Annotated in this window: 60 protein-coding genes and 2 tRNA genes (2 of these 62 only partly in view); 33 read left to right on the top strand and 29 right to left on the bottom strand. The window is 71.5% G+C overall.

What is annotated here, in order from left to right; genetic code table 11:
* Nucleotides 1-1,105: the 5' portion of an FAD-dependent oxidoreductase gene (locus tag AB8A24_RS02895; protein ID WP_369474528.1), read on the bottom strand. Its footprint begins 128 nt before the window's first position; 1,105 of the gene's 1,233 nt are visible here — the first part of the coding sequence; the start codon lies at nt 1,103-1,105; its stop codon lies beyond the left edge, outside the window.
* Between the two features lie 235 nt (nt 1,106-1,340).
* Here AB8A24_RS02895 and AB8A24_RS02890 point away from each other — a divergent pair, with 235 nt between their 5' ends.
* Entirely contained in the window at nt 1,341-1,946 is a 606-nt protein-coding gene (locus AB8A24_RS02890) for a TetR/AcrR family transcriptional regulator (RefSeq protein ID WP_369474526.1), read from the top strand.
* Nucleotides 1,947-2,289: 343 nt separating this feature from the next.
* On the opposite strand, the gene AB8A24_RS02885 is transcribed toward AB8A24_RS02890, so the two are convergent.
* Together AB8A24_RS02885 and AB8A24_RS02880 are read right to left on the bottom strand one after the other, a co-directional pair.
* Nucleotides 2,290-3,006 (bottom strand): ribonuclease H, encoded by a 717-nt coding sequence (locus AB8A24_RS02885; RefSeq protein WP_369474525.1) that lies wholly within the window; start codon nt 3,004-3,006, stop codon nt 2,290-2,292.
* 39 nt (nt 3,007-3,045) lie between these two features.
* On the bottom strand, nt 3,046-4,032 hold the full coding sequence (locus AB8A24_RS02880; protein WP_369474524.1) for a sensor histidine kinase: 987 nt from the start codon (nt 4,030-4,032) through the stop codon (nt 3,046-3,048).
* Nucleotides 4,033-4,054: 22 nt separating this feature from the next.
* On the opposite strand from AB8A24_RS02880, the gene AB8A24_RS02875 reads away from it, so the two are divergent.
* Nucleotides 4,055-4,726 carry a response regulator gene (locus tag AB8A24_RS02875; protein ID WP_369474522.1) on the top strand — a complete coding sequence of 224 codons (672 nt, stop codon included), beginning with the start codon at nt 4,055-4,057 and terminating at the stop codon, nt 4,724-4,726.
* A 52-nt stretch (nt 4,727-4,778) separates the two neighbouring features.
* Here the strand turns inward: AB8A24_RS02875 and AB8A24_RS02870 are convergent, their stop codons facing one another.
* The gene (locus AB8A24_RS02870; protein ID WP_369474520.1) at nt 4,779-5,171 is read right to left on the bottom strand and encodes a MerR family transcriptional regulator; all 393 of its coding nucleotides are present in this window, start codon (nt 5,169-5,171) and stop codon (nt 4,779-4,781) included.
* Between the two features lie 50 nt (nt 5,172-5,221).
* Between AB8A24_RS02870 and AB8A24_RS02865 the strand changes: the two genes are divergently transcribed.
* Nucleotides 5,222-6,553, top strand: a complete 1,332-nt coding sequence (locus tag AB8A24_RS02865; protein WP_369474519.1) for an MFS transporter — start codon at nt 5,222-5,224, stop codon at nt 6,551-6,553.
* Here AB8A24_RS02865 and AB8A24_RS02860 read toward each other — a convergent pair.
* Nucleotides 6,519-6,758: a hypothetical protein gene (locus AB8A24_RS02860; RefSeq protein ID WP_328959954.1), complete on the bottom strand. Its 240-nt coding sequence runs from the start codon at nt 6,756-6,758 to the stop codon at nt 6,519-6,521. The genes AB8A24_RS02865 and AB8A24_RS02860 overlap by 35 nt on opposite strands.
* A gap of 201 nt (nt 6,759-6,959) precedes the next feature.
* A complete protein-coding gene (locus AB8A24_RS02855; RefSeq protein ID WP_030384970.1) occupies nt 6,960-7,163 on the bottom strand; it encodes a cold-shock protein in 204 nt (67 codons plus the stop codon).
* Nucleotides 7,164-7,451: 288 nt separating this feature from the next.
* On the opposite strand from AB8A24_RS02855, the gene AB8A24_RS02850 reads away from it, so the two are divergent.
* The 5 genes from AB8A24_RS02850 to AB8A24_RS02830 all read left to right on the top strand — a co-directional run bounded on the left by AB8A24_RS02850 (nt 7,452) and on the right by AB8A24_RS02830 (nt 11,512).
* Nucleotides 7,452-7,525: transfer RNA gene (locus AB8A24_RS02850), tRNA-Met, on the top strand.
* 318 nt (nt 7,526-7,843) lie between these two features.
* Entirely contained in the window at nt 7,844-8,341 is a 498-nt protein-coding gene (locus AB8A24_RS02845; protein ID WP_033216727.1) for a SigE family RNA polymerase sigma factor, read from the top strand.
* Nucleotides 8,334-8,783, top strand: coding sequence for a hypothetical protein (locus tag AB8A24_RS02840; protein ID WP_328959955.1), 450 nt, complete (start codon nt 8,334-8,336; stop codon nt 8,781-8,783). Before AB8A24_RS02845 ends, AB8A24_RS02840 begins: the two co-directional genes overlap by 8 nt.
* 126 nt (nt 8,784-8,909) lie before the next feature.
* Nucleotides 8,910-10,151 (top strand): mannosyltransferase family protein, encoded by a 1,242-nt coding sequence (locus AB8A24_RS02835; RefSeq protein ID WP_328959956.1) that lies wholly within the window; start codon nt 8,910-8,912, stop codon nt 10,149-10,151.
* A gap of 131 nt (nt 10,152-10,282) precedes the next feature.
* Complete coding sequence (locus AB8A24_RS02830; RefSeq protein ID WP_369474516.1) at nt 10,283-11,512, top strand: serine hydrolase domain-containing protein; 1,230 nt, start codon at nt 10,283-10,285, stop codon at nt 11,510-11,512.
* 25 nt (nt 11,513-11,537) lie between these two features.
* On the opposite strand, the gene AB8A24_RS02825 is transcribed toward AB8A24_RS02830, so the two are convergent.
* Nucleotides 11,538-11,957 carry a barstar family protein gene (locus tag AB8A24_RS02825; protein ID WP_369474514.1) on the bottom strand — a complete coding sequence of 140 codons (420 nt, stop codon included), beginning with the start codon at nt 11,955-11,957 and terminating at the stop codon, nt 11,538-11,540.
* 271 nt (nt 11,958-12,228) lie between these two features.
* Here AB8A24_RS02825 and AB8A24_RS02820 point away from each other — a divergent pair, with 271 nt between their 5' ends.
* The 4 genes from AB8A24_RS02820 (at nt 12,229) to AB8A24_RS02805 (ending at nt 14,192) form a co-directional block, all read left to right on the top strand.
* Complete coding sequence (locus AB8A24_RS02820; protein ID WP_328959959.1) at nt 12,229-12,387, top strand: hypothetical protein; 159 nt, start codon at nt 12,229-12,231, stop codon at nt 12,385-12,387.
* 84 nt (nt 12,388-12,471) lie between these two features.
* The gene (locus tag AB8A24_RS02815) at nt 12,472-12,927 is read left to right on the top strand and encodes a hypothetical protein (protein ID WP_328959960.1); all 456 of its coding nucleotides are present in this window, start codon (nt 12,472-12,474) and stop codon (nt 12,925-12,927) included.
* A gap of 107 nt (nt 12,928-13,034) precedes the next feature.
* Nucleotides 13,035-13,265, top strand: a complete 231-nt coding sequence (locus AB8A24_RS02810) for a hypothetical protein (protein WP_030721766.1) — start codon at nt 13,035-13,037, stop codon at nt 13,263-13,265.
* A 96-nt stretch (nt 13,266-13,361) separates the two neighbouring features.
* Nucleotides 13,362-14,192 (top strand): class I SAM-dependent methyltransferase, encoded by an 831-nt coding sequence (locus AB8A24_RS02805; protein ID WP_328959961.1) that lies wholly within the window; start codon nt 13,362-13,364, stop codon nt 14,190-14,192.
* A gap of 95 nt (nt 14,193-14,287) precedes the next feature.
* Here the strand turns inward: AB8A24_RS02805 and AB8A24_RS02800 are convergent, their stop codons facing one another.
* Nucleotides 14,288-15,247: a LysR family transcriptional regulator gene (locus AB8A24_RS02800; protein WP_328959962.1), complete on the bottom strand. Its 960-nt coding sequence runs from the start codon at nt 15,245-15,247 to the stop codon at nt 14,288-14,290.
* A gap of 177 nt (nt 15,248-15,424) precedes the next feature.
* Here AB8A24_RS02800 and AB8A24_RS02795 point away from each other — a divergent pair, with 177 nt between their 5' ends.
* Nucleotides 15,425-18,898 (top strand): M28 family peptidase, encoded by a 3,474-nt coding sequence (locus AB8A24_RS02795; protein ID WP_369474616.1) that lies wholly within the window; start codon nt 15,425-15,427, stop codon nt 18,896-18,898.
* A 175-nt stretch (nt 18,899-19,073) separates the two neighbouring features.
* Here the strand turns inward: AB8A24_RS02795 and AB8A24_RS02790 are convergent, their stop codons facing one another.
* Nucleotides 19,074-19,352 (bottom strand): hypothetical protein, encoded by a 279-nt coding sequence (locus AB8A24_RS02790; RefSeq protein ID WP_266479768.1) that lies wholly within the window; start codon nt 19,350-19,352, stop codon nt 19,074-19,076.
* A gap of 96 nt (nt 19,353-19,448) precedes the next feature.
* Here AB8A24_RS02790 and AB8A24_RS02785 point away from each other — a divergent pair, with 96 nt between their 5' ends.
* Complete coding sequence (locus AB8A24_RS02785) at nt 19,449-19,838, top strand: response regulator (RefSeq protein WP_328959963.1); 390 nt, start codon at nt 19,449-19,451, stop codon at nt 19,836-19,838.
* Between the two features lie 305 nt (nt 19,839-20,143).
* Entirely contained in the window at nt 20,144-20,794 is a 651-nt protein-coding gene (locus AB8A24_RS02780) for a DUF4360 domain-containing protein (RefSeq protein ID WP_266479772.1), read from the top strand.
* Here the strand turns inward: AB8A24_RS02780 and cynR are convergent.
* Nucleotides 20,761-21,729, bottom strand: coding sequence for a transcriptional regulator CynR (gene cynR, locus AB8A24_RS02775; RefSeq protein ID WP_369474509.1), 969 nt, complete (start codon nt 21,727-21,729; stop codon nt 20,761-20,763). The two genes, AB8A24_RS02780 and cynR, sit on opposite strands and share 34 nt — an antisense overlap.
* Nucleotides 21,730-21,855: 126 nt before the next feature.
* On the opposite strand from cynR, the gene AB8A24_RS02770 reads away from it, so the two are divergent.
* A complete protein-coding gene (locus tag AB8A24_RS02770; RefSeq protein ID WP_328959965.1) occupies nt 21,856-22,479 on the top strand; it encodes a carbonic anhydrase in 624 nt (207 codons plus the stop codon).
* A gap of 73 nt (nt 22,480-22,552) precedes the next feature.
* Nucleotides 22,553-23,023 carry a cyanase gene (gene cynS, locus AB8A24_RS02765; protein ID WP_328959966.1) on the top strand — a complete coding sequence of 157 codons (471 nt, stop codon included), beginning with the start codon at nt 22,553-22,555 and terminating at the stop codon, nt 23,021-23,023.
* Between the two features lie 7 nt (nt 23,024-23,030).
* On the opposite strand, the gene AB8A24_RS02760 is transcribed toward cynS, so the two are convergent.
* The 3 genes from AB8A24_RS02760 to AB8A24_RS02750 all read right to left on the bottom strand — a co-directional run bounded on the left by AB8A24_RS02760 (nt 23,031) and on the right by AB8A24_RS02750 (nt 25,873).
* A complete protein-coding gene (locus AB8A24_RS02760) occupies nt 23,031-24,305 on the bottom strand; it encodes a tryptophan 2,3-dioxygenase family protein (RefSeq protein ID WP_369474506.1) in 1,275 nt (424 codons plus the stop codon).
* Nucleotides 24,306-24,619: 314 nt separating this feature from the next.
* Entirely contained in the window at nt 24,620-25,033 is a 414-nt protein-coding gene (locus AB8A24_RS02755; RefSeq protein WP_369474504.1) for a rodlin, read from the bottom strand.
* Nucleotides 25,034-25,126: 93 nt separating this feature from the next.
* Nucleotides 25,127-25,873 (bottom strand): class I SAM-dependent methyltransferase, encoded by a 747-nt coding sequence (locus AB8A24_RS02750; protein ID WP_328959969.1) that lies wholly within the window; start codon nt 25,871-25,873, stop codon nt 25,127-25,129.
* Between AB8A24_RS02750 and AB8A24_RS02745 the strand changes: the two genes are divergently transcribed.
* A complete protein-coding gene (locus AB8A24_RS02745) occupies nt 25,872-27,416 on the top strand; it encodes an AMP-binding protein (RefSeq protein ID WP_328959970.1) in 1,545 nt (514 codons plus the stop codon). The genes AB8A24_RS02750 and AB8A24_RS02745 overlap by 2 nt on opposite strands.
* Before the next feature lie 129 nt (nt 27,417-27,545).
* Here the strand turns inward: AB8A24_RS02745 and AB8A24_RS02740 are convergent, their stop codons facing one another.
* Nucleotides 27,546-28,190 (bottom strand): NAD(P)-binding domain-containing protein, encoded by a 645-nt coding sequence (locus tag AB8A24_RS02740; RefSeq protein WP_328959971.1) that lies wholly within the window; start codon nt 28,188-28,190, stop codon nt 27,546-27,548.
* Nucleotides 28,191-28,242: 52 nt separating this feature from the next.
* Nucleotides 28,243-29,055, bottom strand: a complete 813-nt coding sequence (locus AB8A24_RS02735; RefSeq protein ID WP_369474502.1) for an inositol monophosphatase — start codon at nt 29,053-29,055, stop codon at nt 28,243-28,245.
* A 117-nt stretch (nt 29,056-29,172) separates the two neighbouring features.
* Here AB8A24_RS02735 and AB8A24_RS02730 point away from each other — a divergent pair, with 117 nt between their 5' ends.
* Nucleotides 29,173-30,096, top strand: a complete 924-nt coding sequence (locus AB8A24_RS02730; RefSeq protein WP_328959973.1) for a LysR family transcriptional regulator — start codon at nt 29,173-29,175, stop codon at nt 30,094-30,096.
* Nucleotides 30,097-30,454: 358 nt separating this feature from the next.
* Complete coding sequence (locus AB8A24_RS02725) at nt 30,455-31,321, top strand: hypothetical protein (RefSeq protein ID WP_328959974.1); 867 nt, start codon at nt 30,455-30,457, stop codon at nt 31,319-31,321.
* Between the two features lie 241 nt (nt 31,322-31,562).
* Here AB8A24_RS02725 and AB8A24_RS02720 read toward each other — a convergent pair whose 3' ends face one another.
* Nucleotides 31,563-32,651 (bottom strand): substrate-binding domain-containing protein, encoded by a 1,089-nt coding sequence (locus AB8A24_RS02720; protein ID WP_328959975.1) that lies wholly within the window; start codon nt 32,649-32,651, stop codon nt 31,563-31,565.
* A gap of 830 nt (nt 32,652-33,481) precedes the next feature.
* On the opposite strand from AB8A24_RS02720, the gene AB8A24_RS02715 reads away from it, so the two are divergent.
* Nucleotides 33,482-33,664 carry a hypothetical protein gene (locus AB8A24_RS02715; RefSeq protein WP_369474499.1) on the top strand — a complete coding sequence of 61 codons (183 nt, stop codon included), beginning with the start codon at nt 33,482-33,484 and terminating at the stop codon, nt 33,662-33,664.
* A gap of 65 nt (nt 33,665-33,729) precedes the next feature.
* Here the strand turns inward: AB8A24_RS02715 and AB8A24_RS02710 are convergent, their stop codons facing one another.
* From AB8A24_RS02710 to AB8A24_RS02685, 6 genes are all read right to left on the bottom strand, one after another.
* Complete coding sequence (locus AB8A24_RS02710) at nt 33,730-33,891, bottom strand: hypothetical protein (RefSeq protein ID WP_369474497.1); 162 nt, start codon at nt 33,889-33,891, stop codon at nt 33,730-33,732.
* 44 nt (nt 33,892-33,935) lie between these two features.
* Nucleotides 33,936-34,130 carry a ferredoxin gene (locus AB8A24_RS02705; RefSeq protein ID WP_328959978.1) on the bottom strand — a complete coding sequence of 65 codons (195 nt, stop codon included), beginning with the start codon at nt 34,128-34,130 and terminating at the stop codon, nt 33,936-33,938.
* Nucleotides 34,131-34,135: 5 nt separating this feature from the next.
* Nucleotides 34,136-35,347 (bottom strand): cytochrome P450, encoded by a 1,212-nt coding sequence (locus AB8A24_RS02700; RefSeq protein ID WP_328959979.1) that lies wholly within the window; start codon nt 35,345-35,347, stop codon nt 34,136-34,138.
* A gap of 402 nt (nt 35,348-35,749) precedes the next feature.
* Nucleotides 35,750-36,325 (bottom strand): hypothetical protein, encoded by a 576-nt coding sequence (locus AB8A24_RS02695; protein ID WP_369474495.1) that lies wholly within the window; start codon nt 36,323-36,325, stop codon nt 35,750-35,752.
* A 49-nt stretch (nt 36,326-36,374) separates the two neighbouring features.
* A complete protein-coding gene (locus AB8A24_RS02690) occupies nt 36,375-36,806 on the bottom strand; it encodes a DUF4259 domain-containing protein (protein ID WP_328965762.1) in 432 nt (143 codons plus the stop codon).
* Nucleotides 36,755-36,991 carry a hypothetical protein gene (locus AB8A24_RS02685; RefSeq protein ID WP_369474629.1) on the bottom strand — a complete coding sequence of 79 codons (237 nt, stop codon included), beginning with the start codon at nt 36,989-36,991 and terminating at the stop codon, nt 36,755-36,757. The genes AB8A24_RS02690 and AB8A24_RS02685 overlap by 52 nt, the downstream gene beginning before the upstream one ends.
* Nucleotides 36,992-37,189: 198 nt before the next feature.
* Here AB8A24_RS02685 and AB8A24_RS02680 point away from each other — a divergent pair, with 198 nt between their 5' ends.
* Both AB8A24_RS02680 and AB8A24_RS02675 read left to right on the top strand, forming a co-directional pair.
* Nucleotides 37,190-37,837, top strand: coding sequence for a hypothetical protein (locus AB8A24_RS02680; RefSeq protein WP_328959981.1), 648 nt, complete (start codon nt 37,190-37,192; stop codon nt 37,835-37,837).
* 452 nt (nt 37,838-38,289) lie between these two features.
* On the top strand, nt 38,290-38,769 hold the full coding sequence (locus tag AB8A24_RS02675) for a hypothetical protein (protein WP_266479802.1): 480 nt from the start codon (nt 38,290-38,292) through the stop codon (nt 38,767-38,769).
* A 271-nt stretch (nt 38,770-39,040) separates the two neighbouring features.
* Here the strand turns inward: AB8A24_RS02675 and AB8A24_RS02670 are convergent, their stop codons facing one another.
* Entirely contained in the window at nt 39,041-39,238 is a 198-nt protein-coding gene (locus AB8A24_RS02670) for a hypothetical protein (protein WP_369474492.1), read from the bottom strand.
* 477 nt (nt 39,239-39,715) lie between these two features.
* Between AB8A24_RS02670 and AB8A24_RS02665 the strand changes: the two genes are divergently transcribed.
* The gene (locus AB8A24_RS02665) at nt 39,716-40,033 is read left to right on the top strand and encodes a hypothetical protein (protein ID WP_328959984.1); all 318 of its coding nucleotides are present in this window, start codon (nt 39,716-39,718) and stop codon (nt 40,031-40,033) included.
* 467 nt (nt 40,034-40,500) lie between these two features.
* Nucleotides 40,501-41,232, top strand: a complete 732-nt coding sequence (locus AB8A24_RS02660; RefSeq protein ID WP_369474490.1) for a hypothetical protein — start codon at nt 40,501-40,503, stop codon at nt 41,230-41,232.
* A 52-nt stretch (nt 41,233-41,284) separates the two neighbouring features.
* Here AB8A24_RS02660 and AB8A24_RS02655 read toward each other — a convergent pair whose 3' ends face one another.
* Nucleotides 41,285-42,706 (bottom strand): amidohydrolase family protein, encoded by a 1,422-nt coding sequence (locus tag AB8A24_RS02655; RefSeq protein WP_328959986.1) that lies wholly within the window; start codon nt 42,704-42,706, stop codon nt 41,285-41,287.
* Nucleotides 42,707-43,032: 326 nt separating this feature from the next.
* On the opposite strand from AB8A24_RS02655, the gene AB8A24_RS02650 reads away from it, so the two are divergent.
* From AB8A24_RS02650 to AB8A24_RS02640, 3 genes are all read left to right on the top strand, one after another.
* Nucleotides 43,033-43,107 (top strand) — tRNA-Gly (locus AB8A24_RS02650).
* The gene (locus AB8A24_RS02645; RefSeq protein ID WP_328959987.1) at nt 43,107-45,449 is read left to right on the top strand and encodes a hypothetical protein; all 2,343 of its coding nucleotides are present in this window, start codon (nt 43,107-43,109) and stop codon (nt 45,447-45,449) included. Before AB8A24_RS02650 ends, AB8A24_RS02645 begins: the two co-directional genes overlap by 1 nt.
* Nucleotides 45,450-45,719: 270 nt before the next feature.
* Nucleotides 45,720-46,163 carry an SRPBCC family protein gene (locus AB8A24_RS02640; RefSeq protein WP_328959988.1) on the top strand — a complete coding sequence of 148 codons (444 nt, stop codon included), beginning with the start codon at nt 45,720-45,722 and terminating at the stop codon, nt 46,161-46,163.
* Here AB8A24_RS02640 and AB8A24_RS02635 read toward each other — a convergent pair.
* Together AB8A24_RS02635 and lepB are read right to left on the bottom strand one after the other, a co-directional pair.
* The gene (locus AB8A24_RS02635) at nt 46,160-46,525 is read right to left on the bottom strand and encodes a UBP-type zinc finger domain-containing protein (RefSeq protein ID WP_328959989.1); all 366 of its coding nucleotides are present in this window, start codon (nt 46,523-46,525) and stop codon (nt 46,160-46,162) included. The two genes, AB8A24_RS02640 and AB8A24_RS02635, sit on opposite strands and share 4 nt — an antisense overlap.
* Nucleotides 46,526-46,658: 133 nt before the next feature.
* On the bottom strand, nt 46,659-47,285 hold the full coding sequence (gene lepB / locus AB8A24_RS02630) for a signal peptidase I (protein WP_328959990.1): 627 nt from the start codon (nt 47,283-47,285) through the stop codon (nt 46,659-46,661).
* Nucleotides 47,286-47,640: 355 nt separating this feature from the next.
* Between lepB and AB8A24_RS02625 the strand changes: the two genes are divergently transcribed.
* From AB8A24_RS02625 to AB8A24_RS02605, 5 genes are all read left to right on the top strand, one after another.
* Complete coding sequence (locus AB8A24_RS02625; protein WP_328959991.1) at nt 47,641-47,916, top strand: polyprenyl synthetase; 276 nt, start codon at nt 47,641-47,643, stop codon at nt 47,914-47,916.
* Complete coding sequence (locus AB8A24_RS02620) at nt 47,906-48,961, top strand: polyprenyl synthetase family protein (RefSeq protein WP_328959992.1); 1,056 nt, start codon at nt 47,906-47,908, stop codon at nt 48,959-48,961. The genes AB8A24_RS02625 and AB8A24_RS02620 overlap by 11 nt, the downstream gene beginning before the upstream one ends.
* A 118-nt stretch (nt 48,962-49,079) precedes the next feature.
* On the top strand, nt 49,080-50,240 hold the full coding sequence (locus AB8A24_RS02615) for an oxygenase MpaB family protein (protein ID WP_369474486.1): 1,161 nt from the start codon (nt 49,080-49,082) through the stop codon (nt 50,238-50,240).
* Nucleotides 50,241-50,580: 340 nt separating this feature from the next.
* Complete coding sequence (locus AB8A24_RS02610) at nt 50,581-50,931, top strand: extradiol dioxygenase (RefSeq protein ID WP_328959994.1); 351 nt, start codon at nt 50,581-50,583, stop codon at nt 50,929-50,931.
* Between the two features lie 565 nt (nt 50,932-51,496).
* Nucleotides 51,497-51,730, top strand: a complete 234-nt coding sequence (locus AB8A24_RS02605; RefSeq protein ID WP_033215969.1) for a hypothetical protein — start codon at nt 51,497-51,499, stop codon at nt 51,728-51,730.
* 6 nt (nt 51,731-51,736) lie between these two features.
* On the opposite strand, the gene AB8A24_RS02600 is transcribed toward AB8A24_RS02605, so the two are convergent.
* From AB8A24_RS02600 to AB8A24_RS02590, 3 genes are all read right to left on the bottom strand, one after another.
* Nucleotides 51,737-52,129, bottom strand: coding sequence for a YciI family protein (locus tag AB8A24_RS02600; RefSeq protein ID WP_369474483.1), 393 nt, complete (start codon nt 52,127-52,129; stop codon nt 51,737-51,739).
* 126 nt (nt 52,130-52,255) lie between these two features.
* A complete protein-coding gene (locus AB8A24_RS02595; RefSeq protein WP_369474481.1) occupies nt 52,256-52,777 on the bottom strand; it encodes a protease inhibitor I42 family protein in 522 nt (173 codons plus the stop codon).
* A 261-nt stretch (nt 52,778-53,038) separates the two neighbouring features.
* A protein-coding gene (locus AB8A24_RS02590; RefSeq protein ID WP_369474479.1) for a hypothetical protein crosses the window boundary here: on the bottom strand, nt 53,039-53,645 show its 3' portion. Its footprint extends 293 nt past the window's final position; the window shows 607 of its 900 coding nt (coding positions 294-900); its start codon lies beyond the right edge, outside the window; its stop codon occupies nt 53,039-53,041.

The following is a 53,645-nucleotide window of genomic DNA, read 5'->3' as shown; positions in this document are numbered from 1 at the left end:
CGTCGGAGTCGGTGTCGGGCATGAGGGTGGTGAGCATCTGCTGGGCGGTCTTGGCGTTGTCGCCGGCGCGGGGCAGCATGACGCTTTCGTAGGCGTCGAGAGCCTGGTCGATGGTGGGGTGGTCGATGACGGCTTGGGCGAGTTCGGCGCCGTCGAGCAGGGCGAGGTTGGCGCCGACGCCGACGGGTGGCATCAAGTGGGCGGCGTCGCCGAGCAGAGTGATGCCGGGGACGCGCTGCCAGGAGTGGTGAACGGGCAGGACGAACACGGGCCGGTTGATGAAACCGCCCTCGTTGTGGCGGAGGATGTCCAGCAGGCTCTCGTGCCAGCCCTGGTACTGGGCGAGGAGGCGCGCGCCTACTGCTCGGGTGTCTGTGAGGTCGAGGCCGGCGTGCCAGTCCTGGGGGCCGCGGAAGTTGATGTAGCCGCGCACGTGTCCGTTGCTGTTTCGCTGCAGCACCAGGCTGCGGCGGCCCGCCTTGGCCGACATGGTGCCGCGACCCACCAGGTGAGCGATTCCGGGGTGACGGCGGTCGACGTCGTCGAAGTGAGTTTCCACCAACGTGACACCGGCGTAGGTGGGTTGGGCGTCGGAAAGCGCGGGGCGTACATGGGACCAGGCTCCGTCGGCGCCGATGACCAGGTCGAAGTCTTCGCCCGTGCGGTCGTGGTGGTGGTGGTGGAGGCGGGCGGTGCCCCGGGGTAATGGGGTGACGGCCTCTACGGAGTGGCCCCAGCGGACCGTGCCGGGGGCGAGGGAGTCCAGCAGGAGCGCGCGCAGCTGACCGCGGTCGATCTCGGGCCTGCTCAGGTCGCCCTCGCCTGCCTGGTCGTGGCGTATCAGGGTCGCGTGGCGGTCGTACAGGCGCCACTCCTGGCTCTCGGGCCGGGACAGGGACAGGAACTGGTCGAACAGGCCGGAGGCGCGCAGGGCTGCCTGGCCGGTGTCTTCGTGGATGTCGAGAGTGCCGCCTTGTGAGCGGGAGTGGGGGGCGGGTTCGCGCTCGAAGACCGTGACCGGCACGCCGTGCTGTTGCAGGACGCGCGCGCAGATGAGGCCGCCGAGGCCGGCGCCGGCGATCGCAATACGTGCGGTGGTGGACATGAAGGTCACGCTCCGTTCAGAGGTTGGGGAGGTGTTGGTGTCGTGTGGCGACGCCCTGTTCCGGGCATGGCGGATCAGTCGTTCGGATGTGGGGACGCGTCCCGGGTGACGGCGGCCGGGTGCGCGTCAGCCGCCCCCAGCCACAGAAGCACAGTAGCTACAAAAGTACAACCACTCCGATTTTTGATCGGATGACCTTTGTGATCGAATCCTCTCAAGGGGGTAAGGTGACGGAATGACCGGGACAACGACAGGACGTCGCGAACGCAAGAAGGCCCAGACGAGGCAGGCTTTGACGGATGCCGCAGTGCGGCTGTTCACCGAGCGCGGCTTCGACAACGTCGGTGTACGCGAGGTGGCGGAGGCGGCCGACGTCTCACTGAGCACTCTCTTCAAGCACTTCCCCAGCAAGGAAGCCCTCGTCTTCGACCTGGACACGGACATCGAGAGCGCCCTCGTCGCCGCCGTTCGCGACCGAGCCCCCGGCCGGCCCGTGCTGCACGCCCTGCGCGACCACATGGTGCGCACCCGAACCGCCGTGCGGACCGACGATCCCACTTTCGTCCTCGTCGAATCCACCCCCGCGCTGCGGGACTACGCCCGGCGCATGTGGTTGCGCCACGAGCAAACGCTGGCCGCCGCCCTCGCCGAGGCCACCGGGCTCACCCCGGAAGCCCCCGCCGTCGCCGGCCTGGCACGCTTCACGCTGGAATCCGCCAGTATCGCCCGCGCAAGCGAAGACCCGGCCCGGACCATGCGAGACCTGTTCACCCTGCTGGAACACGGCTGGGCCGCCACTCCCCTGGCGGAAGAGGAAGACCGCCCCGGTCGGGACGGGTGACCGCGACCTCTCGAAAGGCTGCAACGTTCTCGCCGATCCAGCAGCAGAAGCAGCCGGAAACCTGGGCGCCACTCCTCCCCGAACGGCAGGAGCGGCCGATCGTGCTGGGCGTAGAGCCCGCCCAGGCACCGTCTCCCCCGGCCAGTCGCGCAGCGAAAGGGCCCGGGCAAGGCGCAGCAGGCATCCCGGCGGGGCCTGACAGCCCTCACGCAGCGGGTCGCGCGGGAAGGCGCCGACCCAACCGGCCCCTCGTAGCCACAGCGAGACCATCGCGGTAGTGGGCATCGCCCGGATGCACGACCTCGTCCTCGCCGGACAGGTCAGCGGGCCGCGCTGTGGCCCATCATGCTGAAGATGGCTCGGAGATCGAGCCGCAGGCCTGGTGGCCCCACCGGCTGCCGTTCTTGGTGATCATGTCACCGGCCGCGTAGGGCTTTCCGCAGGCGCAGCTGCCGGGGAACTTCGCCTTGATCGCGCGGGATCCGCCACCGCCGCCCGAAGCGGTACCGGCGGACGTACGCTTCGCCGGCGCGGTCGACCTGCGGCGCGCGGGCGAGGCCGCGGCCGGAGCCGGTACCGGCATCTCCGGGCTGCCGAGGGCCGTACCGGCGGCCTCCTGCCTGACCGCAGCGTCACTGGCCGCCTGGTCCGCGATCGCGTTCAGGTGGTCGCCGTCCTCGCGGTGCGCGGGAACGTACTGGAAGGTCACGTCGCGGTCGGCCAGCAGGCGGTCGATCGCCTCGACGAGTTCACGGTTGGCGACCGGCTGACCGGAGGCGGTCTTCCACCCGTTGCGCTTCCAGCCCGGCAGCCACTGCGTCACGGCCTTCATGGCGTACTGGGAGTCCATCCGCACCTCGACGGGTGTGCCCGGGTCCACCGCCTCCAGCAGCCGCTGGAGGGCGGTCAGCTCCCCGATGTTGTTGGTGGCCCGCCCCAGCGGGCCGGCCTCCCAACGCTCGGGGCGTCCCTGGGAGTCCGCGATGACCCAACCCCACCCGGCAGGCCCGGGATTACCTTTGGCCGCTCCGTCACAGGCGGCGATGATGCGATCAGACATCCCCCGATCATGCCTCATCCTGCGGGGCTTCCCGCTCGGTCACCCCGGCAGCACGTCCTTGCCCACCAGGCGCGACCCCTCGTAGCAGAGTCGGTAGAGGTCGACCTGGTCCAGGAGGTTGCCGTTCGAGCGGTAGTAGGCGCAGTCGGTGCCCGCGGGTACGGGCAGCGCCCGGACGGCGTCCGGTAGGTACCGGAACTGCCGCTCCGGAAGGAGCCGGGCCACCTCGACCCGCTCCTGGCCGGGCCGGAGGGCGGCGAAGTCCACGGGGCGCAGCACGCAGGTCGTCAGCTGCTGGGCCAGGTAGGCACAGGAGACGAGGGTCAGGAGACCGACCCCGACCGGTGCGGCGAAGGCGGCCACGAACCGGCGGTGGGTGCTGCGCCGGGCGACGGTGAGCCGGAGCGCCGATTCCGGGGCGGTCTCCTCCTGCGGCTCCCCGCTGCTTCTCGGGTGCTTCGGGTGCACCTGGTCCGGCAGCGTGGCGAGCACCTCGAAGCCGCCTTCGCGCGGGGCGGCGTGCAGCGTTCCTCCCAGGAGCCGTACCCGTTCGCGCAGGCCGGTCAGGCCGCGGTGCCCGGCGGCTCGCCCCGCGCCGGGCGCCGGGACGGCCGACGGGCTCGTCGCCGGCGCGGTGGGCGCGGCGGAGTTGGTCACCCGTACCTCGGTCCGGTCCGACTGCCGGGCGATGCTCACGCGGACCGTGCTGCCGGGCGCGTGCTTGATGGCGTTGGTCAGTGACTCCTTGACCACGCGGTACGCGCTGCGGTCGACCAGCGGGGGAAGGGCCCGGGCCGCTCCTTCCCGCCGCAGGTGCACCGCGACCCCGGAGTCCCGTGTCCGGGCGACGAGTTCCTCCACCGGTTCCACGGACGAGGCCAAGGACTCCTGCCCTTCGGAGCCGTCGCGCAGGACGCCGATGGTGTCCCGCAGGTGACCGACCGCGTCGGAGACGGCCGCGCGCAGCACGGCCAGGTCCGCCCGGTCCTGGCTCGTCGGGGGTCCCCCGACGAACGGCCGGGCCACGGACCGCCGTTAGACTGCGCCGGTGGTTCAGGTGCTGCTGGCGGACGACGAGGCGATGGTGCGGGCCGGGATACGCGCCGTCCTGGCGAGGGATCCGGCGATCGAGGTCGTGGCCGAGGCGGCCGACGGGCACGAGGCCCTCGACGCCGTGTGCAGGCTGCGGCCCGCCGTTGCCCTGCTCGACATCCAGATGCCACGGCTCGACGGGATCACGACGGCCGCACGGATCCACCACGAACTGCCCGGCACGGCGGTGATCATGCTGACCACCTTCGGCGAGGACGAATTCATCGACCGTGCCCTGCGTGAGGGTGCCAGCGGATTCCTGCTCAAGGCGGACGACCCCCGCGAACTGCTGGCGGGCGTGCACGCGGTGGCCGCGGGCGGCGCGTACCTCTCTCCGAAGGTCGCCGCCCGGGTCGTCGCCGGACTGCGTGGCGGGCGGACGACCGGCGCCGTTCCGGCCCGGCACGCCGTGGCGGGGCTGACGGAGCGGGAGAACGAGGTGCTGGCGCTGCTCGACATCGGGTTGTCCAACGCCGAGATCGCCGCTCGTCTACGGCTGGTCGAGGGAACCGTGAAGGCCCACGTCAGCGCGATCCTGGGGAAGCTCGGCGTGCGGAACCGGGTGGAGGCGGCGATCGCCGCGCACGAGGCGGGAGTGGCCGAAGAGGCCCGTCGAACCGGCCCGTAAACCGGCCTGCCGGTGAATCGGGCCTGCCGATGAGCCGGGGCGGGCGCGCGGATCAGACGCCGGGTCCGTCGGCGGAGAGCAGCGCGCACTTCTCGAAGTTCATGCATCCGCAGGCCAGACAGTCGGCCACGGCGTTCCGCAGGATCTGCGTCTGCTCGATGAACCGGTCCAGTTCGGGGAGCTTGCTCTCGGCGAGGGCGCGCCACTGGCGGGTGGCGCCGCGCTCGGCGTCGCCGTCGAGCAGGCCGCGGATCTCGGCCAGGGTGAAGCCGGCCCGCTGGGCCATTTTGATCAGTGCGATCCGCCGCACGGTACCGGCCGGGTAGACACGCCGGCCCGCGGCCCGTTCGGCGGGCGGCAGCAGGCCGACGCTCTCGTAGTAGCGCAGGCCCGAGGGATTCATCCCCACCTGCCGAGCGAGCTCACCGATCCCGACGTGTCGCACCCGTCACTCCCCCTTGACTTCAAGTGCGCTTGAACCATGAGTCTGACCTGGTGACTCGCGTACAGACAACTCGCTTCCTCCCCCAGGCCTATCGGCCGCTGTTCGCCCATGCCGACTTCCGACGGCTGCTGCCCGCGCTGTCGGCCTCCGATCTCGGTGACGGGATGAGCGTGGTCGCCGTGGCGTGGCTGGCCATCGAGATCGCTCCCCCGGGGCAGTCCGGGATGCTCCTGGGTGCCGCGCTCGCCGCGTACGCGCTTCCGGGGGCCGCCGGAGCCCTGCTCTTCGGACGGTGGCTGCGCCGGCTTCCCGCCGGGCGGCTGCTGGCGGCCGACAGCCGGATCCGGGCGGTACTCCTCGGCTGTGTTCCGCTGGCCTGGGCCGCGGGGGTGCTGCACCCGGTGCTGTACGTGGCCCTGCTCGCGGGCTCGTCCGTCCTGCACGCCTGGGGGAACGCGGGCAGGTACTCCCTGCTCGCGCAGATCCTTCCGCCCGACCAGCGGCTGGCGGCCAACGCCCTGGTCAGTTCCAGTGTCTCGGCCTCCATCGTGGTCGGCCCCGCCCTGGCCGGGTTCCTGGCGGCGGTGATCAGTCCGGCCTGGCTCATCGGCCTCGACGCGCTGTCATTCGCCGTGCTCGCCGCCCAGGTCGGGCGGCTGCGCGGCGCGCCGGCCGGGCAGAACCGGACGGGCGAGAAGGGCGAGGAGAACGGGGAGGACGGGGAGAACAAAAAGGCAGCGACGGCAGCGCCGGTCGACGCCGACCGGTCGGCGGCCGGCCTGCGCCTGCTGCGCAAGCAGCCCGAGCTCCTCGGTGTGTTGGCCCTGACCTGGTTCTTCAACTTCCTCTACGGGCCGGCGGAGGTGGCGCTCCCGTTGCACGTCACCGACGACCTGCACGCCGGGGCGGGCCTGCTCGGGCTGTACTGGACCCTGTTCGGAGCGGGGGCGGTGCTGGGCGGCCTGGCCGCGGGCGCACTGCGGCGGTTCCCGCTCTGGCCGGTCACCCTGGGGATCGTCGCGGGGTGGGGGCTGGCGCTCGTACCCTTCGGTCTCGGCGCGCCCGCGGCCGTCACCCTGGCCTGCTTCACCCTCGGCGGCCTGATCTACGGTCCGTTCACGGCGCTGTCCTACACCCTCTTCCAGGAACGCACCCCGGCCGCCTCACTGACCACGGTCCTCGCCGCCCGCAGCGCCGCCCTGCTGACCGCCGGGCCGGTGGGCACCGCGCTCGGCGGCCCGTTGATCGCGCTCCTCGGGCCCCGGCAGGTGCTGGCCGCGTCGGGGCTCGCGACCGTCGCGCTCGCCGTGATCGGGGCCGCGATCCGGGTCCGGGGGCTGCGGCGCGTCAGGACCCCTTCGCCCCTGTCACGGCCGACCTGATCTCGTCCGCCAGGGTGCGGGCGGCCGTGTCGGCCGCCCCGCCCACCAGGCGGGTCCGGGTGAGGCCGAAGGCGAGACCCCGGGCGCGGTCGGCGAAGGCGATGCTGCCGCCGCTGCCGTGGTGACCGAAGGCCGTGCGTTCGCCTGCCGTCCGGGGCAGGCCGACGAAGTAGCCGAGGCCCTTGGCGTACCTGCCGAGGAGCACCCGCGACCCGTTCCTGCGCATCCGTACTCGCGCTGTGATCCACGCGGGCATCATGGCACCGCGCGGAGCCGGGGAGACGGATCAGGGCCGTGCGGCGACGCCGCACGGCCCTGTACTTTCCCCGCGGCCCGTTCAGCGAAGGGGCGGGGCGGGGAAACGGTTCTCCGGAGCCCGGCGGTCAGACCGGGCCGTCGTCCGGGATCAGGCGGGGGTGATGTTCTCCGCCTGCGGGCCCTTCTGGCCCTGCGTGATGTCGAAGGTCACGGCCTGACCCTCCTGGAGCTCACGGTAGCCAGAGGCGTTGATCGCCGAGTAGTGGGCGAAGACGTCCGGGCCGCCGCCGTCCTGGGCGATGAAGCCGAAGCCCTTTTCCGAGTTGAACCACTTCACAGTTCCCGTAGCCATGTTCATGCCTTCCCGTTGACGTACGTCTTCCACACGGCGTGGAAGACGGAGGTGATCGCCCTGGTCCTACGGCACAACACAGCAAAACTGCCCACACCGAGAGGTACGGGCAAGGCACTTGGAACCACGACAGCTACCCGTGAAGGTACACGCCTGCACGCACTGTCACCAGGGGGAATGATCTCGCCTTCGGGACGAGATTCAGCCCTTTCACCCACACTCCGGGCGCGACCGCACGCAAATGCGTCGAGTACCGCCCCCGGGATGCCGTACTGTGAGGTCTACCGACGCGGGGTGGAGCAGCTCGGTAGCTCGCTGGGCTCATAACCCAGAGGTCGCAGGTTCAAATCCTGTCCCCGCTACTGCACAGAAGGGCCCGGATCCTCATGGATCCGGGCCCTTCTGCTGTGCCGGGCCCGTTTCCTCGCGCGGCCCGGCCCGGCCAGGCCCGGTGCGGTGCGGTGCGACCCTCCGGATCAGGGGACGCCGTGGGCCCGGGTCCGCGTCACCCGGTGGACCGGCGACGCCGCCACCCCGCCTCGCCGTGGCCGCCGCGACGATGAGTACCCCACCCGCCGTGTGACGGCACTCACACGACGATCTGTCGTCCGGTGTCGACCGGATGGGCTGCGGGGGGCGTATGCCCGGTGAGAGGGACACATGGATTCAGGAGCGATTTTTTGACCATCGAGGAGTTCGAGGAGTTCTACGCGCAAGCGGCAGGACGGCTCACAGGACAGCTCTACGTGATGCTCGGTGACCACCACGAGGCGCAGGACGTGGTGCAGGAGGCCTTCGTCAGAGGATGGGGCCGCCGGCGTCAGCTGGACCGCGACGGCCGGCCCGAGGCGTGGATCCGTACGGTCGCGTGGCGGCTCGCCGTCAGCCGCTGGCGCGGGCGTCGGCGCACCGCCGACGCCTGGCAGCGGACCGCTCCGGCCGGCCACGTGGAGGGGCCCGGGCCGGAGGCGGTGGCACTCGTCGAGGCACTGCGGCAACTGCCCCTGAAGCAGCGCCGGACCATGGCGCTGCACTACGTGTGCGATCTGACGGTCGAGCAGATCGCCGCCGAGACCTCGCTGTCCACGAGCACGGTCAAGACCCATCTGTCCCGGGGTCGGGTCACGCTCTCCCGCCATCTGCAGGACCCCCGCATTGAGGAGGCTCCCGATGCCTGACTCCCACGACCCGCTGCGGTCCCTGTTCCGGGAGGCGGCCTCCGCAGGGCAGGCCGCGAGCACGACCCCGCCCGTCGCCGTCATCGAACGGCGCGGCGAACGGCACCGCCGGCACCGCATCGTCGGTATCGCCGCCGCCTGCCTGCTGGTCCTCGCCGGATCCGGTGCGGCGCTGTCCGCGTTCCTTCCGCAGGACCCGGGGCCGACCCTTCCGGCGACCACTCCTTCTCCCGTGGCCCCGTCCCCGACCTCCGCACCGCCCCCGCCGTCCCACTCCACGACGCCGACGCTCAACTCCGCGCTGCCGCCGCGCAACACCACACCGCCGCCGCCCAGCAGCACGGTGCCGCCGCGCAACACGACGGCGCCGCCGACCGATCCCACCGGAACCGTGGACCCGAGCACGTCCATGTCCCCGACTCCCCCACAGTCGCTCCGGTAGCCCCTCCTCCCCTCCCTCCCGCGCCCCCTCCCGCGCTCCCTCTCCCCGCAGCACATCGCCCGTGGACGCCGGCCCGAACCAGGGCCGGTGACTCCGCACGCCCTCAGACGGCCAGGAGATACCGATATGCCCGTTTCATCACCTCAGCGGCGACCGGTCGAGCTTCTCGACTCGCCCACCCCGTGGCCGCCCGTGCACGAGACCGGTCGCCGCCCCCGCCGCTCCCTCCCGGGGTTCCTGCGACTCGGTCCGGGCGAGCGCGAGGTGGTGTGGCTGTACCTGCTGACCCGTATCGGCATCTGGGCCACCGCGGGCGCCGTCAGCTGGCTGTTCCCCGCCGACGGCGAGGCCCGTAGGCCGGCCTCGTTGCTCTCGCCCTGGCAGCAATGGGACTGGTGGTTCTACCTCCACATAGCCCAGGACGGATACTTCCCCGGCCAGGCCGGACCCTGGACGGCCGGCTGGGACAACCGCGAGGCCTTTCTGCCCGGCCTCCCCCTCGCCCTGCGCGCCGTCCACACCGTGGTCCCCGACTGGGCCGCGGCCGGCGCGCTGATCTCGTTCCTCTCCGGAGGGGTCGCCGTCCTGGCCCTCGCCCGGATCGCCCGCCATCACCTGGCCGACCTCGAAACGGGCCGCCGCGCGGTGGCCTTCCTGCTGCTCTCGCCCTGCGCCGTGTTCCTCGCCGCCGGCTACACCGAGGCGCTCTTCCTGGCCTTGGCCCTGCCCGCATGGTTGGCGGCGCAGCGCCAGAACTGGCCGGCGGCCGCGGTACTGGCCTGCCTCGCCTGCTCGGTCCGCGTCACCGGTCTGTTCCTCGCGGCCGCCCTCGCCCTCCACTTCGTCCTCACGGCCCGCGGCCGCGCCGCCTGGCGTTCGGCCCCGTGGCTCTTCCTGCCCGCCCTCGCCCCGGCCCTCTACAGCTGGTACCTCCAGTCCCGGACCGGGGACTGGATGGCCTGGAAGCACTCCCAGGAACGCGGCTGGTACCGGGACTTCCACGCACCGTGGGACGCCTGGGCGAACACGTGGGACGCCGCCTTCCACCACACCCACCCCACCGGGTACGCGCTGATGTGGCAGGCGGAGCTCCTGGCCATGGTGGTCGGCGTCGTACTCCTGGCCCTGCTGATCCGAGGCCGCCGCTGGCCCGAGGCCCTGTACATCGGCCTCACCCTGTGGGCCCTGGGCACCTCGTACTGGTACACGTCCATACCCCGCTCCACCCTCCTGTGGTGGCCGCTGTGGATCGGCCTGGCCTCCTGGAGTCTGAAGCGCCCCCGGATCCGGACCGCCTACCTCTACGTCGTGGCGCCCCTGTCCACCACGGTCGCGATCACCTTTCTCACAGGCCGCTGGGCGGGCTAGTGCTGTGACCGTAAAGGTCCACCGGGTCACGGAAACCGCGGCTCTCACGCCGACTGGCTCATCTGGCACGGTGGGCGTTCCATCGAAGGGTGGGCCTTGTCCCGAGGGGCTCTTCGCGGCAGGAGATCGCCATGATCGGAGTCAGGACCGCGCACCCGGGCAGGGCCCGGACGGCGCTCCTGTGCGCCACCGCGCTGCTCGGCACGGTCCTGCCGGCCGGCGGCGCGTGGGCGGCGACCGGGGCGGGCGCCGCGGCCGCGTCGTGCGTCGCGTCCCCCGAGCCCACCGGCGGCGAAGCGAAGCAGATCCTGGACATCGCCAAGGCCACGCAGAAGGAGCTGGACCTGAACGCCGTCCTGCTACGGGTCACGCGCGACGGGCGGGAGGTCGTCACCGTGGCCCTCGGCGAGTCGATGACCGGGGTCCCGGCCACGGCGGACATGCACTTCCGGGCCGGTTCGGTGGCCATCGTCTACATGGGCATCGCCATGCTGCAACTCGTGGAGGACGGCAAGGCCGACCTCGACGACCCGATCTCGCGCTGGCTCCCCGACGCGCCGCACGCCGACGAGATCACCCTGCGCATGCTCGGTGCTTCCACCTCGGGCCTGCGCGACTACGTGCCGGACCCGAAGTTCCTCGCCGCCCTGTACGCCGACCCGTTCCGCCAGTGGACCCCCCAGCAACTCGTGGGCATCTCCGCCGCCCACCCCCTGCTGTACGAGCCCGGGACGAGCTGGAGCTACTCCCACGCCAACTTCGTGCTCCTCGGGCAGGCCTTGGAGAAGATCTCCGGCATGCCGCTGGCCAAGGTGATGGAGCGGCAGATCACGGGGCCCGCCGGACTGGACAACACCCGCAACAGCTTCACGCCCCAGATCGAGGAGCCCGTGCTGCACTCCTTCGACGCGGAGCGCGGCAAGTACGAGGAGTCCACCTACTGGAATCCCTCCTGGACCACGGCCCCCGGCGCGGTCCTGAACACCCACATCTGCGACCTGGCCCGCTCGGCCGAGGTCGTGGGCACGGGTGAACTCCTCACGCCGCAGAGTTTCAAGGTCCAGCTCGACCCGGGCACGGTGGGCCTGGGCGGCAACACCCCCGGCTGCGCGCCCAAGGACTGCTTCCGCCAGCTCCCGGCCCGGCACTTCGGCTACGGGGTGATCGTCCAGAACGGATGGATCCAGTCGAACCCGTCCTTCGCGGGATACGCGGCCATCCAGGCGTACCTCCCGAGCGAGCACCTGGCGATCGCGGTGTCCACGACGGTCGGCCCCAAGGGCCCCGAGACCAACACGGCGCAGACCATCGCCGGCCGCATCGCCGCGGTCCTCACGCCCGAGAACTCCCTGACGGGATGACCGCGTCGAGGTCGGATGCCGAGGATCACCCGTGCTCCTCCTCGTCCCAGCACGCTCGTAGCCGTTCCCGCAGGTTCGGAACGGATGCCGCCGCACAGGACATGACGATCGCGAGCCTGCTGAGATCGACGCCGTCGGACCGCCTGGTGCGGGACCATCGCCGCCCGGCCCGCACAAGGGTCCCGAAGAGCAGCCCTTGTCCGGCGGGATCGCCCGGCAGTATCTCGTCCGCGGCCTCGATGACGAGTACGTAGTGCTCTGCGGGCAGCCAGTGCAGATCGCGCAGACAGTCGAAGAGGGCGTTCCAGTTCCACCCGAAGTAGTCCGGCAGCCTCAACCTGTCGTAGAACTGCGTGAAGACCGCGTCGGTGTCCCCCATCTCCCGTCCGTCGAGGCGCACCACGTACGTCCTGCCGGTCATGGGCAGCAACAGGTCGACAGGCACAGCGCCTTGCTCCGGAACGACATGGACCCAGTTCGCGATGTCCACACCGCCACCCCCCTCCGTCGGTACGGGCCTCACCGCCGCCGGAACCGAAAGCGGCAGCGAGCCGCAGTCCGGATCCACAAGCGGAACGGCCCGGCAGGCGTGGTCGCCACCACCACCGAACTGTCGGTCTGCGGGCGGCCTCCACGTACGTGGATCTTCCCCCACCAGGCGCAGAGCCCGGGCGCGACGCGTGACAGGCTGTCCGTCTCTGCGTCGAGGGGCAATCATGGCAGAAGTCGCCGGATGGATCTGGCAGCACAACCTGCGGTCGTTGCTGGAGTTGTTGTCCCACTACGTGGGCTACGACTTCGACGGCACCGACTGGGACACGGCCGAACTGGAGCTCCGGACCGACACCTTGCTCGCCGCCTTCGCGCAGGGCTGAGCCCGAGCGGGCACGGGGTCGAGCCCCGCGTGACATCGGGCCGGCGGCCTTGGTGCGTCGAGGCCGTGCGGCATGATCTGGATCATGACTCATCCCTCCCTGCCGACCACCGAGTCGGCCGTCACCGCGATACGGGCCGTCGCGGCCGAGTACCGGCTGGCCATGACCGTCACCGACGACATCGGCGCCGATCAGACGTCGCGGCGGACCTCCGCGGCCCTGTTCACCGTCGTCGACCCCGACGGATCCCTGCCGCACGAGGCGTTCGTCGAGCTGGGCGGCAGCCCGGCCGTCAGCGTGCGGATCTTCCCCGAGGACGACGCGAAGATCACTGTCGACGGGGTGGAGTTCCACGACGTTCCCCGGGACCGCGTCCCCGCGTTCCTGAGGTCCGTCTACGGCGGACTGGCCTTCGTGAAGGGCCGGTTCTTCCCGCCGGGCTACTGGCTCTCCGTCCCCCTGCCCGGCGACGAGACGTACCGGGAGAGCGTGGGAGGCCCCGCGCTCACGCCCTGGCTCTCCGGCCGCGTCCGCGCCTGAGGCGCCACCGCCGAGCCGCGACGACCGCACCGGGGCCCGTTCCCCGCAGGCAGCACGCCTGCGCCGAACGGGCCCCCGGCCGGTCACCGGGCGCGCATACTCGGAGCATGGCCGACACCACCACCGTCGAGGTCGACACCGATGTGCACGACCGCCTCGCCGTGCTCGCCGCCAACCGCGGACTGAGCCTGCGCGCGTACCTCGCCGAACTCGCCACCGCCCAGGAGAACGAGGCCGCGCTCGCCCGGGCCGCGCGCGCGTTCGAGAGGGCACTGGAGCGGCCCGGCTTCCGCGAGGGCTTCGCCCGCGATTTCGGCCGCCTGGCGTCCCGCGACTGATCCGGCGCGTGCCCGTGGGGCCGCCGACGGGCCGGGTCCGTGAAACGTACCTATGCTCGGAGAAGGGGCTGCCCCGAGCGCTGGAGGACGGCTGTCATGACCGAGGCGAGCGACGCGGCCCAGGTGGACCGCACCCTGAAGGCCCGGCACCGCGCGATGTGGGCGCTGGGCGACTACCAGTCGGTGGCCTCCCACGTCATTCCGCAGCTGGGGGCCGTGCTCGTGAAGGAGTGCGGCGTCCAGCGCGGCGACCGGGTGCTCGACATCGCCGCGGGCTCGGGCAACGCGGCCATTCCGGCCGCCCTGGCCGGGGCCGACGTGGTGGCGTCCGACCTCACTCCCGAGCTGTTGGAGATCGGCCGACACCTGGCCACCGTACGCGGGGCCGCGTTGGACTGGCGGGAGGCGGACGCCGAGCACCTGCCCTTCGCCGACGGCGAGTTCGATGTCGTGATGTCCTGCGTGGGCATCATGTTCGCCCCGCACCACCGGCCCGCCGCCGAGGAGATGCTGCGCGTCTGCCGCGCCGGCGGCACGGTCGGGCTGATCAACTGGACCCCGCAGGGCTTCGTGGGCCGGATGTTCGCCACGATGAAGCCGTACGCGCCCCCGCCGCCGCCCGGGGCCCAGCCGCCCCCTCTGTGGGGGGACGAGGAGCACGTGCACGAGCTGCTCGGCGACGCGGTCACCGATGTGGACTCGAGCCGCCGGACGGTCCGCGTGGACCGCTTCACGGGGCCCACGGACTTCCGGGAGTTCTTCAAGGCCTGCTACGGGCCCACCGTCGCCGTCTACCGCGCCGTCGCCGACGATCCGGACCGGGTCGCCGAGCTGGACGCGGCGCTCGACGCCCTCGCCGCCGAGCACACGGAGGACGGGGTCATGGAGTGGGAGTACCTGCTGCTGACGGCCCACCGCCGGAGCTGACCGCCCCCGAGCGGTACCCCGCACAAGCGGAACCCCGCCCCACAAGCGGAACCCCACCACGCCCCACCCCACCACACCCCACCACGCCACACCGGTCAGTCGAGGACCGGGTGCACCTCCGGGTGCGCGTCCCACCACTGCTTGTGGAAGGGGTTGTTGTCCACATTGGCCAGGTAGGCGCGGGCCGCGGCCCGGTAGAGCAGTTCCGCCTGCCCGGCCGAGAGCGCGGCGCGGCTCCAGGCGAGGCGGATGCGGCCGATGATGGGGTTGCCGACGAGCGGGCGCATGGCCGTGCCCTCCCCCGACGGGGCCGTCGGCTGGCTGAGCGCCACCGCGCGCCCGGCGGCGATCAGGTCGTGCTGCATCTTGCGGTCGGTGATGCGGTAGCGCAGTGAGGGGCTGAATCCGGCCTTCTCGCAGGCGGTGACGAGGGCCTCGGGGCCACCGTCGTCGTCCTCCACCAATGTCATCCACGACTCCCCGGCCAGGTCGGCCAGTTCGATGCGGTCCTGGCCCGCGAGCGGGTGCCGCGCGGACAGCCGGATGCAGAACGGTTCCTTGGGGATCAGTGTCCTGGCCAGGGTTCCTTCGGGCAGCGGCACCTCGTGGCCGTTGACCTCCCCGTACACGATGGCGTCGTAGCGTCCGGCGCCGAGCATCCGCGCCAGCACGGTGACCGAATCCTCCAGGTCCACGGCTATCTCCCGGCCTGACATGGACAGGTCGGTCTGGGCGAGGAGGCCGTCGAGCAGGACGAGCATGATGCAACCCAGCCGTAGCGGACTGCCGGTCGACATGGCGCGTGCCTGCGCTCCCAGCGCGTCCATCTCGCTGAGTACGCGACGCGCCTTGGCCAGCACGAATTGGCCCAGTGCGGTGGGTTCCACCCCGCTGCGGCCCCGTACGAAGAGCTCGCCCCCGGTGACCCGTTCGATGCGGCGCAGCTGGGCGGAGAGTGCGGGTTGGGACACTCCGAGCCGCCGTGCCGCGCCCCCCAGGCTGCCCGCCTCCGCGATCCGGCAGACGGCTTGCAGATGCCTCAACTCCAGCTGCATCCGGGCAGCGTACGAGTCGGGCCGCCGCGGCACCATAACGCGGACCTTATGCCTCACGAGATGTCCCAATCTCGTCATGTTCACGCTCATACTCGGCCGCGAACGACACTCATCCCCGACCCCCCACGATCGGAGTGGACGTTGCATCCCAGCAGATGGACGGCGGCCGTGGCAGCGATGGCGCTGACCGCGAGCCTCGCCGGCGCTCTGGCCGGGACGGCATCGGCGGCGCAGCAGGCGCAGCCCTCCCCGTCCCAGAAGGACACACCGGCCGCGCGTGCGGTCGCGGCCGCCGACCAGGCCGTCGACAGCGGCCTGGACTCCCTGGTCAACTCCTCCCAGGAACAGTACGAACGACGGCTCGTCACCCCTTGGGTGAAGGACCTGTACTCCGTCTCGTACGAGCGCAGCTACCGCGGCCTGCCGGTCGTCGGCGGCGACGCGGTCGTGCTCGCGGACGGCACCGGCAAGGTGCGCGCCCTCCAGTCCGCCTCCTCCGTGCGCATCGACGTCTCCACCCAAGCGTCGGTCTCCGCGAAGGACGCCGAGTCCACCTCGCGGGCGAAGCTGGTCTCGGTCGACAAGGTCGAGAGCAGCCGGCTCGTGGTCCGCCTCAAGGACGACAAGCCGGTGCTGGCGTGGGAGACCGTACTGAGCGGCCGGACCAGGACCGCGCCCAGCAAGCTGCACGTCTTCGTGGACGCGCGGACCGGCGCCTTCGTCGACAGCTACGACGAGGTGGTCGCGGGCACCGGTAACAGCAAGTGGAACGGGCCGGGCCCGGTCACCATCGACACCACCAACTCGGGTTCCACGTACACGCTGCGCGATCCGGTCCGGACCGGCCTGAGCTGTGCGGACTACAGCACCGGCACGGTCTTCTCGAAGTCCTCCGACTCCTGGGGCACCGGCAACCCCACGAGCAAGGAGACCGGCTGCGTCGACCTGATGTTCGCGGCGCAGAAGCAGTGGGACATGCTCTCGCAGTGGCTGGGCCGCAACGGCGTCAGCGGCAACGGCCGCAGCTTCCCCGCCAAGGTGGGCCTGAGCGACCTCAACGCCTACTGGGACGGCAGCTCGGTCACCATCGGGCGCAACAGCGCCAACGAGTGGATCGCCGGGATCGATGTGGTGGCCCACGAGTACGGGCACGCCATCGACTCCAACACCCCGGGCGGCACCAGCGGCCAGGAGTCCGGGCTCGGTGAGGCCACCGGCGACATCTTCGGCGCGCTGACCGAGGCCTTCGCCAACGAGCCGGCCCCGTACGACACCCCGGACTACACGGTCGGCGAGGTCATCAACCTCCAGGGCCGGGGCCCGATCCGGAACATGTACAACCCGCCGGCGGTCAACAACGACCCGGCCTGCTACAGCTCCGCGATACCCGGCACCGAGGTGCACGCGGCGGCCGGTCCTCTGAACCACTGGTTCTACCTGCTGGCCGAGGGCACCAGCCCGGGCGGCGGCAAGCCGAACAGCAGCACCTGCAACGGCACCTCGCTCACCGGTGTGGGCGTACAGAACGCCGGCAAGATCTTCTACGGCGGCATGCTGCTCAAGACGAGCAGCATGTCCTACAAGAAGTACCGGACGGCGACGCTGAGTTCGGCCAAGTCGCTGGACGCCACCTGTGACCTCTTCAACAAGACCAAGGCCGCCTGGGACGGCATCAGCGTGCCCGCCCAGACCGCCGATCCGACCTGCACCCCGAGCGGTCAGAACAACGACTTCTCGATGTCGCTGAGCCCGTCCTCGGGCACCGTCCAGCAGGGTGCTTCCGCCACCACGACGGTCGGCACCACGGTCACCACGGGCAACGCCCAGTCGGTGACGCTGACCGCCTCCGGCCTGCCGGCCGGCGTGAGCGCCTCCTTCAACCCGGCCACCGTGCAGTCCGGCCAGTCCTCGGTGCTGACCCTGACCGCCACGGCCAACGCGGCCCCCGGCGCGTCCACGGTCGTCGTCAAGGGCCAGGGCGCGAGCCTTTCCCACACGGTCGACTACGCGCTCAACGTGGGCGGGACCCAGCCCGGCAACGACCCGCCGGACATCAACGTCGCCGACGTGCAGGCGCACCTGACCCAGTTCAACACCATCGCGAGCCAGAACGGCGGCCACCGCCGGGCCGGCAGCGCCGGCTACACCCAGTCGCTGGCGTACGTGAAGGGCAAGCTGCAGGCGGCCGGTTACACCGTCACCGAGCAGAACTGCTCCTCCTGCACCTACCCGTCGAACAACCTGATCGCCGACTGGCCCGGCGGGCCCGCCGACCAGACGGTCATGTTCGGCGCCCACCTCGACAGCGTCTCGGCCGGCCCGGGCATCAACGACAACGGTTCGGGCTCCGCGACCCTGCTGGAGAACGCCCTGGTCCTCGCCCAGAAGAACCCGACGATGACCAAGCACGTGCGCTTCGCCTGGTGGACCGACGAGGAGCAGGGCCTCAACGGCTCCGAGTTCTACGTCAACCAGCTGAGCAGCGCCCAGCGCAGCGCCATCAAGGGCTACTACAACTTCGACATGGTCGGCTCCACCAACGGCGGCTACTTCATCAACAACGTCAACTCCACCACCGCCGCCCCGCTGAAGGCGTACTGGACCTCGCTGAACCTGGCACCCGAGGAGAACACCGAGGGACAGGGCCGCAGCGACGACTACTCCTTCCAGCAGGCCGGTATCCCCACCTCCGGCTACGCGGCCGGCGCCAGTGCCCGCAAGACCTCGGCGCAGGCCACGAAGTGGGGCGGCACGGCCAACGCCGCCTACGACTCCTGCTACCACAGCTCCTGCGACACCACGAACAACATCAACGCCACGGTGCTGAACCGCAGTGCCGACGGTGTCGCCTACGCCGTCTGGAAGCAGGCGGTCGGCGGTGAGACCCCCGCGCAGGACTTCTCCGTCGCCGTCAGCCCGTCCGCGGGCAGCGCGGCCCCCGGCGGTTCCACCTCCGCCACGGTCAACACCGCCACCGTGAGCGGCGCCGCCCAGACCGTCGCGCTCTCCGTCTCCGGCGCGCCGGCCGGTGTCACCGCGACGCTCAGCCCGACGTCCGTCCAGTCCGGCAGCTCCTCGGCGCTGTCCGTCCAGGTCGGCGCGAGCACCGCGCCCGGCACCTACACCCTGACGGTCACCGGCTCGGGCACCGTCAGCCACACCAGCACCTACTCGCTCACCGTCACGGGTGGCGGCAGCTGCACACCGCGCCAGCTCGTGACCAACGGCGGCTTCGAGAGCGGCTCCAGCCCGTGGAGCGCGACCGCCGGCGTCATCACCAACCAGTCGGGGCAGGCCCCGCACGGCGGCAGCTACAAGGCGTGGCTGGCCGGGTACGGGTCCACGCACACGGACAGCGCCGCCCAGACGCTGACCATCCCGTCGGGCTGCTCCACGTACCGGCTCGGCTTCTTCCTCCACATCGACACGGACGAGGACGAGAACGTCGTCTACGACCGGTTCACCGTCTCGGTGGCCGGCCAGACCCTGGAGACCCTCTCCAACCTGAACGCGAACTCCGGCTACGCGGAGAAGTCCTACGACCTCTCGCAGTTCGCCGGCCAGACCGTCACCCTGAAGTTCAACGGCACGGAGGACCAGTCCCTCCAGACCTCCTTCGTCGTGGACGACGTCACCCTCCAGGTGAGCTGACGCCCACCTGAGCCACCGACCGGAACCGGCCCGGCCCGGCCCCCGCACCCCGGGGACCGGCCCGCCGCACTTCCACGCGGCGCCGACCACCGGTCCAGCCGCAGCTCCGCCTGGGGGTTGACCGCCTTGATCCGGTGGTCGGAACCAACGGTGATCACCTTCGGATCGGTTCCCGTCAATGCTTGCCGTGGCCCCGCTCGGGAGCGATCATCGCGACCAGCCCGTAGTCCAGCTCCGCGCCGTCGACGAGCAGGGCCTCGACCGTGCGCGTGCTCGGGTCGATGTCGGCCTCCACGCCCTGGCCGCGGTAGCGGGGGTAGCCGGAGGCGCCGGTCTCGCCGGTCGCCTCGACCGTGGCCACCCGCAAGGCCCGGTCGGCCGCGGACTCGCCGCGCAGGTTCTCGATGTGCTCGGGCACCAGCAGGATCTCAAAGCTCTGCGGCTCTGTGCTCATGGATCGAAGCTACCGGATGAGGTGCCCCGGAGCGGGCGTGCACACGCCCCACCTCGTAGGCTCTGCGGGACCCCCACCCGGATGAAGAGGAACGACATGAGCGGCGACACCCCGAGCAGGATTCTCCTCGTGGCGAAGGAGACCACGCTCAAGGGCCTGCTGGAGCGCCTCCTCGTGGCCCGGGGGTTCTCCGTCGTCGACGGCGGGACCGGGGTGGACACCGTCTCGCTGCTGGGCGGCGCCGGCCCGATCGATCTGGTGATCTGCGAGCGCACCGGGCCGGGTCTGGACGAGGTGGCGCTGTTCGAGGAGATTCGCCGGCACCCCGATCACGGGCGGGTGCCGATCCTCGCGCTGCCGCCCGCGGATCCGGAGTGCACGGTGCGCGCGCTGGAGGCCGGCGTGAGCGACTGTCTCGCGAAGCCGTTCCATCCCGCGGAGTTCGTGGCCCGCGTCGAGCGGCTGGCCCGGCCGACCGCGGCCTGATTCCGCTCTTCGGGCTCCGGCCGGTCGTCCGGATCCGGCCGGTCCGAGCCGGGGGACGCGATTGGCCGGAGATCGCCCTGGTCCGGCCCGCTCAGGGTTCCTACGATGCGGTCACCCGGTCTTCACCGATCGGGATTTGTCAGGGACATGCCCAGATTCCCCTTCCTGGGTCTGCCCCGTTCCACCCTGCACACCGGTCTGTGACGACCCGGCCCCGCTCTGGCCGGCCGCACCCCCCACCCCTCCGGCACACAGGCATGCCCGCCTGCGCGCCGCCCGGTACCGAAGCAGTGGATCGGAGAAACATGTCCGGTGGATTCCTCGTGAGCGGCGCGATCGGCGCCCTGCTCACCGCCACCCTGCCCACGCACGCCACCCCCTCCACGATCGTGGACCCGCCGCCCGACCGCATCGTGATCGAAGTCGCCACGGTCAACGGATCCGGGTGTCCCAAGGACACCGCGGAGGTCGCCGTGTCCCAGGACAACACCGCCTTCACCGTGACCTACAGCCAGTACCTCGCCCAGGTCGGCGGCGGCGCCCCGCCCACCGCGGCGCGCAAGAACTGCCAGCTCAGCCTGATCGTGCACGTGCCCAGCGGCTTCACCTACGCGATCGCCAGCGCCGACTACCGCGGCTACGCCTCGCTGGCACCCGGCGCGAAGGCCACCGAGAAGGCCTCGTACTACTTCCAGGGCTCACCGGACACCGCCGCGCGCACCCACAACTTCAGCGGCCCGCAGGAGGACAACTGGCAGGCCACGGACGTGACCGACTGGGCTCAACTGGTCTGGGCGCCGTGCGGGGTGCAGCGGAACTTCAACATCAACACCGAGCTGCGCGTGACCAGAGGCACCTCGTCCCCCTCGTCGACCAGCTACATGACGATGGACTCCACCGACGGCAGCATCAACACCATCTATCACCTGGCCTGGAAGGAGTGCCCCGGCAAGTGATCGACCCCGCTCCCGGCCGCCTCCCCCTGCGCGTCCGCGCGCAGCGGGGGGCGGTAGCCGCGATCGCGGACCAGGCGGGCGGTGAGTTCGCCGAAGGCCCGGGCCGCGGCGCTCTCGTACGCGCTCTCCCGGCGCAGCAGGGTCACCGTCCGGGACGGGAGGGCGGGGTCGAGCGGTACGGGGCGCAGGTACGGGTGGTCGTCGGTGACGGCGTCGGGCAGGACGGTGGCCAGCGTGGTGCGCCGGACGATCTCGGTGAGGGCCTGGACGGAGTTCGCCTCGACCGCGATGTGCGGCCGGACCCCGTGGGCGGCGAGATAGGCGTCGACGTGCTCGCGGGTGGCGAAGTCCCCGCTGAGCAGCGCCAGTCGGCGCGTCGCGAGGTCCCGTACGGGCAGCGGGCCGGGATCCGCGTCGACGGCGGTGACCAGCCCCAGGGTCTCCGTGAACAGCGCGGTCGCCGCGATCCCGGGCAGGTGCGGCCCCTCGAAGGCGAGACCGAGGTCGTGCTCGTCGCCGAGCAGGCCGGCCTCGATCCGGTCCTGGGGCATCTCCCGGATCTCCAGGGTGATGCCCGGGTGGGCGCTGTGGAGCTCGGCGACGAGCGGGCCGACGAGGTAGGCGGTGAAGGTCGGGGTGAGCGCGAGGCGCAGGTGGCCGCGGGAGAGGTCGGCCAGGTCCAGGACGGCGCGCTCGGCCGCGGCCAGGTCCCGTAGGGCGCCGCGCGCGTAGTGGACGTACGTCGCACCGGCGTCGGTGAGCCGCACGGCGCGCCCGGTCCGGTCCAACAGCTGGACGCCGACGGTGCGTTCGAGCTGCTTCACCTGCTGGGACAGGGTGGGCTGGGAGATCCGCAGCTCTTCGGCGGCGCGGGTGAAGCTGCCGTGTTCGGCCACGGCGATGAGGTAGCGCAGGTGACGTAGTTCCAGAGCCATGGGCACGACTATAGATGGCATCGATGGCAGACATGGATATTGCGTCTTGGACACAATAGACGCAGGTCATGCATGGTGGAACACGTCAAGCCCCGCAAGGGGCGCATCCCACCGCAGGGAGTGACCATGCAGACCAGGCGCACCACGCACGCCTTCCCGGCCTCGCGCGATCTCGCGGACGGCGTCGCGCGTTTCCAACGCGAGGTGTTTCCGGCCAAGGCGGACCTCTTCGCCCACCTGGCCGGGGTACACCGGCCGACGACCCTGTTCATCGGCTGTTCGGACGCCCGCGTGGTGCCGGAGCTGATCACCCAGAGCGAGCCGGGCGAGCTGTTCGTCGTCCGCACCGCCGGAAATCTCGTCCCCGCCCACGCACCGGGCACGGACGGGGTGGCGGCGAGTATCGAGTACGCCGTCGCGGTCCTGGGTGTCACCGGCATCGTCGTGTGCGGGCACTCCGCCTGCGGGGCGATGACCGCCCTGGCCGAGGGCGCCGACCTGAGCGCCGCCGCCTCCGTCGCGGGCTGGCTGCGCCACGCGGACGCCTCGGTGGCCCGCACGGCGCAGCTGACCGGCCCCGACCGACTGTCCGTCCTGATCCGCGAGAACGTACGCGCCCAGCTCGCCAACCTGGCCACCCACCCCTCGGTGGCCCGCGCGCTGACGGCGGGGACGCTCACGCTGCACGGCTGGGTCTACGACATCCGCTCCGGCGGTGTCACGGACGTCGGTCCCGCCGCAGCCGGCTGACCCGCCTCCACTGTTGCCCCTCACCCCCCTCATCCCCCTCATCCCCCTCATCCCTCCTCCGAAGGACACCTTGATGCCGCACGCCCAGTTCGACCCCACCGCCCGCCAGACCCTGGCCGTCACGGCCGTCGACGCCAAGACCCGCAAGGACCTGTCCTGGCAGCAGCTCGCCGACGCGGCCGGCCTGTCGGTCGCCTTCGTCACCGCCGCCCTGCTGGGCCAGCACGCCCTGCCCGAGGCCGCCGCCAAGGCGGTCGCCGACCTGCTGGACCTGGACGACGACGCGGTACGGCTCCTGCAGACCATCCCCACCCGCGGATCGATCCCCGGCGGCATCCCGACCGATCCGACGATCTACCGCTTCCACGAGATGCTGCAGGTCTACGGAACCACGTTGAAGGCCCTGGTCCACGAGCAGTTCGGGGACGGCATCATCAGCGCGATCAACTTCAAGCTGGACGTCAGGAAGGTCGCGGACCCCGAGGGCGGTGAGCGCGCTGTCATCACCCTGGACGGCAAGTACCTTCCGACGCGCCCTTTCTGACGCTTCCTCAGGCAGGCTCGTCCGCGCGGGTCCGCTCGCCGAGCTGCCAGAAGAGCCGGTTGTCCAGGCACTCGGCCAGGTAGGGGACGCCCGCGGTGCCACCCGATCCGTGCTCCCCGCCGAGCATGCGCGCGGCGAGGCTCCGGTGGGTGGACTTCCAGCGCTGGTGCCGCTCCTCCAGCCCGCCGAGCGCGCTGCGGAAGCGGTTCCACTCGGCCTCGTCGAAACGGGCCGAGCGGCGCAGGTCGAGATAGGCCCGGACCACCGTGTCGTGTCCCTCGTCCGCCGCCTCGGCCCGTACGGCGGGGACTTGGGTGAAGGCTTCCGACCCCAGCCGCCGGCCGGTCGGAAGGCCGCACAGGATCTCGAAGCGCTTGTACTGTTCGGACTGGATGGCGCTGGCACCCTGGGTGAACTGCCGGAAGGCGGAGAAGTGTCCGGGCCGCATGGTGGCCACCATCCGGAAGAGTGCCGAGGCCCGGTCGAGGAGACCTGCGGCACGGTCCACATGGTCGGCCGCCGCGGCCAACCGGCCGGCGCGCAGCGCCCCGATCGCCTCCTGTACGTCCGCCGCGATCGCAGTGAAGACCATTTCGTGGGCCTGGAGGGCCCTGATGAAGAAGTACTCGTCGTGCAGTACGTACACGGGCTGGACCGTCACGTCGAACCAGTGGCCGGCCTCGGTGGCCGTGGGCCGGGGAAGGAGTTCGGCGACGTCCGCCCAGCGGGACCCCGGCACGTGGACGGCCCGGGACATCAGGTCGTCGGCCTCCGGTCCGCCGGGGTCGTGCCCCACGAATCGCAAGGCGTGGCGCAGCCGCTTGCGCAGGGTCACCGGGTCCGGCGGATCCCGGTCCACGGATTCCCGCGATGCGTGCGGCTCCCGCGGCTCCCCCACCGGGGCCTGCGCCTGGAGCTCGAAGCGTATGACGTCGGCTATGAGCAGCGTGGCCATGCGGTTCGGGTCCGGGACGTCATCGGTTCCGCCCACGAGGAGCTCCAGCAGCGGCAGGGAGAGGTAGGTCCGGTTCCAGTAGCGCCCCTCGTGCTTGTCGAGCACGCAGTCGAGGAACGCCCGAAGGTGGGGCCGGCGGTCCAGGGCGTGGCCGCTGCGGATCTCGGCGAGCCGAAGCAGGAGTGTCTGCGGCAGGAAGTGCTTCCCGCCCCTTCGTACCTCTCGTGTGACGGTACGAGCCAGGTGCATCCCGTCCGGGTCGCCGTCACCTCCGCCGGCGTGCCCGATGGCCGCCCAGCGGTCCGTCCCCGCGGATTCCGGATTCATCGCCACTCGCCTCCTGGACCTGGTGGGCCTCACGCCGTCCGGGTGAGGCAGGAGATTCCAGTGGGCATGATCGGAGCACCGCCCGTCATGACTCGAACATTCGTGTCTTGACAAGGGCGGAAGGACACGCACAGAGCCTCCGGCCCGGTCGGGCAGGAGGCTCTGTGGCGTACGGTTCGGTGCCCACGGCGGCGGCCGGACGGCCGCCGCGCGCCGGTGGAGGAGGGGGGTCCGTGGATCCGGGTGGAACAAGCCGGGGCCCCGTGGGCACTCGCGCGGGCGTCGGAGGCCCCGGCTCGCACAAGGGGAGTGCGTCAGCTGCCGGCGGAGACGTTGCCCGACAGGACCGGGATGTTGTCCAGGATGTGGGAGAGCGGCTCGTCGCCCTTGGCCTGGGTGGAGTTCTCGGTGCACTGCTGGTTCTGCGGGTTCGACAGGACGTTGATGTCCTGGACGCCGATGTTGGCGAGGACCGCGAGCAGGGACTGGGCGTTGACCTTGACGGGCAGACCGATGCAGGGCTTGTTCAGGCTTCCCTGGACGACGCCGAGCTGCGGGCTCAGGTCACCGTGCGTCTTCTGGTTGCCGTAGATCTGCTGCGCGCCGTTGCCCTGGACGGTGTTGATCCCGTTGTCGTTGCCGATGGCCATGGCCGGGGCGGCGAGGGCCGCGCCCGCGCCGACGATCGACGCGGTGGCGGCGGCGGTGGCCATGAACTTCTTGATCATCAGTGGTCCTTCTGTCGCACGAGTGCACGGTGATAAGCACCTTGATCAACGGCCGAACGGACCGCAGGTTGCGGCGCTTCACCCGAACAGCCCCTACCGGGTCTCGCGCCCCCGAACCGCCACGCTGAGCTCGGCGACGTAGTGCTCCTCCACCCATCCGTCCGGGAACCGGTCCACGAGGAGGGCGCGCTCCTCCTCCAGGAAGGCGTCCGTGCCGGGCTCGCCGATGAGGAACAGGGAGTGGGTGGACAGCTTGGCCAGATGCGTGTCGACCGGGACGCGACGCGACCACGCCAGCCGACGGTCGGTGAAGCGCAGCCCCTCCTGGGAGAGGGCGCGCTCGTTGATGTACCAGCCCGGTCCGAACCGCTCCTCGATCCGGTTCTGCTGATCGGCGATCCAGCCGACCTCGGTGTCCGGATCGTTCTGCCACACCGCCAGGGCCCCGCCGGGGCGCAGCACGCGCAGGGCCTCGGGGACGGCGTGCGCCGGGTCCGTCCAGTGCCAGGACTGCGCGTACGTCAACAGGTCCAGGCAGCCGGAGGCCAGCGGCAGCCGGTTGCCGTCCGCGCGGATCAGTGGCGTGCCGGGGTTGCGGCGCCGGAACTCCTGAGCCATGCCCTCGCCCGGCTCCACCCCGACCACCAGGGCCCCGCGGGCCTCCAGCAGGGCGGTGGCGATCCCCGTTCCCGCCCCGACATCGGCGACCCGTGCACCCGCCAGCGGAAAGCCGGCCATCTCCGCCAGCGTGTCGAAGAGCGCGGGCGGGTACGCGGGGCGATGGGCCGCGTAGCGTGCGGCCGCGGAGCTGAAGGAACGAGCACGGGATTCGTTCGTCATGGCGTCCATGATGCCGGTGTCCCGAAGCGGCGCGGAGAGGCAGTCCCCCATGGTGGCCGCGCGGTATGTCACGTCGCTGGTAGGGGCGTTGGAGCGGTACGCCGGGCAGCCCGCGCTCGGCGTCGGCCCGGTTGTCCTCGGGTTCCAGGACGTGCTCGACGGGGCCCACCGACTGGCCGGGGTGCTCTCCGGGGCGGGCATCGGGCGCGGCTCGGGACTGGCCTGCGTCACGGGCACGAACCGGCCGGAGGTGTTGCTGGTACGGATCGCCGCGCACCTGCTGGGCGCCCGGCTGACCCAGGTGCTCGCCGGACCCGCCCTGTACGGGCTGGACTTCGTCCTGCGGGACTGCCGGCCGGACCTGGTTGTGCACGATGTACCGGTGCCCCCGACCGGGGCGCCCCGGCTCCCGCTGGCCGAACTGCTCCGCCGGGCCGCCGAGCGCGAGCCGGGCGCGGTACCGGTGCGGGCGCGGGAGGACGACGTGGCGCGGGTCACCTACACGGGCGGGACCACGGGGCGGCCCAAGGGGGTGGCCTCCACCTTCGGGGCGATGGCGGCGCGGAACGCCGGACGGCCGGCGGCCTGGGCGGGGTCGGTGTACCTGTCGGTGACCTCGCTGGCGCAGCGGTCCGGGGGGCGGTGCCTGGAGCAGTGGCGGGCCGGGGGCCGGGTGGAGATCCTCGAACCGTTCGCGCCCGGTGGGTTCGCGGCGGCCTGTCGGCGTCTGGGGCCGGTGGCCACGTACCTGACGACCTCGATGGTGTACCGGCTGCTGGACGACCCGGCGACCGCCCACGGTGTGCCCGGGCTGGAGGCGGTGTCCTACGGTGATTCGCCCGTCCACCCCGAGCGGCTGCGCGAGGCGGTCACTCGCTGGGGCGGCCGGTGGCGGCAGGGCTACGGCACGAACGAGGCGGCGGTGATCTGCCGGCTCTCCCCCGCCGACCATGATGCGGCGGTGGCCGGGCGGCCGGAGCTGCTGGCGTCGGTGGGGCGGCCCGTGGCGGGGGTGGAGGTGGAGGTGCGCGAGGCACGGGGCGCGACGGTGGCGGCCGGCCGCACGGGCGAGGTGTGGATGCGGTCGGCGGCGATGATGACCGGGTATTGGGGCCGGCCCGAACCGACGGCGGAGGTGCTGCGGGACGGCTGGCTCCGGACGGGGGACCTCGGGCACTTCGGGGCCGACGGTTACCTGTACCTGGACGACCGGCTCCACGACGTGGTGATGGTCCACGGGGACAACGTGTACTGCGTGCCCGTCGAGGCCGCGCTCGCCCGGCATCCCGCGGTCGCCCAGGCCGTGGTGGTGGGGCGGCACAGCGACCTCACCGGCGAGGAGGTGTGCGCTTTCCTGGTGCCGGCGGCGGGGTACGAGCCCGGCGCCGGGCTCGCCGCCGAGGCCTGCGACCTGGTGGAGAAGGACCTGGCACCGGCACACCGGCCGACCGCCGTGTTCTGGGAACGGGCGATCCCGCTGACCGCGCGCGGCAAGCCGGACAAGCGCCGGCTGCGCGAACGGGCGGCGGGTCGGCGGGCGTAGACCGACCGGTTCGGGCGTAGACCGACCGGTTCGGGCGTCGCTTGCGGCCCGGCGGGCGCGTCCCGGCCGGCGCCCGGCTGCCTCACACGCGCCCACCACCGGATTCGGTCCGAACCCGGTCCTGGTGGGTCAGCGGGCGAGGGATACGGCGAAGGGCTTGAAACCCTGTCGGCGCAGGATGTGGGGCACGACCAGGATCATGGCCTCGGTGGCGCGGGCTGTGGTGATGTCGCCGAGGTCCTCGATCCGTTCGGGCCTCCAGCCCAGGTCGCCGAGCAGGCCGGTGACGGCCTTCTTCGCGCCCTCGTCGTTGCCCGAGAGATAGGCGGTCGGTGGGGTGGCCAGGGTCTCGGGAGCGGTCATGACCATGAACAGCATGGTGTTGAGGGTCTTGACCACATGGGTGTCGGGGAGCGCGGCCTGGAGCTTCTCGGCGAGGCTGCTGCCGGGATAGCACAGGTCTCCGGGCAGGCCGTCAGCGGCGTCGCGGGTTGCGTTGGAGACGTCTATGAGGATCTTGCCGGCGAGTTCGGTGCGCAGGTCGGTGAGGCGGTCCAGGGAGCTGTCGCCGGGCGTCGCGTTGATGACGATGTCCGTGGTGCGGGCGGTGGTGCGCTGGTCGGCGAAGGCGATCCGTGGGGGGAGCCCGGTGGTGGGGGCGGTGGTGTCCTCGGGGTTCCGGCTGCCGAGGGTGACGTGGTGTCCGGCTGTGGAGAGTGCGCGGGCGAGGTCGGTGCCGACGCGGCCGGCGCCCAGGATGCCGATGTTGGTCATACGGTGCTGCTCCTTGCGGTATCGGGGTGGGGAAGAGCGGAGACGCCCCAGGTCAGGCGATCGTCGAGAGGACCTTGAGGGTGGCGCCATGGATGCCGGGGGCGGCGGCCAGGAAGTCTCGGCTGCCGGTGTTCCAGGGTTCGCCCGCCAGGTCGGTGACGGTGCCGCCGGCCTCGGAGACCAGTAGGGCGCCGGCGACCAGGCCGGAGCGAACGTCGGAGAACTGCCAGAACGCGTCCATGCGTCCGGCCGCGACGTGGATGAGCTGCATCGTGGCGGGCACGGACACGCGCACGACGAGTCCGTTGATGAGCATGGCGGTGACGGAGTCACCGATCCGCCGGAAGGTGCGCTCGTCCTCGCCGGGCTTGGCCTGGCCGGTGCCGATGAGCGCCGCGCCCAGGTCGGTCTTGGCGGACACCTTCAGGGGCCGGTCGTCGAGGCGGGCCCCACCGCCGGCGACCGCGGTGTAGGTGTCGCCGGTCAGCGGCAGGTGGACGACGGTGAGTACCGGCTGGTTGTCGCGGACCAGGGTGGCGGTGACGGCCCAGTCCTCCATGCCGTGGACGTGGTTGATGTTGCCCTCGGCGGGGTCGACGACCCACCACTCGCCGGGCGGGAGCGCGCCGCCGGCCAGTTCGTCCTCGGCCCACTGCGATCCCGGCCGGGCCCGCAGCAGCGGTTCGCGCAGGACGTCCAGCACCGCGTCGTCGTTGGCGTGGATCTCGCCGACGACCTCGTCCAGGCTCACGCCCCGGGCGTGCGGGGTGTAGCGGTCGCGCAGGGTGACGCCGGCGGTCTTCACCGCGGCGGTCACGTCAGCCAGGAGGGTCGTGTCGGCGGCGAAAGGCATGGTTGTGCTCATGGTGGGCTCCTTGGGTGATCGGTGGAAGCGGGGCGGTCGTCTCGCCCCCGCACTTCGAAGGTAGGCCGCCCGATCATTAACAACAAGTGCATGCTTGTCACTTGTAGAGTTACCGTCATGCAACTGGATTTGAACCTGCTCACCGCCCTGGACGCCCTGTTGGAAGAGGGCAGTGTCGCCGGCGCGGCAGCCCGCCTCCACGTCACCTCACCGGCGATGAGCCGCTCCCTGGGCCGGATCCGCAAGGCCACCGGTGATCAGATCCTGGTCCGCACGGGCCGCAGCATGGTCCCCACCACCCGCGCGCTGGCCATGCGCAGCGAGGTCCATGCCCTCGTGCAGCAGGCCCACCAACTCCTGTCCGCACAGCAGGAGCTCGATCTGGCGGCTCTGGAGCGGGTGTTCACCGTGCGCTGGCACGACGCCCTGACCGCCGCTTGCGGCACCGCCCTGATCACCGCCGTCCGCCGCCGGGCCCCGGGCGTCCAACTGCGCCTGTCCGCCGAACCCGGGACGGACGACGCCGAGCTGCGCCGGGGGGAGGTCGACCTCGAATCGAGTGCCGGCGCTCCGGCGCTTCCCGACATCCGCCACCGCCTCGTCGGCCGAGACCGGCTGGTGGTCGCCGTCCGACCGGGCCACCCGCTCACCGAAGGCCCGCCGAGCCTCGAGCGTTACGCGGCCGCCGAACACCTCACCGTCTCGCGGCGCGGCAGCCTGCGCGACCCGATCGACGACGCCCTGACCACGCGCGGCCTCGAACGACGCGTCGCCGCCGCCGGACCCACCACCGCCTTCGCACTGCAACTCGCCCTCGACACCGACCTGGTCGTCACCCTCCCCGACGCGGTCACCCGCGCGGCCCGGGACCAACTCGGCCTGGTCACACTCCCGCTCCCCCTCCAGTTGCCCGACGTTCCCCTGTACCTGCTGTGGCACCAGCGCTACGACGACGACCGCGCCCACACCTGGCTGCGCGACCTGGCCACCGAAACCGTCCAGGCCCTGTTCGCACCGCCGGCCGCCGCTCCACAGCTCTGACTCACCGGACCGGGAAGTGACGGGTACGCCCGGGACAGGGCCCGCCGCCATCGCCCCGCCCCGGGCGCACCCGACGACACCATCCTGACGCCGACCTCATCCCCGACCCGGAGAACGTGGCGGCCCCCCTACCGGCACCTGCGTTCAGCGTGCGATCGACGCGCACGCCGAAAGGGTTCGTCACCAGGTTTGTCACCAGGTCCGACGTCGGCGAAGATCACCGCATGACGACCGGAAAGGGCCATGCCGTCCAGGCCGTCTCAGGCGCTCCACTCCGCTCTCCACCGCTCGCGCGCCACCGGTCGCCGCTCACCGCAACGCCCGCTGTCCGCAACCACCCGCCCAGGAGAGCCCGCCCGTGCAGAGAACCGCCCTCGTCCCCTACGCCCGCCTACCCCGCGCGCACCACGACCGTCACGTCCTGACCAGTACCGTCGACGTCTTCGGCGCCGCCCACTGGCTGCTCGCCGAACAGGCTCCGGAGCGCGGCGATGTGGCGCCCTTCGACGCGCTCGTCGTCTCCGTCCACCCCTACGGCAACGTCGAACTCACCGAGCTGAGCGCCGTGCGGGCCCGGTGGCCGCACCTGGACCGGCTGCCCGACGGCGGGTTCGTCGTAGCCGCGTCCCGCGCCCGCCGATACGAGGACGCGGACCAGGTCCAGATCTTCGACGAACTCGGCCGCGAGACCACTTCCTTCTCCGTCGGGGACGCCATCGAGCACATGCTCGTGGACGAGACCGGCCACATCTGGGCCGGTCATTTCGACGAGAACCCGGCGGGAATCCGCCGCTGGAGCGCCACGGGCCACCTCCGCTGGATGTCCGATCACGCCCCCGATGCCGGATGGATCATGGACTGCTACGCCCTGAACGTGTCCGGCACCGTCGCCTGGGCCTGCCCGTACACCGACTTCCCGCTCCTGGAGATCCGCCCCGACCGGCCCGACCGGTTGGTGAAGGTACGGGCGAACACCGTGCGGGGCGCCAAGGCGGTGGCCGTCCACGGCGGTCGGGTCGCCTTCTACGGCGGCTACGGCGAAGAGCGGGACCGACTCGCCCACGGAGAGCTCACCGAGACCTCCGTCGATCCGACGGAGGTCGGCCTGCTCACCCTGCCCGGCGGCGCTCCCCCCGGCCGCCGGCGGGTCGTCGGCCGGGGAAGCAGGATCTACGTCCAGGCCGAACCGTTCACCGCATGGGACGTGTTCGACCTCGACGGGTGACACCTCGGAGACCCTCACAGCGTACGAGCGGACGCGTCCAACTCCGGCACCCGCAACCCGGGAGCACCGGGGCCGGACGGCCGGACGGCCGGACAAGGGCCATGCGGACGCAGGTGACGGTGAGGAAACACGCGTTGCTGCCACGGCCCAGGGCCGGCCCGTGAGATCTGCGGCCCTCTACTGGGACTCCTTTCGGAGCGAGTGCGGGCAGGCCGGGACCGAGCCCCTCCTGCCTGTCGCCCTATTCCAGGCCGATCCCGTCGCAAGCGGCCTTGAGGGCCTCGGTGCAGATCTCCTCGACGGTGTAGACGTTGTCGAGGACCAGGGTGCTCCTGATGTTGTCGCGGGTCACGGATACGCCGAGGATGAGGACTGAGGGGACTCGCTTGGTGGTGGGGCTGCTGACCACCTGGTTGATGATTCCGTCGATCTTCTCGCCCTGGGCGAGAAGGACGGCGATCTCGGCCGCGGCCTCTGCCTCGCGGGAGTAGGGCTTGTAGACGCTCATGAACTGCTCGCCCGCCACTATTCGCTGCACGGCGGGGAGTTCGGTGTCCTGACCGGTGACCGGCGGCAGGGGGGAGACTCCGGCGGCCTTGAGGGCGGAGATGATGCCGCCGGCCATGCCGTCGTTGGCGGAGTAGACGCCGGCGATCTTGTCCTTGCCGAGCGCGGAGATCGCCGCCGTCATGTTGGCGCTCGCGTTCTCCCGCTTCCACTCGGCGGTGTCGTACTCCTTGCCGATGTTCACCTTGCCGTCGAGGACCGCGCGGGCGCCGGTCTTGTAGCGGGCGGCGTTCGGGTCGGTGAGGGCGCCGTGCATCATGACTATCTTCCCGTTCCTGGCTCTGTCGCCCAGGGAATCCAGCAGGGTCTTGCCCTGGAGGCGGCCGATGTCCTCGTTGTCGAACGAGACGTACGCATCGACCGGGCCCTCGGCCAAGCGGTCGTAGGCGACGACCGGGATGCCCGCCGCCTTGGCCTTCGTCACCGCGCCGGCGATCGCCTTGGAGTCCACCGCGTCGACGACCAGGACATCGACCTTGCTCTCGATCATCGCGTCGGCCTGGGCGTTCTGCTTGGCCACGTCCCCCATCGCGTTGGCGTAGACCACCTTGCCCTTGCCGAGGGTCAGCAGGGCGACCTTCTTCTCCATCAGCGGCTTGTCGAACTTTTCGTACCGCGCGGTCTCGTTCTCGGGGAGCAGCAGGCCGATCCTGACACTGTTGCTACCGATTGCGTTGCCCTCCTCGGTGGTGCCGCAGGCGGCGAGGGTGGCAACGAGCGCCAGCATGGTCAGAGCAGTGGGGGTGCGCAGATACGGGTTCATGCGGTGGGACCTCCCTGACGTGGCCGTTTCGTACGGCCGAGGTGGCGCGGAACACCCTGCCCTTTCCGCTGAGCCGGAGGGTACCGCCCGCGGGAGCGTCGCCGGCAGCCGGGACCGAGCTCCCCCGAGCGTTCTCGCGAGGCGACAATGGCTTCGCCTCTGACGCACGGCACAAGCGGGGGTGCGCCGGCCGCAAGCGTGCGGGGCGCGAGGCCGGGAACCAGTCCTGGGTCAGTGACCCGCGCCGGGTCTGCGGCAGCAGGCTGCGGTGGCAGGCCGCGGTAGCCGTCGAACCTCGGTCATGCGCTGTTGGACTGTTCACTCGCATCCCCGCCGGCTGGTCCAGCCCAGTGGCCGCGGCTCCGGTGGCCAGGGGCGGTGGGGCGAGGAGGCTGCTGCGGCCCAGCTCTCTGGAATCCTGCGGATCATGACCTACTGGGATCCGATACCGGCCGTCCGCGCCTTGGTGGGCGAGCCCGATCCGCTGTGGCGGGGCGACCTTGTGAGGCACGACTGGTCCGGGCCCGCGCCCGACGGGTGGCAGCGGCGGGACTGGCGAAACGTCCCGGGCCCGTTCTACACGGCCGGCACCGACAACTGCCTCACGGGACGGCAGTGCGCGCCCCAGCATGTCGCGTACGAGGACGAGTACTGCACCGAGTTCGTCTACCGCCGGCCGGTCGCGACTTCCGGGGTGCACGAGTTGACCTGCGCCGCGGAGTGCGACCCCTTCGGGGGGGTACGGCGGGGATGGCGACCGGCACTGGACCCCGGAGCTGGTCCGGGACTGGTGGCGCGAGCGTGGCAGGGCCCGGGAGTGGGCCGCACTCGTGGGGTGGGGCGAGTGGGCCACGTCCGAGCGCGAGGGGTTCCGGGACGCCGCCGAAGGAGCACGGACGTACCTCGCCCACCTGGACCACGGCCTCCACGGGTACCTTCGCGACTACATGTTCTGGCTGGCCGAAGGCCGCCCGGCCGCCCCCGACGAACGCCTCCCGGAGCTCGACGCGTAGATGCGGATACCGAACCGCGCTCCACCGGTGGTCGCAACGCCACCCCGGGTGCCTGCCTTTCGCGTTCACGTCCGGGATGGGGACAGTGCTTTCACGAGGTCGTCGCGGGTCATGTGCGAGCAGCCGGGAATGTCGGCGGCGGCCATCTTGTAGAGGTCGTCCTTCGGCAGACCGCTCAGGTCTTCGTTGGTGGGCGCGCGGTCGGTCTTCGCCGAGGCTGCGACCACGACGTCTACCGCGACCAGGTCCGAGCCCGGCGATCCGGGGGGGTTCAGGTTTCCGCGACGGTGATCGCCGAGACCGGGCAGGCCCGGGCGGCCTCCCGTACGAGCGGGCTGCCGTGCCCGTCCTCGCGGCCCGGGAGCACCTCGCTGAGCCCGTCGTCGTCCTGGGTGAACACCTGGGGCGCGGTCAGCGCGCACTGGCCGGCGCCGATGCAGACGTCCTGGTCGACAGAGATCCGCATGCCGCTCACCAGGCCACGGGGAGTTCGAGCATGCCCTGGATGGTGTCCCCGGGCTTGAAGGGGATCTCGTCCGGGTCGGCCGCCAGGCGCAGGCCGGGCAGCCGCCGGAAGAGGGTGCCCAGGGCGATCTCCATCTCGGCGCGGGCCAGGTTCTGGCCCAGGCACTGGTGGATGCCGAAGCCGAAGGCCAGGTGGTGGCGGGTGGGCCGGTTCCAGTCGAGCGAGTCCGGCTCCCCGAAGACCGTCTCGTCGCGGTTGATGACGGAGGTGGAGAAGACCACCCCCTCGTCCGGGCGGATCGTCACGCCGCCGACCTCGATCTCCTCGGTGGCCACCCGCAGCATGCCGTCGGCGATCGAGAGGAACCGCATCAGCTCCTCCACCGCCTCCGACATCAGCGAGGGTTCGTCGCGCAGCTCGGAGAGCTGCTCGGGGTGGCGCAGAAGTGTGAAGGTGCCGAGGGAGATCATGTTCGCCGTGGTCTCGTGGCCCGCGATCAGCAGGATCACGGCCAGGTCGACCAGTTCCTCCACCGTGGTCTCGCCGGTGTCCAGCCGGGTGGCGATCAGCTCGTCCAGCAGCCCGTCGCCCGGATCGGTGCGCTTCTGCCGGATCAAGGTCTCCAGGTAGGTGTCCAACCGGCGGCGGGCGTCCTCGACATCGGCGGGCTCGGGGCCGCGCAGCAGCCGCCGCGACTGCCCCTCGAAGAACTCGTGGTCCGCGTACGGGACCCCCAGCAGGGAGCAGATCACCATGGACGGGACCGGCAGGGCGAAGGAGCTGACGAGTTCGGTCCGCGTGCCCCGCGCCACCATCCCGTCGATCAGCCGGTCCACGGTCTCCTGGATCTGTGGCCGCAGGGCCGCCATCCGCTTGACCGAGAAGCTCGGGATCAGCATCCGACGCTGCCGGTTGTGCTCGGGGTCGTCCACCCCGAGCAGCGCGGCGCGCCGGCCCTGGATGCCCTTGAAGCGGCGGGTGGGGGCGGGGAAGGCCTCCTTGGTGCGGTCGCTGGACAACCGCGCGTCGGAGAGCAGGGCGCGCGCCGCGGCGTGGCCGGTGACCACCCATACGGAGCGGCCGTCGAAGAGGGTGACCCTCGAGAGGGGCCGGCTTTCCCGCAGCGGCCCGTACGCGGCGGGCGGGTGGTAGGGGCAGGTGCGGTCCTGGGGGAAGGCGACGGCATCCGGCAGGGCATGGGACATGGCCTCGGTCATGGAAAACAACACCTCGCAAGCGATGGTTCCGTTCACGCCGGACTCCATTACATGCCCAAGGCACCTATCTCATCCATGCCAGTTTCGGCCAGTCCGCCCGGGTTCACCCGGGCGCGCGTTCCCGGGCCCGCAAGGGAGCGGGCCCACGGGTGGGCGTCCGGAAACATTCGGAACCAACCGGAACTGACCGGAACCGACCGAAACGGGCGTGGGCGCGGAGGACCGCCCGCCGGCTGCCGGCGGGCGAGGATGTCCGGGCCATGTCCGGCGGCCGGCTGTCCGTCGTCCACGTGGCCGACCTCGCCGCGCGGCGACCGCGCGTCCTCGACCTCCTGGAGTCCGGGAGTCCTGGACGTCGTACGCGTCAGGTGGCGACGCCTCGCCCCTCGGCCGCATCAAGGGTCAGCCGATGCGGACGGTGATCTTGGGGAGGGGTATGTCGGAAAGGTTCAACTGGAGCCCGGTCACGGTCAGGTAGGTCTGCGAGTCGGTCAAGGCGGAGGTGGTGGACGGCGCCTGGGTCTTCCCCCGCGTGCTCACCAGCAGGTACCAGCCCCCGCGCTTGTAACTGCGGGAGGCGTCGGGGCGGTCGCCGTTCGGGTTCAGCGTCCAGCCCTGGCGCTCCAGGTCGGCGCAGATCGCGTTCATCTCCGACTGCGCGGCGGCCTCCTCGCGGACGGCCGCCCAGCCCGTCCTGTTCGAGTTGGCGTCGGCCGCGACGGTCGGGCGACCCTGCGCCGGGTCGAGGCCGGCCGCGCCGACCGCGGTCCGGATCGCCTCGTCCACGGCGTCCCGATTGAGGGGCGGTGACGTGGACTCCGGTGTGGGCGCCGCCGTGGACGGGGACGGCGTGGGCGCGGCCAGGTGGATGTGCCCGTCGTCGTCCATCTGGAAGCGATCCGGCAGGACCACGACGGCCAGACTCGCGATCAAGGTCGCGGCCAGCCCGATCCACACCCTCTTCAACAGCTCGTTCAAAGCGAAACTCCCCCGAGTGATCATTCAGAGGGAGTCTCACACAGACCGCTCATGGATGCCGCCCCGTTTTCCCCTCGGATGCGGAGCCTGCGAAAGATGGCTGGACGTCGAAGAGAGCGATGGAAGGAGGTGGCGGGGCAAGGACTGCGCGAAGGCGGGCGAGTGTGGCCCGCCACTGCTTCCCGTCGCCCGGGTCGACCCAGTTCGAGGACGGCCCGTCCTCGTCGTCGGCGATGCGGGCGAGGGCCTCGTCAGCGAGCACCCGAAGCTCGGAAGGGAACACGGGCATCGGTGTCACCGGGCCGCAGGGCGTGTCGACGGGGTCGCCTCCCGGGCATTGCGCCGCGATCAGTGCGGCGGCGGCCACCGCCTCGTCCGCTTCCGTGAGGTAGCCCGTAGCGTCGATGGTCCGGATGAGAACGCCTCGGATCAGGGCTTGGCGTGCTGCGGGCTCGGCGTCGTCGTCCGGGCGGCCTTGAATTGGAGCCGCTCGGAGTCGGTGGGGGTCTGCGGCTGCCTCAGGACCGATCCGTGACGGTTTCGGGTGAGGGTGGCCCGGGCGGTCACCGGTCGTGGTGTGGGGCGCTTGTCGTGCAGGTAGGAGCGGACGCGCCGGTAGCTCCTGTTGGAGCCGAGCGACGCGATCTCCTCCCGTGGCTTCCACACGTTTGGTGCGGCCCTCGCTCCACCGGCCGTCCAGGCAGGGCTGGAAGTCGTCGAGGACGGAGGGCCGGTTCGGCCACCGGCCGGTGGCGGTGACTTCGTCCTGGCGGCCGCCGGCCGAGCCGGCCGCTCATCGTGTCCGGGCCGCCTGGCGCCGCACACGGTCTTCCCCAACCGGTGACGCCGTCCTAACGTCGTGTCATGAACAGCGTGCGGATCGACCGTTCGAACCCCGACGTGGTCGACGTGGTGCTTCGCGAGGAAGTCGGGCCGCTCGTGTTCGCCGCCAGGCGTTGGCCCGGGGAGGTAGTCGGGTCGCTCGCGGCCGGCGCTCTCTACGGCACCCCGGTCTATGCGGTCATGGCGGTGATCCTCGAGCAGGGGCCCGGCCGGATCTGGGCCGCGGTCGGGATCGCCGCCGCGGTGGGACTCGTCGTCAACACATTCGTGATCTTGTACGGGGCCTTCCGGGGCGTGACCCGGTTGCGGTTCTCGCCCGCGGCCGCCCCGAACACCATGACCCTTGTCCGGGGCCCCCGCACGGACCGGCCGAGGCCGCTCACCGACGTACAGCAGATCTGGATCGACCACTCCATCGTCGAGTCCTACAAGAGGGACCGGAAGCCGGTGTCCGCCAAGATCACCCTGTACGTGCTCCTGAAGAACAACCGCCTGATCCGGCCCATGCCTATCCTCCCGTGGACGACCGACACCACGCCCCTCCACCAGCAACTGCAACAGACACTCGCCCCCACCGCCGTTCAGGTGGACCTGGTCGTCCAACGCCGTGTGCAGTCGCCTCCGTGGATGGTCGTAGGCCACGGCGGCTCGACCGGCGGCGGAGGCTGACAAGAGCCTGCAGCTCAGCTGCCACACCCGGGCACGCATACGGCGGTCGGCATTCAGCAGGCCCACGCCGGACACCCGGGGCGCGGCGGGACGAGGGTGCGCACCGGTGCGATGAGTCGCGCACGAGGTGACGCATTCCCCCACCCGCGGGGAAACCGGCGGAATCCCCTCGAACTCCGGTGACTTCGCAGACAGGCACACTCTCAGCACCTCAGCACCTCAATGCCGCGGTCTCGCGGCCGGTCAACCGGGCCTGAAAGGACACCGACAGATCAACCCGAGGGCATTCCGCCCGTGAGGCAGCGGTCGTCTCCACCGCCGCACACGACCACGGACCCGCTCCCACCTGCGATCTGACGGCGTGGTCGCATGGCCGGGCAGTTGCGAACTTGTTGCCGGATTTGTGGGCTCCGCCACAGCCCTCGCTCCCACAACCCTGCTGGAGTCGGGCGATGGCCTACTTCCTCTTGCTTCTCGTGCCGGCCGGTCTGATCCTCCCGTTCGTCTTCGCGGGACGGGCCCTCGGTGTGACGGCCCGGGCCGGCGGCTTGCGGCGGGCCGACAGCCACGCCTGGCTGCGCACCGCCGGCTTCGTCCAGGCGGCGATCGCGTTGGGCGTGTACACCTGGGGACTGCTGCACGTCAGCGGCGCGGTCATGTCGGCCGAGGACGGTGGAACGGACTCGGTCCCCATCCGGCCGTGCCGTACGCAGGGCTGGGAGCAGCGGGCGGAGTCGATCTCCGGCTACCGGGTGGAGTACGTGCCGCTGCGGTTCGTGTGCGAGACCGACGATGTCGGTGACTACCCCGTATCCGTCCCCGGCTACGTCAACCCGGTCTTCTTCTTCCTCGGCCTCGGGGCCGCCGTCTGCTTCACCGTCGCAGCCGTGGATTCCGACAGCAGCCGCGAGCAGGACGACACACGGACCTAGTGCTGTGACCGGAAAGGTCCACCGGGTCACAGCACCAGGCGTTTCCTTCGGGTCACCTTCCGGCTCCGCGCGATGAGCATGTCGCCCGGTACGAGACGGCGGCCGGCCAACCGGCGCATCGTCGACAACGGGGCCTCCTGGGCGGTCCGGTCGGTTTCGCACCCCCGAACCGCCAGGAGGCCCGTCTTCATAGGTGCGCCACCAGGAGATCGCCGGAAGCCGTCGGTCACCGGGGCCGGCGGCAGGAGCGGTACGGCTGTGGGCCGGTAGGTCAAGAACCGGCGACGTGCCCGCGGCGTTGCAGGATCCGCCGGTGTACGGGCGGTGTCAGGCCGGCGCCCAGGATGAATCCGAGCGCGACGCTCTGGCTCGAGAACGAAATCATCCCGACAACTGCGCACAGAACGATGCCGGTCACGATCAGACCCGTGACCTTGACACGCGGGGCCAGCTGGTTCAGCCATCTCACGGTCGAGAGAGCCGTGAGATACACGGTGGAGCCGAAGGCGGCCGCCGCCAGAGTGGTTAAAGCATTCATTCCGCAACCTTTCAGAATCGGAAGCCGAGATGTGCCTCTCCGGCCGCCTGGGGCAGTCGCACTCCCCTTTTCGGGATCACTGGGCTGCCGGTCCGTTCACCTGCAGTATCCGTCACCGCCACTGCCGCTGTAATAGCCGCTTCCGGCCACGGCCGACCCCGGTCGGCAGGGAATCGGGCGGGACCACCGCGGTTTCCCCGTTCCCCAACGGCCTGCCGGCCGCACCGCCTACGTGCCTCTCCGCTACGAGTTCCGGGAGCAGGCCCACCCCGCCGGAACTCGGGCAGCCGCGCTACCCCGCAGTTCGGCGCCGCCGCCTGCGGCATGGCCTCGTACTCAGGGACGACCGAGTAGCAGCGCCCATACGCAGGCCACGATGTCAGGCCTACGGTGAACACCGTGAAGACCATGAGCACCGACCAGCTGTCCTGCGATCTCGACCTCGCGCCACATGGCTCCGAGACGGGCATGACAGCCCTGGCACTGGGGTCCGGCGCGTTCCTGGCTCTCGTCGCCCTTCCGGTGCTGCCTTACCTCGTCCTCCTCGCTCTGCCCCTCGGCGTCGCCGCGATCACCTCAGGTGTCCGCGCGCTGCGCCGCGGCGTCGCGGCGACGTCCGCGCGGTTCGCTTCGGTCACCGGCATCACGCTCGGCTCCCTGGGAGTGCTGGGCTGGGCGGGCCTGATGGCCCTGTGGTATCTGGCGGAGCGAGCCATCAGCCACTGATCGAACGGGGGTGCGGTGGCATCCCAGGGCATCGCGCTGTGAGCCGGCCCGCGGGACGCCTTCCCTGGAGCGGGTGGGTCCGGTAGACCTCGCCTCATGATGATCAGAAGCGTGCGGCCGCCGTCATGGTCCTGGCCGCACTCCCCCTGCTCCACCACGTCCGCGCCGACGACTCCACCGGGTACGACTACGCAACCCGCTGGAGAAGATCGCCGGGGCGGCGTTCCCCACGTCGTCCACCGACCGGGACGCACAGCGCCTGTGCGAGGAGGATTCGCGTCGGTCCTGGTCAACGGGGGCGGGGTGCCCTTCGGTCGGTCGGGGCGCTCGTTGCGCTGAACGGATGCAGTCGTCGCGCAGCAGGGCATCCGCGGGGATCACGGCGGTCCCATCGCGCGTTGAACCGTACGAGGGTGAGCCGCAGGCCGGCGTACCGTACCGCTGGCCCATGTGATGAGGAGGATCCGATGCACGCTGCCGAGGAGAATCGGCAGGAGCTGGACTCGGTCAGCGTCCTGAACGCGAAGAGGACTCTGCTCCAGCTGCTCGGCCGGGCGGGGGTCTTCGCCGACGACGCGGAGGGCCTGATCGCCCTGGTCGAGGCGGGCGCCTTGGCCGGCGCGTGCGAGGAGCTCGGCGCGCCCGGCGGGTCCGTGCCGGGGGACAAGGGCGAGCCGTACGAGTCGGGCTGGCTGGACGGTGCCCGTGCCGTCGCGGACGAGCTCGGCGGGATCGCCGAACGGGCGCTGCGGCAGGCCGTCGACCCCGACGGACCGGGCGCCGCTTCGGCCGCCCGGTCGCCGGTCGGGCGGATCGAGGTGGAGCAGGCGAAGGCTGCCGTCACCCCGCTCCACCTCGCCTTCACCGCCGTCTCCGACCTCGACCCCGAGGTCACCGAGGAGGTACTGCGTGCCGTCCTCGGCACGATGACCCCCTGGCAGCGGGCCCGGTACGCCGGCCGGCTGGCGGACTTCGCCGCAGCGCACCGGGCCCGCCTGGAGCGGTTGTACGTGGAGTACGGGCCCGGCAGTGCGACCGCCGTCCACAGCCGCTACTCGCTGCTGCACTCGGCCACCGGCGTCGCCGTGCTGGAGCGGCTCGCCACGCGGCCGGCCGCGCTGCGGGAGGAGTGGGAGGCCGCCGAGCTGCCACCCGCCTGGTTGGACGGTCCGATGAGGGCCTGGGACGCGGTGGGCTGACCCGTGGCGCCGGCCTCGGCGCCGGCTGGGGGCCAACGGGGGCCGGCCGGGTCTATCCGGCCGCGCGCAGTCGGGTCGCGGCCGTCTCCGCCTCCCGTACGACGCGCTCCGTGTCGACGCCGACGAGCCGGCCGTCGAACTTCAGCGGCCGTCCGTCGACGAACACGGCCTCGACGTTCTCGGGCCGCCCGTTGAAGACGGTCTGGCCGACCCAGTCGAAGCGCGGCGCGAAGTTCAGGGCGGCCGGGTCGACGACCACGACGTCGGCCCGTTTTCCGGGGGTCAGGGAGCCCGTCCGGTCGCCGATCCCCAGGGCTTCGGCGCCGCCGAGGGTGGCCATTCGTAGGACGTCGTGGACCTGCGGGAAGATCGCGGCCTGCGTCGCGCGGGCGCGCTGCAGGCCGATGGCCGTCTTCATCAGCGCGTGGAAGTCCGAGCTGTCGTTGGTGCCGCCGTCCAGGCCGAGGCCGACCTTGACGCCCCGCCGCCCGAATTCGGCCAGCCGCATGATGCCGGAGGCCAGCCGCATGTTGCTGAGCGGGCAGTGGGCCGCACGCACGTCGTGCGCGGCGACGGCGGCGATCTCGTCGTCGGTCAGGTGGATCGCGTGGTTGATCAGGAGTCGTGGACCGAGGGCGCCGATGTCGGTGAGGACTCCGATGGGGTCGTCGGCGCGCTGCTCGGGGCGTTCGAGGACGTGGGAGTTGAGCATGACCCCGAGGTCCTGGGCGGCTTCCCAGTGGGCGTGGTTGATGTGTTGGACGGCTCGCGCCGCGTGGGTGGCGACCTGGAAGTCGGCGAGCGGAACGGGATCGACGAGTTCCTTCTTCACCTTGGCGACCAGCGTCGGGTCGGTCTCGGAGGGGAACATCGCATAGGTGAACCGCACTCCGGTCGCGGCCAGGGCCCGTACGTAGCTCTCGATGAGGTCGTAGGAGAAGATGTCCACCCAGTCCACGAGGGTGGTCACCCCCGACTGGACGGCGTCGAGGGCGGCGAGGCGTACGAAGCTGTGCAGGGCCTCGGGGGTGAGTCGGCCCCGCTGGGGGTCGGTACATCGTGTGAACCAGCCGAACAGGTCCCCGTCGGTACAGCCCCCGCGGATCACGGCCTGCCAGAGGTGGGTGTGGGTGTCGACGAACCCCGGCATGACCAGCTTGCCGGAAGCGTCCACGATCCGGGTGCCGGGCGGGGGCCGCAGGCCCGTGCCGACGGCGGCGATGGTGCCGCCCCGCATCAGGACATCGGCGTTGTCGAGGGCGCCGAGGGGGCCGCTGCCGAGGGCCGGATCCATGGTGAGGACGAGGGAGGCGCCGCGCAGCAGGACCGTCGGGCCGACCGGGGCGGGTGGGCGAGCGGGGCGGTCGGTGATGCCGAGGACGAGCGGGGTGGCGGCGGCCAGGCCGAGGCCGGTGAGGATGTCGCGGCGGCTGTGGGGCGGCCGGGCCGGCGAAGGTGTGGGGGACGACTGCATGGCGTAGTACCTCCCGAGGGCTCAGAACGGAAGGCCCGCCCGGCGATGCCATGTGAGGGGGCGTCGGAGAGGGCGGGAGAACACACGCAGCATTCCCGGCGAACTGTCATTCGATAGGCGTTTCGCGGAAAACTTTTTCCGTTCCGGTCGCCCATCGGCCATGCATCGTCCATCCGACTCCCACCCCTTGCGGCGTCCGACAGCGGGAAGTGGCACTCCGTCAGGTATCGGGCGGTCGCTCTTGCGGCCGACCGCGGCCCCCGGGGGGCAGAACGCAAATCCGTTGTGCGAGCCCCGGCCCACCGCCTAGGTTCACACCACGACCGCGACGTGTAGCTCAGCAGCAGAGCGCCGGGCTTCCTACCCGGAGGGCGCAGGGGCGGAACCTGCCACGTCGGCCATGAACGCACACGCTGACCAGCAGCTCCCGAACCGGTCCGCTTCGAAGGCCACGGCCGAGCCCGTGCCCGAGGCCGCACCGGTGTCCCTGTCCCCCTCCTACGCCGAGAGCCGGCTGGCCCAGGCCCTGCGGACCTCAGTCCTCCACGAGGACACCGCCACCCGCGAGCGCGCCCGCTCCCGGGCCCGGCAGTGGCGCCAGGTCCTGTCCGGCATCGGCTCGGGTTCCCTGACCATCGGATCGCGCACCCCGGTGGCGGCCCTGCCCGCCTGGGTGACCCCGGACGTGGTCACCGGCGGCTTCGCCACCGGCTCCGCGCCGGCCGGCGGACCGCTGCTGCCGTACGAGGAAGAGGCCGCCCGGCTGGCCGGCGTACCGGCGACCCGGTCGGAGCTCTTCGCCCACTTCCTCACCGAGGACGGCCTGGCCCGCCTGTGGTCCCTGCTGGACAGCGGGCACTACGAGGTCCATGTGCCGGAGGAGGCCGCACTGGCCACCGTGGCCTGGCTGGTCCGCGCCGGGGACTTCGACGCCGCCGCCGAACTCGTCACCGTACTGCGGCCGTTCGCCGACCGGCTGCGCTTCCTGCCGCGCCCCACCGACCGGCCGCGGCCCGCAGCGGGCGCCGTGCACCGCCGGACCGTCGGTGCCGCCGCGGCCGCGCTCGCCCGGCGCCGGCCCAACGCGGCCGTGGAGACCCAGCGGGAGGCCCTCACCGTCTGGGCGCCCTTCGAGGACGACCTGCTCGCCCACCGGCTGGAGTCCGCCTCGGGCACGTCCGGCCCACACTGGCACGCCGAAGGCGCCGCTCTGCTGTCTCGCTACGGATCCCTCGCCGCGGAGCACACCCGCTGCACCAAGCACCTGAACCCGAAGTCGAACGCCGCCATCCTGCTCAGGGCCCTGGAAGAGGAGCTCGCGGGCCGCGCCTTGGCACCCCGGCTCGCCGGACTGCTGCGCGTGGCCGTCACCTCGATGGTCGCCAAGCGCGGCGCACCCGGCTCTCCCCGGCATACCCGCCTGCGTCGTGTCCAGGCCGATCAGGCGGCGCTGCCCTCGCACCACGCGCTGGCCGCGCTGGTGCTGCGCCGTATCTCCCGGCTCGACCCGGCCGGTGGGACGGCCGACGTGGACACACCGCTGGCCCCGGTGGACGAGAGGGAGTCCGTGGAGACCGGCCTGCCCGTGGGCGCGGCCGTGCCCACGGCGATCGGGAACTGCGTCCGCGCCGCGCTCAGCGCCCCACCTGAGGAGCTGGTGGCGCGCGGCGTGGTGCCGTCCGCCGAGGTGCTCGCGGAGCTCGTGCCGCAGCTCGTCGCCACCGTCACCGCCGATCAGTACGCCGACGAGCCGCTGCGCAACCTGATGGCGGGCACCTACTGCGCCTTCCGCAACCGCCGGTCCCTGCTGCTGCTGAACCTCCAGCACCAGGTGCGGATCGAGGAACTCCCGTGGCTGCGGGCGGTCTCCGCGCACCGCAACGCCGCCGCGGGCGCCCAGGAACAGGCCGAGGAGGCGCTGCGCCGGCTCGGCGAGCTGGCGGTGTCCGCCTTCCCGGCGACCGTGCTGCCCAATCCGCTGGTGCGGGAGCTGTCGCACCTGGGCCGACAGGCCGAACTGGGCACGCCGTTCGTGGAGGAGCTCGCCGCCGACATCTTCATGGGGACCTTCACCCCGAAGTTCCTCGTGGCCGCACGGATCGCCGCCGACCTTCTCGAAGGGAGCCTGTACGAGCGGTACTACGACATCGACTTCGCGCGGCTGCGCCGGATGGCGGTCACGCAGGCCGTCGACAGCGCGCAGCGCGGTCGACCGGCCCGCAGCGCCGAGGAGTTCGCGAGGCTGTGCGCCGAGCGAGCCGGGACCGGCGGGCCGGGCCGGTGGCCGGCCGTGAACGGCAAGGTGATCGAGCAGGCCCAGATCCTGACGACCCACAACCTGGCCACCCTGGCCGCCCGGGTGAGGATCGCCCCGGCGGCGGGCTGGGCGGCACTGGCTCGGGACTGCTTCGACGTCGTGTGCCGCCTGGTGAACCGTATGGCGGGCAGGCCGACCCTCTCCACCATCAAGGACACCGCCTACGCGTGGCGGCAGATGCTGTTCCACCTCTCCCTGTGCCAGGACGCGGAGCGGGTGGCCGTGCTGGAGTGGATCGAGGCGGACATCGTGCGCCGGCCGCCGCTCGTCCAGGCCCGGCTGGCGCCGGCCCTCGCCGGATTGCGGCTGGTGGCGGCGGGCGGCTCCTTCGGAGCGGACGGGACGGGCGAACGCGGCCGGGCCCGTCGGCTGCTCGGATGGAGCACAGACGAGCACTGGATGCGCGCCGACCAGGTACGGAAGTAGCCCCCCTCGCATCGCGTGCCCATGCGGTCGGCTCGTTGCCCGCGTCGGGAGGTCCTGCGCGCGGTGTGCGCGGGTGGATGGCGCGGCCCGGCGTCGTACCGACCGGACCGCGCACCTGTCCGTCTTCCGATTCCGCCCTCACGCCCTCAGCCCTCCCCGGGCTGTTCGCGGGCCCGACCGTCGGGCGTGCATCCATCCGCCGCTCCCGCGGGGAAGCAAGACGTCTGCGGTACATCGATGCGGCCTCACGGGGCCGGTAAGGGGTCGACTGTGGCGATCACCGTCCGAAGGGACATCCTCGTCGGGCTTCCTCTCGAAGATCTGGTCGCCTACCTGGAGGACTTCTCCCGAACCGAGGAATGGGACCCCGGCACCGTGCGGTGCATGCGGGTCGGTACAGGGCCGGTACACGTGGGAACCATGTGGCGGAACACTTCGCGCTTCCGTGGCCGCACCAGCGACCTGCTCTACCGGCTCGTCTCCGCGGAGCCGGATCGGCTGTTGTTCGTCGGTGAGAACAGGACCGTCACGGCCACCGATGACCTGAGGTTCCGGGCCCGCTCGGCCACGACCACGCTCCTGACCTACACGGCGTCCTTGCGGTTCAAGGGATGGGCTCGCCTGGCCACGCCCTTCCTGCGCCCCGAATTCGACAGGCTGGCCGACGCCGTGGCCGACAGGTTGCCTTCCGCGGCCACCGTCCACCGCGGTTAGCGCGGCTGCCACCGCGCCTGCCCCGATCCACCGTGGCCCGACCGGACGAGGAAGACCTCGTCGATGAAGCACCAGGCCCAGTCCTCGTCGGACGCCAGGGAGAGGACGACCGGGTGTCCGCTGCGCACATGATGGTCGTGGGCGTGCAGGCCCCGCGAGCTGTCGCAGCATCCGACGTGGCCACACGTCACGCACCGGCGCAGCCGCACCCAGCTCCAGCCGCGCGACAGACAGTCCGCGCAGCCGACCGGCGGGGCCGGCAGCGACGGCTCGGACACCTGCAGGAGCTCGATGTGTGCGCAGGACCGGCCCTGCGGTCGACCGCCGTCAGGCCCGACCCGCCAGCCGGGGCCATCTGCCATCGCCACCACTCCTCACCCGCACCGGGACCGTGTCCGGCGCGGCTCCGGACGCGCAGGCTCTCGTATCCCGTTTCCTTCCGGCCGAGGTGCACGGATGCATCCGGGGCCGGGAATCCGACGACCTCGCCCCCGGTCACGCCCTCGCCGTCGGTGCCTCGGCCGTCACCGCTCGGCGGCGCGACCGCAGCGCGGCGGCGCCGGACACCGCGCCCAGGAACAACAGGCCACCGCCGGCGGGCACGGCCGACCGCAGGCCGACGACCAGCGGGTCGTCCTCGTCGATGAGCGCGCCCTTCACCGCCGACAGGGGCACGGTGCCGCCCTGCGCCTCCTGGAACCGGTAGCGGGAGTCGGCGGAGTTGCCGCGGGTGTCGCCCAGCAGGAACAGTCGGCCCTCGGGCACCTTGACGTCGAACGCGCCGGGCGACCCTGCCACCGGGTCGCCGTCCAGGACGTACGGCTCGTCGAGCGGCCTCCCGTTCAAGGTCAGTGTCCGGTCCCCTGGGGCGTAGGCGATACGGTCGCCGCCCACCGCGACCACCCGTTCCACGGCCAGGTTTCGTTCACCCCAGGCGGCGGCGTCGAAAAGCACCACGTCGCCGCGGTCCACACCGGCGACCAACACGTTGAAGACCATCGACGCGCCTGCCGGATGGGAGGGCCTCATATGGCCCGACGGCATGACCCTGGTCGGCATGAAGAAGTACCCGCCGAGACCCCCGACACAGGTCAGAACCCCGCCCAGCGCCAGCAGTGCCACCGCTGCCACTTTCAGCCGGCGTCCCGACCCCCGACCCGACGTTCCCACGATCACGCCCTGCTCTCCCCGCTCCGATGTACGCCCGAACTGTACGGGCGTACGGCGTGCGGAACGCCGACCGGGTCCCGCACCGTGCGAACCCTCGTCAGGCGGGTGCACGAGTTCGGCGGCGTCGTTCAACCATGCGCGGCCGGTCGCCCCTCGTCTCCCCCGGTGGCCGGAACCGGATCCGTACGGTCGAACGGGCCGGTCACCCGATCGCGAGTTCCGCCGTTTCCGGACCCCCGTGACCGGGACCCTCGCAGAGGCGGCGCGTGACCTGCGTCGCCGGGGTACGCGCTGAGTGGGGGATGCGATGACGCAGGACGCGGGACGTTCCGAGGGGCCGGAGGGGCGGGCGGTGCTGCTGGTCGCCGGGCTGGCCGATCTGGCGGTGACCACGCTGGGTTCGGCCCTGGGCGTGGTGGGCGGTCTGCTGCGCCGGTCGGACGCGGCGGAGCTGGCTTCGGAGGCCGAGCAGGACCTGATGGCGCGCGGGCGCCTGGCCCTCGACCGGTACGCGGCCGTGCCCCCGGCCCATCTGGAGATCCTCGCCCGGCATGTGGCGGCCCGTGAGACCGATGGCGTCTGAGGGGTGGGCGCAGGCCGCCTTCAAGAGCCGTGTCGACGAGGTGCTGCACCGGTTCGTGGCGCGGGAGGCCGACGCGTTCGCGGCGGTCGATCCCGTTCTGGAGTCGGTGGCCGGGCAGTTGGAAGCCGCAGTCGCGGACGGCAAACGGCTGCGGGCGGCGTTCTGTTACTGGGGCTGGCGGGCGGTGGGACAGCCCGACAGTGACGCCCTGCTGCAGGCGGCGACGTCCCTGGAGTTGGTGCACGCCGCCGCCGTCGTCCACGACGACCTGATCGACGACAGTCCGCTCAGGCACGGCCGGCCCACCGCGCACGTCGCCCTGCGCGCCGCGGTCGGCGACCGGCCGGACGCCGACGACGCGGCGAGGTCGCTGGCGATGCTCGTCGGGGACCTGCTGATGGCGCTTGCCGGCCAGTTGTTCGCCACGTGCGGACTGCCCGCCGCCTACCTGGCCCGGGCGCGCCCGCTGTGGGCGGTGATGGCCCGCGAACTGATCGCGGGCGAGTGCCTGGAGATCCTGCGTACCGGAGCCGGGCCGGACACCACGGCAGCGCTGAAGGTGGTCCGCTACAAGACCGCCAAGTACACGGTCGAGCATCCCCTGCTCATCGGCGGCGCCTTGGCCGGTGCCGGGGCGCGGACGTGTGAGGGCTACTCGGCGTACGGGCTGCCGCTGGGCGAGGCGTTCCAGTTGCGGGACGACCTGATCGGCCTGTTCGGCAATCCCGGGCAGACCGGCAAGGCCAACGCCGACGACGTGCACGGCCACCGGCCCACGGCCCTGCTGGCGGAGACCTGGCGCCTGGCCGGTGACGGGGAACGCGCCTTGCTGCGGACCCTGTTGGGGCGGCGTGACCTGGATGCGGAGGGCTTGGACACGGTGCGCGACACGATGCGCCGCCTCAAGGCTCCCGACCGGGTGGAGGACATGATCTGCGCGCGGGTCGGGGAAGCGCTCGCCGCCCTGGACGAGTTGCCCGTACCCGAGGACGCGGCGACCGCCCTGACCGCCTTGGCGCACGCGGCGTCGGCCCGCCACTCCTGACCGGCGCGCGCGCCGCCCGCACCCACCTGTGCCCTCCGCCTTCCCCCCTCTGCCCTCTGCCCTCTGCCCTCCGCCCCACCCTTCCCGCCTCTCCGTCCGCACGACAAGGAGCCCCGTCATGATCCACACCGAGGCATCGATGGACGCCCTGCGGCAAACCGGTGACCGGCTTGCCGATGCCACCGTCGCCACGCTCTTCGAACGCGGGGAAGTGGGCAAGTTCAACACCTTGATGCGCTACGTCTCCACCGCCGGCGCGCCTCTGCCCGAGGGGCTGCCGGATGTCGCCCGCGAGTACCTCGAAGCGACGAGCGTCCCGCCCTCCTGGGTGGACTGGGGCGAGATGGAGAAGGCTCGGCTGTTCTTCATCGACAACAACGTGCACATCTCCACCGCCCTGTCCTTCGCCTCCATGCCCGCCTGCTACCTCGTGCCGCACGTGGCGAAGTTGCTGTCCGCCACCCACGGGCTGGAGTACCCGTCGAAACGGATGGCGGAGACGGGCCAGTTCACCGTCCACCTGATGCGGCCCGATGCCTTCGAGGCCGGCAGCCGCTTCATCCCCGCGGCCCAGAAGGTCCGGCTGCTGCACGCGTCGATCCGCCACCACCTCGTACGCGAGGACCGGTGGGACACCGCGGCGCTCGGGACGCCGATCTGCCAGGAGGACATGATCGGCGGGCAGATGTTCTTCTCGCTGCTCGTCCTCGACAGCCTGCACCGGCTGAACATCCACATGTCGACGGAGGGCGCGGAGGCCTACTACTACGCGTGGCGGGTGGTCGGGGCCATGCTCGGCGTCGACCAGGAAGCCGTCCCCGCGACCCTCGACGAGGCGCGGAGCTTCCTCGACCGGTACATGATCCGGCACATGGGACCGTCCGAGGAGGGCGCGCACCTGACCCGTCAGCTCATCGACCTCTACGAGGAGATCGTGCCCGGCACCTTCTTCGACCCCGTGGTCTCCGCGCTCGTCCGCCACCTCGTGGGCGACACCTGCGCCGACTGGCTGCGGGTGCCCCGCACCGCGTGGGACACCGTGGTGAAGGCCGCGCCGCACCTTCTCGGCGTCCTGGAGACCATCGAGGACCGCTCCCCGCTCGGCGCGTGGGCCCTGGACCGCCTCGGGCAGCTCACCACCGTGCTGGAGCTGTCCTCCCTCACGCGGGGCCGTGTCATGCACTACGCCATCCCCGAGCAGCTGAAGAAGGAGTTCGGGGTCTCCGGCGCGGTGCCCCGCACCCGCCGCTGGAGTCCGCCGGCCCCCTCGGTCCCGTGACGTCGGTCCCCGCGGCTCCGTTGCGGGGACCAGGGTCCCGGCCGAGCCGAAAGCGCAGGTCCCGGGCGAGCACGGCGTGCTGCGCGGAGACGTAGGTGGTGACCATGATCGTGGCCATCACGAGGGCGATCGGCAGGCTCGGGATCAGCGCGCCCTCACCGACGCCGCCTCGCATGGTGGACTCGCCGCCGGACGGGGAAACACGGGCCACCTACGGCCGATGTCCGCCGGCGTGCGACTCGGCCGTCGCGCCGTCGAACGCAGTCGAAGGTTTTCCGGGCCTCGCGTGCCAGGATGCCCAGGACACGACCGCCGGCACGTCGACAGGCAGGACCCAGCCATGATCAGCGGTGCACACGTCATCCTCTACAGTCAGAACGCCGAGGCGGACCGTGACTTCATCCGTGACGTCCTCGACTTTCCCGGCGTCGACGCGGGTGGCGGCCGGCTGATCTTCAAGCTGCCCCCGGCCGAGGTGGCCGTGCACCCGACCGACGGTCCACCCCAGCACGAGCTGTTCCTGATGTGCGACAACCTTGATTCCCAGCTCGCCGAGTTCCGGGCCCGCGGCATCGAGATCACCCGCCCGATCAGCGAACAGCGCTGGGGCAAACTGACGGCGATCCGGCTCCCCAGCGGCGCCGAACTCCCGCTGTACGAACCTCTGCACCCCACCGCCCACAGTCTATGACGCCACTGCAGTCGGTTCGGCCTGACGATCCCGGTGGCCGCGGAGCGTCGCCGGGTCCGCCATGACTGCGTGAGCTCATCGACACCGTCGACGACCACACGCTGCGGGCGGTCGCGAGCTCCCACCGGCCGCTCGCCATCGCATCGAACGCCTCCGTTCGCACCGAACGGTCCGCGTCGTCACGGGCCTTGGCGTACAGGGCGGGCCACCGGGCCTCCGCTCCGGGAGCGCAGGCGGTCACCAGCGCATCGTCGGTGTCGGCGACGACCCGCAGCGCCTGTTCGCTCCACACCCGACCCGAGCGGTGCACGTCGCGCCGAACAACCGTCCGGCCCGTCTCGAAACGGCGCACGTCATCCTCCTCCATCGGCTGCGGCCGAGATGTCCGGCCGGGCCCGCCCACCAAAGCGCGCTCCGGCCAGGCTGGGCAAGGCGCCGTCCGAGGGACGGTCACGCCAGGCGGTCGGTCTGGCCCGGCCCGGCCCGGCCCCGAAAACGAATGGCCGGCGCACCACGACTGTGCGAATCTGGTGCAGATATGAACCGAGCCGGAAGGGATCTCCCCATGGGCCAGGACCAGCTTCCCCCGCACCCCGACACGGAGCGCTACTCCGTGACCATCTGCCCGCCGGCCGTCACGATCGTCTCCGACCTCGTCGCCGCCGGTGGCGTCAGCAAGTCGGACGTCATCAACCGGGCCATCCTCCTGCTCGGCTTCGTCGAGCAGGAGCGCGCCAAGGGGCACGACCTGATGATCCGTGACACCGAAGGCGCGCTCGAACGCATCCACATCATCTGAACGGGCTCAGGCTCCCGTCGGGTCCCCGGGAATCGCGTGCACCTCGACGGGGTCGTTGCCGGGCTTCCCGCCCGGGCCGGGGCACGCCGACGCCCGTGCGGCGATCTCCAAAACCCGGTCCTCACTCGTGACGTCGACCAGCCAGTAGCCGGCCAGGATGTGTCCCGGCTGCGCCGGTCCGTCGCTCACCTGCGGCCGCCCGTCGCTCGCGGCCCGCACCGTCTTGACCTGTGAGGGTCCTCCGAGACCCTGCCCGTCCACCCATTCCCCGGCGGCCGTGAGTTCCGCGTTCAGGGCGTTCATGTGGGCGAACATGGCCCGCATGTCGTCCTCGGAGTAGGAGGACATGACAGCGTCCCACTGGTCGACCGGCACGTTCATCTGGATCATGTACTTCATGGTCTTCACCCTTCCGGGGCGGCTACGGGGATTCGCGGCCCTACGGGAAGGTAGACCTCGACCGACCCAGAAACTCATCGGTGCCCGCCCTCCCCCGCGGGGCCGGCTCGTCGTGTCCGCTGCGGCTCAGTCGACCGTGACGGTGTAGGTGATGCGCTCGGGCGCCTGCAAGGGGGTGGGCGCCCCCGTGGTCGGGGTGGCGGAGGGCCCGGTTGTCTCGGGGGGCACGGTGGACGTGTTGCCCTGGCAGGTGGTGAAAGTGCAGTGCAACAGCGTGAACCGAGTGGTCCCCTTGCCCTTGGCCTCGAAGGTGAAGGTGAGGTGGCCGCCGCCACCGGCCACCGCTTCGTCGCCGGAGTCCGACGCGTAGACCTGGCCGCGGCTGACCAGCACGGAGCTGTCGGGCTCGGGGGCGACGAGGTACCAGTACTCGCGGGTGGAGGCGTTCTGGTCGACGGTGAGCGTGAAACGCTCGCCCGGCTCTGCAGTGATGCCGGTGTCCTTCACCGGGCGGCTCGTGGAACCTCCGGCCGGTTCGTCGGCGCCGGAGCCGCAGGCCGTGGCGAGAGCGAGCAGCGCGGCCGCCGCGATCGCCGCACCGCCCCTGTTACCGCGGAAGACGCTCGCCGTGCGCGTTGAGGAGATCACTGTTGCAAGCCTTGCCCATGTAGCTGTGGATGAAGTCGCCCTCGTCGACCGGCCCATGCGGCCGAGCCCCAGGAGACACCCGAAGCATGTCACCCTCCTGGGCGACGACGGCCACCCCCATCGGTCTCCTGAGAAGACAGCGCCGGGCGGCGCCCCACGGCGTCCGCTCGGAGGCGTGGTCCCGCACCCCGAACTCGCCGAACCTACGAAGCGAGCCCCGAGCGCACGTGCGTCGACCTGGGTGCCGGCACCGGCGGGTGCTCACGTCACCAGGTGCAGTGACGTCGCCGCGATGCCCAGCCGTACGCTCTGGCCCCAGGTCAGCTCCAGGGAGTCGCCCTCCATCCCGTCGCCGAAGACCACGATCCGGTCCGACTCCACGGTCAGCTGCAGCGCCTGTCCCCGCTCCAACTCACCGGCGACCTTCGTCGTTCCGGTCGTGGGAGAGGGCCAGGCCTCCCGTACGAACCACAGGAGCCGCCGCTCGCAGGGTGCGGGCAGCTGGGCGGGACTGCCGCGCTCCTGCCACAGGGAGCGCAGCCAGCCGGTGGCGCCCGTGCCGGTGCCCACCAGTACCCCGGAGGATGCCTGGGCCTCGTCCGGGCCGTTGCCTCCGTCGGAGCCCAGGCGGTAGCGGGCGGTCTGGTGGCCGGGCGAGCCCAGGTAGATCTCGTTCAGTGCGAGGAGGCGCTGGGTGTCGTCGGCGACGGCCTCGACCATGGTCAGCTCTTCCGTCCGGCTCCCGGCGGCGGTCGCGGCGCGCAGCAGGGCGGCCGCGTCGGCGCAGCGGTGTCGGACGAGGACCCCCGGGTTGTAGCCCGGGTCGGTGTCGATGCCCACCACCGGCTGTCCGCGCAGGTATTTCGCG

The sequence above is a fragment of the Streptomyces sp. BF23-19 genome (genome assembly GCF_041106355.1).
GTDB lineage: Bacteria > Actinomycetota > Actinomycetes > Streptomycetales > Streptomycetaceae > Streptomyces > Streptomyces virginiae_A.
The sequence above is the reverse complement of the archived record's forward strand: the minus strand, read 5'-3'. Positions and strand labels throughout refer to the sequence as shown.

Bases quoted from the DNA above. Each gene is read 5' to 3' on its own strand.
- AB8A24_RS02680 (WP_328959981.1), top strand. From the start codon at position 37,190: ATGAACAGCGTGCGGATCGACCGTTCGAACCCCGACGTGGTCGACGTG.
- AB8A24_RS02730 (WP_328959973.1), top strand. From the start codon at position 29,173: ATGCAACTGGATTTGAACCTGCTCACCGCCCTGGACGCCCTGTTGGAA.
- AB8A24_RS02665 (WP_328959984.1), top strand. From the start codon at position 39,716: ATGAGCACCGACCAGCTGTCCTGCGATCTCGACCTCGCGCCACATGGC.
- AB8A24_RS02610 (WP_328959994.1), top strand. From the start codon at position 50,581: ATGATCAGCGGTGCACACGTCATCCTCTACAGTCAGAACGCCGAGGCG.
- AB8A24_RS02760 (WP_369474506.1), bottom strand. From the start codon at position 24,305: ATGAATCCGGAATCCGCGGGGACGGACCGCTGGGCGGCCATCGGGCAC.
- AB8A24_RS02735 (WP_369474502.1), bottom strand. From the start codon at position 29,055: ATGAGCACAACCATGCCTTTCGCCGCCGACACGACCCTCCTGGCTGAC.
- AB8A24_RS02815 (WP_328959960.1), top strand. From the start codon at position 12,472: ATGACTCATCCCTCCCTGCCGACCACCGAGTCGGCCGTCACCGCGATA.
- AB8A24_RS02615 (WP_369474486.1), top strand. From the start codon at position 49,080: ATGATCCACACCGAGGCATCGATGGACGCCCTGCGGCAAACCGGTGAC.
- AB8A24_RS02780 (WP_266479772.1), top strand. From the start codon at position 20,144: ATGTCCGGTGGATTCCTCGTGAGCGGCGCGATCGGCGCCCTGCTCACC.
- AB8A24_RS02720 (WP_328959975.1), bottom strand. From the start codon at position 32,651: ATGAACCCGTATCTGCGCACCCCCACTGCTCTGACCATGCTGGCGCTC.
- AB8A24_RS02830 (WP_369474516.1), top strand. From the start codon at position 10,283: ATGATCGGAGTCAGGACCGCGCACCCGGGCAGGGCCCGGACGGCGCTC.
- cynS (WP_328959966.1), top strand. From the start codon at position 22,553: ATGCCGCACGCCCAGTTCGACCCCACCGCCCGCCAGACCCTGGCCGTC.
- AB8A24_RS02810 (WP_030721766.1), top strand. From the start codon at position 13,035: ATGGCCGACACCACCACCGTCGAGGTCGACACCGATGTGCACGACCGC.
- AB8A24_RS02740 (WP_328959971.1), bottom strand. From the start codon at position 28,190: ATGACCAACATCGGCATCCTGGGCGCCGGCCGCGTCGGCACCGACCTC.
- AB8A24_RS02885 (WP_369474525.1), bottom strand. From the start codon at position 3,006: ATGTCTGATCGCATCATCGCCGCCTGTGACGGAGCGGCCAAAGGTAAT.
- AB8A24_RS02890 (WP_369474526.1), top strand. From the start codon at position 1,341: ATGACCGGGACAACGACAGGACGTCGCGAACGCAAGAAGGCCCAGACG.
- AB8A24_RS02675 (WP_266479802.1), top strand. From the start codon at position 38,290: ATGGCCTACTTCCTCTTGCTTCTCGTGCCGGCCGGTCTGATCCTCCCG.
- AB8A24_RS02785 (WP_328959963.1), top strand. From the start codon at position 19,449: ATGAGCGGCGACACCCCGAGCAGGATTCTCCTCGTGGCGAAGGAGACC.
- AB8A24_RS02770 (WP_328959965.1), top strand. From the start codon at position 21,856: ATGCAGACCAGGCGCACCACGCACGCCTTCCCGGCCTCGCGCGATCTC.
- AB8A24_RS02625 (WP_328959991.1), top strand. From the start codon at position 47,641: ATGACGCAGGACGCGGGACGTTCCGAGGGGCCGGAGGGGCGGGCGGTG.
- AB8A24_RS02840 (WP_328959955.1), top strand. From the start codon at position 8,334: ATGCCTGACTCCCACGACCCGCTGCGGTCCCTGTTCCGGGAGGCGGCC.
- AB8A24_RS02600 (WP_369474483.1), bottom strand. From the start codon at position 52,129: ATGAAGTACATGATCCAGATGAACGTGCCGGTCGACCAGTGGGACGCT.
- AB8A24_RS02645 (WP_328959987.1), top strand. From the start codon at position 43,107: ATGAACGCACACGCTGACCAGCAGCTCCCGAACCGGTCCGCTTCGAAG.
- AB8A24_RS02635 (WP_328959989.1), bottom strand. From the start codon at position 46,525: ATGGCAGATGGCCCCGGCTGGCGGGTCGGGCCTGACGGCGGTCGACCG.
- AB8A24_RS02750 (WP_328959969.1), bottom strand. From the start codon at position 25,873: ATGACGAACGAATCCCGTGCTCGTTCCTTCAGCTCCGCGGCCGCACGC.
- AB8A24_RS02855 (WP_030384970.1), bottom strand. From the start codon at position 7,163: ATGGCTACGGGAACTGTGAAGTGGTTCAACTCGGAAAAGGGCTTCGGC.
- AB8A24_RS02790 (WP_266479768.1), bottom strand. From the start codon at position 19,352: ATGAGCACAGAGCCGCAGAGCTTTGAGATCCTGCTGGTGCCCGAGCAC.
- AB8A24_RS02660 (WP_369474490.1), top strand. From the start codon at position 40,501: ATGCACGCTGCCGAGGAGAATCGGCAGGAGCTGGACTCGGTCAGCGTC.
- AB8A24_RS02755 (WP_369474504.1), bottom strand. From the start codon at position 25,033: ATGATCAAGAAGTTCATGGCCACCGCCGCCGCCACCGCGTCGATCGTC.
- AB8A24_RS02620 (WP_328959992.1), top strand. From the start codon at position 47,906: ATGGCGTCTGAGGGGTGGGCGCAGGCCGCCTTCAAGAGCCGTGTCGAC.
- cynR (WP_369474509.1), bottom strand. From the start codon at position 21,729: ATGGCTCTGGAACTACGTCACCTGCGCTACCTCATCGCCGTGGCCGAA.
- AB8A24_RS02700 (WP_328959979.1), bottom strand. From the start codon at position 35,347: ATGACCGAGGCCATGTCCCATGCCCTGCCGGATGCCGTCGCCTTCCCC.
- AB8A24_RS02745 (WP_328959970.1), top strand. From the start codon at position 25,872: ATGGCGTCCATGATGCCGGTGTCCCGAAGCGGCGCGGAGAGGCAGTCC.
- AB8A24_RS02805 (WP_328959961.1), top strand. From the start codon at position 13,362: ATGACCGAGGCGAGCGACGCGGCCCAGGTGGACCGCACCCTGAAGGCC.
- AB8A24_RS02705 (WP_328959978.1), bottom strand. From the start codon at position 34,130: ATGCGGATCTCTGTCGACCAGGACGTCTGCATCGGCGCCGGCCAGTGC.
- AB8A24_RS02800 (WP_328959962.1), bottom strand. From the start codon at position 15,247: ATGCAGCTGGAGTTGAGGCATCTGCAAGCCGTCTGCCGGATCGCGGAG.
- AB8A24_RS02835 (WP_328959956.1), top strand. From the start codon at position 8,910: ATGCCCGTTTCATCACCTCAGCGGCGACCGGTCGAGCTTCTCGACTCG.
- AB8A24_RS02795 (WP_369474616.1), top strand. From the start codon at position 15,425: ATGGCGCTGACCGCGAGCCTCGCCGGCGCTCTGGCCGGGACGGCATCG.
- AB8A24_RS02820 (WP_328959959.1), top strand. From the start codon at position 12,229: ATGGCAGAAGTCGCCGGATGGATCTGGCAGCACAACCTGCGGTCGTTG.
- AB8A24_RS02655 (WP_328959986.1), bottom strand. From the start codon at position 42,706: ATGCAGTCGTCCCCCACACCTTCGCCGGCCCGGCCGCCCCACAGCCGC.
- AB8A24_RS02605 (WP_033215969.1), top strand. From the start codon at position 51,497: ATGGGCCAGGACCAGCTTCCCCCGCACCCCGACACGGAGCGCTACTCC.